We start from the raw sequence: 56,622 nt of genomic DNA, 5'->3' as shown, positions 1-56,622 counted from the left end.
TGCCAATGCTGAACCTGAATCGCCGTAAAGGTCAGGATATTGAGCGCTACTATCCGGCAAGCGATGCTAAACCGGAAGAAGGCCCCATCAATCTGCGTATGGAATACTTAATTCCGATACGTCGTTAACGCTGAAGTTCGTCAAGCGCAGGGGCATCAAGATGCGAAATGTCCCCTGCCATCTCTACGACCCAACCTGACGCCAGCCACGCGCTTTCCTGATAGTCGATACGGGAAATAGAGCAGTTGCGCAGACGCAAACGGCGCTCTGCATACGCAGGTAACCCCAGAATCGTGCTCACCAGGCAGCCCAGCGCAATACCGTGACTCACCAGCAGCGGACGGCTCCCGGCCGGAAGCTTCAGGCATTCCGCCAGCGCGGCATGCATACGCACGCTCAGCTCCTGCATGGATTCGCCTTCCGGAATACGACCATCTTCGGTGCCGTTGACCAGCGTGCGACGCCAGCCCTCTTCCGTTTCCGTCAGCGTATCGATATGCCGTTTTTCCAGCACGCCCATATCCAGCTCGCGCAGACGCGGCTCGATCATGACATCACAACCACAGGCATCGGCAATGATGCGCGCCGTCTGCTGTGTGCGACCTAAGTCGCTGGTGATAACATGCGTAATGCCCAGCGTTCTGGCGCGTTCTGCCACCTGCCACGCCTGCTGCACACCCTTTTCAGTAAGAGGACTGTCTGACTGGCCTTGAATACGTCGCTCGGCGTTCCACTGCGTCTCACCGTGGCGAACAAGGTATACCTGTAACATGCTTTTTTTCCGTTATACTGCGATGAGTTTTTTTTGAATCGAGCTTAATTATGCACCATGTTGTCTCTGCTACCACCAATCCTGCCAAAATTCAGGCAATTCTAAGGGCATTCGAAGAGATTTTCGGCGAAGGATCCTGCCATATTGATGCCATCGGCGTCGAGAGTGGCGTGCCTGAACAGCCGTTTGGCAGCGAGGAAACGCGCGCTGGCGCACGAAATCGCGTGGCAAACGCCAGGGCTGCCGCACCGGATGCTGACTTCTGGGTGGCAATTGAAGCGGGTATCGACGAAGGCGCGACGTTCAGCTGGGTGGTCATCGAGAACCGTGAACAGCGTGGAGAAGCGCGTTCAGCAACCCTGCCGCTGCCAAAAATCATTCTGGAAAAAGTATCTGCGGGTGAAGCGCTCGGGCCGGTGATGTCTCAGTACACCGGCATCGATGAAATTGGCCGCAAAGAAGGCGCGATTGGCGTCTTTACCGCTGGCGCACTAACGCGTTCAGGCGTTTACCACCAGGCGGTGATTCTGGCCCTGAGCCCGTTCCATAACGCGATTTATCGCTGAGCGCCCAGCAGCACAGACTCCAGCCACTGACGCAGTTCCACCGGCGCGGATTTCAGGCTGTTCGATCCGCGGGTGATCGTCGCGATACCCGCGCCCAGTTCATTTTTGAGCTCACGCTGGCTCATCTCACCGCGCAACAGCTCTTCGATGATCCGCACGCGTGTGCCCAGGGCTTCACGCTCATCCGGCGTCAGCATCAGCTGCAATAAAGGCAAATGCAGATCCTGGTCGTAAGACTGGCGGAGCAACTCCACAAAACGAAGCCACTCCTGATGACGTTGTTCGGCCATTGCCGAGGAATACGGGGAATGCTGGGTCATGTTATGCCGCCTGTTGTACTCATTAACGAGTACAGCATAACACAACCCGCCCCATCAGTAACGTCTCTGCCACTCAGCATCGCTCATCAGGGTATCTTTTTGTCCCATGAAATAGCGATAGTAGGCGTCATAAGCCAATACGTTCTTCACATAGCCGCGGGTTTCCGAGAACGGAATACTTTCCACAAACGCGACGGCGTCAATGCGCCCGGCGCTGTTGCCAAGCCAGGTGCGCACGCGGCCCGGGCCTGCGTTATACGCCGCTGAGGAGAAGATGCGGTTATTGCCGAACTGCTGATAAACATACTGCAGGTAGCTGGTACCGATATTGATGTTGGTCTCCGGATCCAGCAGCTGTGACGGGCTGCTGTATCCCGGGATGTTAAACATCTTCACCGTGTGCGTCGCGGTTCCCGGCATCACCTGCATCAGGCCGCTGGCCCCAACCGGAGAACGGACTTTCGGGTTCCACGCACTCTCCTGACGGGCAATGGCCATGGCGTAGCTTTGCGGAATGTCTTTACCGCTGGTGTAGCGCTCAAACAGATCTTTATAGGCCAGCGGGAAACGCTCTTCGAGATGATCCCACAGCTTGCCGGCGATCGTTGCCTGCACGCTCAGATCCCACCAGTGGTTATCAAAGGCATAGCGGGCAAGCTGTGCCTTCTCATCGGTCGTACGGCTGGTCACCAGATTCGCCCATTCGCTACGGGCGGTATTGTCCATGTTCCAGTACATCAGCTCGCGAACGCGCGCCATTTCTGGCCCCTGAGTCAACGCCGGGTTGGCGTTAGCAGGTGCTTTATCAATGCGGAACGTGTACTCCTCACCCAGTCGCTGCGCGGCCGCCATCGGATAGAACCCACGCTGCTGCATCAGCGCATGGAGGATCTCTTTGGCTTCATCGTCACGCCCGCGCTCCATCAGCAGATCCGCCTGCCAGTAACGCCATTCGTCTTTCTCTTTGGCATCCATTGGCAGACGCGCAAGCCAGGTATTCAGCCCCCGGCGATCGCCCGTCCCCAGCGCCATACGCACGCGGCGCTCCACCAGCGACGTGGAGTTCGAACGCATAATCGCATCGTCTCGCCAGCGCGCCTGCTCGTCGGTTACATCGGTGCTCATCAGTCGCCACGCCACAATGTCGCGCAGCTCCTGAGTTTGATCTTCATTGAGCTGCTGCGCCTGCACCAGCTGCGGGATCATCAGCCGCGCATTTTCCACGTCGTCACGCGCCACGCTGGCAAAAGCCACCGCGGCCATCTGGCGGGTAAAATCGGTCGCGCCGGTGCTGCGGGCAAAGGTCAGTACGCTGTTCGGATCGTTCGCCAGGGCGATGACGGCGGTTGAGATCGTCTGATAATCAGACGGCATTTGTCCCGCAAGCGTGGTAACCAGCCGCGTGTTTCCGGCTTTCATCGCCAGGCGAATACGTTCAAGGTACGCCAGCGGATCCTGCTTACCTGACGCACGCCATGCGCCAAAGAGGGAATCACAGGCATTTGGCTGGCTTTTTCCGGTCAACCACAGATCTTTCGCGCCCGCCCAGGCCTCTTCCTGCTGTCCGGTAACCCACTTCGCATAGTAATAGTTACACTGGGCTTCGGTGGTGTTCGGTTTTTCCGGGCTAAACGCCAGCAGCCCACGCCAGTCTTCACGACGTGCCAGCTCGTTCACAAAACGAGACTGCAGCGTCCGCGCGGGCGGCAGCGTCGGGTTCGCCTGAATAAAGTTATTCACGGTGACCGTGGGTTGATTCATGAGATCGTCAGTGATCTGCCGATACTCCAGATACGGATAGAGAGGATACGCTTTTAAGGTCGGCATCAGCGCCTGCACGATATCCATCTGCTTATTGTCCCACGCCTGTTTAATCTGGGCGTAGCGATTACGTTGTTCATCCAGTGAATCGGCATGCACCGCCTGGCTTGCCGCCATCACGCATACGCTGGCAGCCAGCAGACGCCAGACCACCTGTTTGGCTTTTCCCACAAGCTCTTCCTCATTGTTTTTTCGTCAATTGCAGCGTCTTGCCACGTCAAAGTCTAATTAACTTATGCTAACCAGGCATCCTGCAACGCGCCACGTCGCGGACGCTTTTTTACCTTTCTTGCGCGTTTTAACACTCCCGACGTTCCTGGCTGGGATTAAGACGGGAAAAAGGCTACACTTCGAGGCTGATATTCTTTCTCATCACGATAAAAGAGGCGAAGTCCAACGTGGCTCAATTCGTTTATACCATGCATCGTGTCGGCAAAGTTGTCCCGCCGAAACGTCATATTCTTAAAAATATCTCGCTGAGCTTCTTCCCGGGCGCAAAAATCGGTGTTCTGGGTCTCAACGGTGCCGGTAAGTCCACCCTGCTGCGCATCATGGCCGGCATCGATACAGACATCGAAGGTGAAGCCCGTCCGCAGCCTGGCATCAAAATTGGCTACCTGCCGCAGGAGCCTCAGCTCAACCCGGAACACACCGTTCGTGAATCCGTTGAAGAGGCGGTTTCTGACGTCGTTAACGCACTGAAAGGTCTGGATGAAGTGTATGCCAAATACGCTGAACCGGATGCGGACTTCGATAAACTGGCCGCTCAGCAAGGCAAGTTTGAAGAGATTATCCAGGCGCATGACGGCCACAACCTGAACGTGCAGCTCGAGCGCGCCGCTGACGCCCTGCGTCTGCCAGACTGGGATGCGAAAATCGCGAACCTCTCCGGGGGTGAACGCCGCCGCGTGGCGCTGTGCCGTCTGCTGCTGGAAAAGCCAGACATGCTGCTGCTCGACGAACCGACCAACCACCTGGATGCGGAATCCGTGGCATGGCTGGAGCGTTTCCTGCACGATTTCGAAGGCACCGTTGTGGCGATCACCCACGACCGTTACTTCCTCGACAACGTTGCAGGCTGGATCCTGGAGCTTGACCGTGGTGAAGGCATTCCATGGGAAGGCAACTACTCCTCCTGGCTGGAGCAGAAAGACCAGCGTCTGGCGCAGGAAGCCTCTCAGGAAGCCGCGCGTCGTAAGTCTATCGAGAAAGAGCTGGAGTGGGTTCGTCAGGGCGCTAAAGGCCGTCAGTCTAAGGGCAAAGCCCGTCTGGCACGCTTTGAAGAGCTGAACAACACCGAATACCAGAAACGTAACGAGACCAACGAACTGTTTATTCCGCCTGGCGCACGTCTGGGGGATAAAGTGGTTGAAGTCACCAATCTGCGTAAGTCTTATGGCGATCGCCTGCTGATTGACGACCTGACCTTCTCCGTACCGAAAGGTGCCATCGTGGGGATCATCGGTCCGAACGGCGCGGGTAAATCCACCCTGTTCCGCATGATGTCCGGTCAGGAACAGCCAGACAGTGGTTCAATCACTCTGGGTGAAACCGTGAAACTGGCTTCCGTTGACCAGTTCCGTGACGCCATGGATAACAGCAAAACCGTGTGGGAAGAAGTCTCCGGCGGCCTGGATATCATGCGTATCGGTAACACTGAAATGCCAAGCCGCGCTTACGTTGGCCGCTTTAACTTCAAAGGCACCGACCAGGGTAAACGCGTGGGCGAGCTCTCCGGTGGTGAACGTGGTCGTCTGCACCTGGCCAAACTGCTGCAGGTTGGCGGTAACGTGCTGCTGCTCGATGAACCGACCAACGACCTGGACATTGAAACCCTGCGCGCACTGGAAAACGCCCTGCTGGAGTTCCCGGGCTGTGCAATGGTTATCTCGCACGACCGTTGGTTCCTTGACCGTATCGCAACCCACATCCTGGACTACCAGGACGAAGGGAAAGTGGAGTTCTTCGAAGGTAACTTCACCGAATACGAAGAGTACAAGAAACGTACGCTGGGCGCGGATGCGCTGGAGCCGAAACGTATTAAGTACAAACGTATCGCGAAATAAATGTAAAACGGCAACGTCAGTTGCCGTTTTTTTTGTTTGTTCCTACATCCTGTGAGTGACGCACCGTTCACCCACCCACGTAAAACCGCTTCACCTCATCACACTGCATCGCAAAGTCGATATAACGCATCAGCGCCGGCGAGTTCAGCTTGCGGCTCGGGTAAGCCAGCCACAGATCGTTCCCCTCGACGTTCCACTCCGGCAGCACCTTCACCAGCGCGCCCTTTTCAACCTTATCCTCAAGTAAAAAAGCGGGAAGCAGCGTGATCCCGGCGCCGGCGATGGCACATTCGCGCGCATACACCAGATTATCCGTCAGATGGGCGTTATCCGGCAGATAACGGTAATCCTCACTTTCGCTTTGCAGCAGCCACTCAGACCACGCCTTGTGGGTAATACAGCGGTGATCCACCAGCTGCCGGGGATGCGTCAGCGGCTCCCGGCGCGCCAGGTAAGCCGGTGAGGCCAGCATATAACGCGGGCAATGACCAATCATACGGCCAATCAGGGAGGAGTCCTGCGGCTTACCGGTACGCAGCGCCACGTCAAAACCTGACTCGACCAGGTCGAGCACGTCGTCAGAAATGGACACGTCAAGCGAAACGTCCGGATAGCGGAGCTGGAACTCCGCATTCAAATGCGCCAGCAGTGTCGCGCCGATCCCGGCCGGGCAGGTGATGCGCAGTCGACCGCTGGGGTTTTCACGCAGCCGCTGAATGGCGTACTCCGCCCGTTCACTTGCCGCCAGCATCTCACGGCAGTGAACCAGATAGTGCTCGCCGGCGAACGTCAGGTTCAGCCTGCGCGTAGTACGATTGAGCAAGCGGATCCCCACCTGCTGCTCAAGCTGACTGATTCGCTGGCTGACGCTGGATTTCGGCAGCTCAGCTTTCTGTGCCGCCGCGGTAAAGCTGCCCAACTCTGCCACCAGCGCAAACAGCGCCATGTCCTGAAGTTGTTTAAACATGATTGTTCATCCTGTACGAACACTTCGTTCTTAATTGTCCATCTTATCACGCGACTGAGCACTTAATAGACTAGTCTCAACAACACGCTTTCCATAAAGGAGCTCACCATGTCAGTTAAAGCCATTGCCGTTAATCCAGACAGTCCTGCTGATTTCATTGAAATTACCCAACCGATGCCGCAGCCCGGCGAGTACGATCTGCTGGTTGAGGTAAAAGCCGTTTCCATCAACCCGGTCGATACCAAAGTTCACGCGGGCATCGTCAGAAGCGGCCTGACGGAACCACGCGTTCTCGGCTGGGACGCCAGCGGCATTGTGAAAGCCGTGGGTGCAGGTGTTAGCGGTTTTAAACCGGGTGATGAAGTGTGGTACGCGGGCGATATTACCCGCCCGGGCAGCAATACCACCCATCAGCTGATCGATGCGCGCATTGTCGGGCATAAGCCGGTAAGCCTCGGCTGGTCTGCCGCAGCCGCCTTGCCGTTAACCGCCCTCACCGCCTGGGAAGGATTGTTTGAACGGCTGAATATCCAGGATGCCGGCCCGGACAAAACGCTGCTCATTATTGGCGGCGCGGGCGGCGTAGGATCGCTGGCGATCCCGTTTGCGAAGCATCGCAGCAACGTGAAGATCGTCGCGACCGCCTCGCGGGAAGATTCTGCTCAGTGGTGTCGCGATCGCGGTGCCGATCACGTGGTGAATTACCGGGACCTGAAAGGTGAACTGGCTAAACAGGGCCTGACGTTTGTGGATTACATTTTCATTCTCAATGATACCGACGGCCACTGGGATGCCGTCAGTGAACTGATCGCACCGCAGGGGCATATCTGCTCCATCGTTGAGAACGCACATCCGCTGAACCAGGATAAGCTGAAATCCAAATCCGCCGCGCTGCACTGGGAGTTTATGTACACCCGCAGCATGTACCAGACCGCCGACATGGCGCGTCAGGGCGAGATCTTAAACGAGGTTGCGAAGCTGGTGGATAACGGCGTGGTGGAAAGCTCACTGAGCGAAACGCTGCACGGGCTGAGCGTCGAAAGCATCACCGAAGCGCACCGAAAAGTGCTGGACGGGCATATGCGTGGCAAAGTGGTGGTTGAGTATTGAGGGGGGGGTTCCCCCTCACACCGGCCCTCTCCCTCAGGAGAGGGTTAGGATGGGGGGAATTACCCCTGCTCCCCCATCATCTCTTTCACCAGCTCTACGCAGCGCAGGAAACGGCTGTCGTAATCTGACTCCTCCACATGCACAAACTCCACGTTATTTTCGTGCAGCATGCCGATGAGCATGCTCTGGAACTCTTTTCTGTCGACGGAACTGCCGAGGCTGCGGATCCCGTCGGCAACCCACGGGGTATTGTTTTCGAGCAAAATCACCAGGTCAAAGCGGTATTCGTCTATCAGCGCCTGCACAAACGGATGCTCGCGTCCCTCGTATTTTTTGCAGAACGCCTGGGTGGTGACGAAATCGGTATCAATGAAGGCCACTTTATTGGCGTATTTCACCGCGAAATCAATGTACTGCGCATGACCGAGCGCGATTTTATCGTAGTCGGAGTACTGCAACGCCATCTCGTCACCGCCCAGATGTGAGAAGACGTAATCACGCCCGTACTCCCACGCACTGGTGGTGTTAAAGATGTTGGCCAGCTTGTTGACCAGCGTCGATTTCCCGCTCGACTCGCCGCCCAGAATCGCAACAGTGCGCACAAAGAACGGTTTTACCTCGGTTGGGATGTAATCCCAGTAGCGGAACGGGTTTTCGCGGATCAGCGCCCCGCTGATGTTCATAAAGGTACGCTTTGGATCGATCAGCACGGTTTCAATGCCCAGATGCTCGCGGAACTGCGGCGCATCGGACTCTTCAGAGGTGTAGATCCAGTTCGGGGTGATCCCTTTTTCGTCCATGAACGCTTTGACGCCATTGCTCCACACATCCCAGCCGTGCGGATACGGCTCCATGCCCTCTTCATTAAAAGCATGAATACGAATGTTTTTCTGGTACTTAAAGGTCTGCAGCAGCCAGCGCAGGCGATCCGGCACGGTTGGCTGCTGCGACATGGCGCTGTCCTCGAACAGCTGACGGTCGCGGGTTTCATCGTAACCCATGATGATATGCAGCTCGTCCACCTGGCTACAGGCACGCTGGATAAGATAGATGTGCCCGGTATGCAGCGGGTAAAACTTGCCAAATACCACGCCGACGTTCTTTTGCATACGCGGGAATTCAAGCCCCAGAAAGCGGTGCAACGCTTCCAGCTTTTGTGCGCTGGGGCTTTTGATTTTGGCGTTCAGCAGTTGGCTCAGGTAGCCTTTGGTCATGCCGCTGGCATCCGCCACCTGCTGCAGCGTGCAGCCTTTCTGGCGGATTGCGGTCTTGATGTAGTCAAATGATGACATAAATTACGGTGCCTCCTGCAAAATCGAATACGTAATTATAAGTCGTCAAAGACATTTAACGCATCTGCGAGTTTCTTCACGCCAAAGACCTGCATCCCTTCCGGGATTTTTTTCGGCACGTTGGCGGCGGGCACAATGGCGCGGCGAAAGCCGTGCTTCGCCGCCTCGGAGATGCGCTCCTGGCCGCTTGGCACCGGGCGTATCTCCCCGGCCAGACCCACTTCACCAAACACCACCAGGTCCTGCGGCAGCGGTCTGTCACGCAGGCTGGAGACCATTGCCAGCAGCAGCGCCAGATCCGCACTGGTCTCAGTGACTTTGACCCCGCCGACCACGTTGACGAACACGTCCTGATCCGCCATCTGCAGGCCGCCGTGGCGGTGCAGTACGGCCAACAGGATCGCCAGGCGGTTTTGTTCCAGGCCAACGGCCACACGCCGTGGGTTACCCATCATTGAGTGATCCACCAGCGCCTGAATTTCCACGAGCAGCGGACGCGTCCCTTCCCAGAGCACCATCACCGAGCTACCGGAGGTCACTTCATCGCCCCGGCTGAGGAAGATGGCAGACGGGTTGCTGACTTCACGCAGCCCCTGCTCGGTCATGGCAAACACGCCCAACTCGTTCACCGCACCAAAACGGTTTTTGTGGCTGCGCAACGTACGGAAACGGGAATCGGCATCGCCGTCGAGCATGACGGAGCAGTCGATACAGTGCTCCAGCACTTTCGGCCCTGCCAGCGAGCCATCTTTCGTGACGTGGCCGACCATCACAATCGCCACACCGCGCGTTTTGGCAAAGCGCGTGAGATAGGCGGCGGTTTCACGCACCTGCGCCACGCTCCCCGGTGAAGACTGGATATCCGCCATGTGCATCACCTGAATGGAGTCGATAACCATCAGCTTCGGCTGCTCTTCTTCGGCAATCATGCAGATTTGCTCGATGCTGGTTTCCGAAAGCATGTTGAGGTTGCCGGTTGGCAGGCCAAGACGGTGCGCACGCATCGCCACCTGCTGCAGGGACTCTTCACCGGTGACGTACAGGGTTTTCATCTGTTCGGCGAGCTTGCAGAGCGTTTGCAACAGCAGTGTTGATTTACCCGCTCCCGGGTTACCGCCGATCAGGATCGCACTGCCCGGCACCACTCCCCCGCCGAGCACACGGTCAAACTCTTTGAAGCCGGTCGAGAAACGCGGCAGCTCTTCGAGGCTAATATCCGAGAGCTTTTGCACTTTCGCGACACCGGCGTTGCCGGCATAACCGCTCAGGCGTTCATTGCGGGCCACGCTCGGCGAAGCCGCCACACCACGCACTTCGGTGATGGTGTTCCAGGCATGACAGGCGCTACATTGCCCCTGCCAGCGCGGATAATCCGCACCACATTCATTACAGACAAATGCGCGTTTTGGAGCTTTCGCCACGGTTTACCTCGTTATTTCTGATTCACGCTGCCGGAGAGAATGCAGAACACCCCCATCAGGTCAGCATGACGGATGGTGACTTCCGTCTTTTCATTCACTTTAGGCTTGGCATGGTAGGCAATGCCAAGGCCTGCCGCTTTGATCATCGGCAGGTCGTTCGCGCCATCACCGATGGCAACGGTCTGGACGACAGGAATTTCATATTTTTCCGCCAGACGGGTCAGGGTATTGGCTTTGTACTGGGCATCCACGATATCGCCGATCACCTGGCCGGTCAGCTTGCCGTCCATGATTTCCAGCTCATTCGCCACCACGGTGGTCAGGCGCAACGTGTCGCGAAGGTAGTCGGCGAAGAAGGTGAACCCGCCCGAGGCGATAGCCACTTTCCAGCCCAGCGTTTCTAACTTCAGCACCAGCTGCGTCAGCCCCGGCATTAACGGCAGCTCATCACGCACCTGGCGCAGGATGTTCGCGTCCGCCCCTTTCAGGGTCGCTACGCGCTGTCTCAGACTGGCGGTGAAATCCAGCTCGCCGCGCATCGCGCGTTCGGTCACATCGGCCACCAGCTCGCCGCTGCCGGCAAGCCTGGCGATCTCGTCGATACACTCGATCTGGATGGCGGTGGAATCCATGTCCATCACCAGCAGACCCGGCGTTTTCAGGTGTGGAATTTTGCCGAGAGGCGCCACGTCCAGGCCGGCATCATGCGCCAGGCGGGTCGCGCGCTGCGTCAGGGAACCTGCCAGGCGGATGACCTGATAATCCTCTACGCACCAGGCCGCCACGATGACCATCGCTGCACCCAGTTTGGTTTGATATTGGGTCAGGCGTTGTTTGTCCAGGCCGCGTCCGTACAGCAGCCAGCCGCTACGGCCAGCGTGGTAATCCAGAGGCATCACCTCATCACCACTTAAAGAGAGCGGCAATCCTGGCCATAAAGAGACATCCGTAGGCAGGTCGCACCAGGTAATGTTCGGCATTGAAGCTCCTGTGAATTCGTTCGCGCCGGAAGGTTCCAGAGGGAAAATAACGCATGAGGCTACCTTGTAACCATCACTTCTGGCAACATTAAGCCGTAAATTTTCAGCAGGTGGAATATGGCTCGCGCAAAACTGAAATTCCGACTTCATCGTGCCGTGATTGTCCTGATATGTCTCGCACTCTTGGTCGCGCTGATGCAAGGGGCATCGTGGTTCAGCCAGAATCACCAGCGGCAACGTAACCCGCAGTTTGAGGAACTGGCGCGTACTCTGGCGCGTCAGGTCACGCTCAACATCGCCCCGGCGATGCGCACCGAAACGCCGGACGAGAAGCGCATAGGTCAGATATTACGCCAGTTAACCGAAAACAGCCGCATTCTTGATGCCGGTGTCTATGACGAACAGGGCGACTTGATCGCCCGTGCCGGTGAGCACGTTGACGTCCGTGACAGGCTGGCGCTGGACGGCAAAAAAGCCGGCGGCTATTTCAATCAGCAGATCGTCGAACCCGTGCAGGGGAAAAATGGTCCGCTCGGGTATTTGCGCCTGACGCTCGACACCCACACCCTGCCCACCGAAGCAAAACAGGTGGACAACACCACCAATATTTTGCGCCTGATGCTGCTGCTCTCGCTGGCCATCGGTGTGGTGCTGGCACGCACGCTGCTGCAGGGTAAACGCACCCGCTGGCAGCAATCGCCTTTCCTCCTGACCGCCAGTAAATCGGTGCCCGAAGAGGACGAGAGCGATAAGAAAGAATAGTGATAAAGTAGGCTTACGATTCGGAAAAGGAACTTTGCCATGACGACGTTACGCCTGCTTATCTCTGACTCTCACGATCCCTGGTTCAATCTCGCGGTAGAAGAGTGCATCTTCCGTCAGATGCCAGCCACTCAACGGGTGTTATTTTTATGGCGCAACGCCGATACGGTGGTGATTGGCCGTGCGCAGAATCCCTGGAAAGAGTGTAATACCCGGCGTATGGAAGAGGATAACGTCCGCCTGGCGCGACGCAGCAGCGGCGGCGGCGCGGTATTTCACGACCTCGGCAATACCTGCTTTACCTTTATGGCGGGCAAACCTGAATACGATAAAACCATTTCCACCGCGATTGTGCTTAACGCCCTGACATCGCTGGGCGTGACTGCCGAAGCGTCAGGCCGCAACGATCTGGTCGTCAAAACCCCCGACGGGGATCGCAAAGTCTCCGGCTCCGCCTACCGTGAAACCCTGGACCGGGGATTCCATCACGGGACATTGTTGCTGAATGCCGACCTCAGCCGTCTTGCGAATTACCTTAATCCCGATAAGAAAAAGCTGCAGGCCAAAGGTATCACCTCCGTGCGAGGCCGCGTCGCCAACCTGACCGAATTACTGCCGGGCATCACCCATGAACAGATCTGCGATGCCATCCGCGAAGCGTTTTTCGCTCACTACGGCGAGCGGGTCGAAGCCGAAGTGATCTCCCCGGATAACACCCCTGACCTGCCAAACTTTGCGGAAACCTTTGCCCGTCAGAGCAGCTGGGAGTGGAACTTTGGTCAGGCGCCGGCCTTCTCGCACCTGCTGGACGAGCGCTTCACCTGGGGCGGCGTGGAGCTTCATTTTGACGTGGAAAAAGGCCACATTACCCGGGCGCAGGTCTTTACGGACAGCCTGAACCCTGCGCCGCTGGAGGCGCTGGCCAGCCGCTTACAGGGCTGCCTGTATCGGGCCGACACGGTGCAGCTGACATGTGAGGCGTTACGTGGCGAGTTCCCCGATCAGGCAATCGAGCTGGGCGAGCTTTCTGCCTGGCTTTCGCAGACCGTACGCTAAACCATGTTGCCCGGCGAGCTTCGCCGGGCGAGTGGTGTAACCTGTTTACGCGATAACGTCTTATTCTTATTTTTTTAGCAGGCTTCAGGGATCCAGCCTGCCCCATCTCATTAAAAAATATTATATTATCGTCGGGAAGGGCATTGAATGCTTCCCGGCCTTACGAAAACCGCTAATAATTTTCAATAATAAATTGAACAACAAAAAGCGGAAATATGCCCGTAAAATGCGTGAAAATATTCACACCATCTATGCTTTTATATTTTCATTACTGCCCGTTTAGAAATTCTAAATACACCATTTAGAGCAGCCACAATATACTACTGCCCGTGGTTACACCCATATATAAAACCTATTGATTACATTACTAGTCGACAGCTCTATAATTTCTCTTCGTTAAGGAACAACAATGAAAAAAATTCTTCTTGTCGCGGCCATCGCTGCGGCAACGTCCATGACCGCAGCCCATGCGGCTAACACCGCCGTCATGAAAGTGAAAGGCAAACTGACCAACGCGTCATGTACTCCTACAATGAGCAACGGCGGTGCAGTAGATTATGGCAAAATATCAATGGGCTCACTGAGCGCGACTGAGGATAACCAGCTCGGCCAGCGTGATATCACCATGACAATTACCTGTAATTCTGCGACCAAAGTCGGCTGGACAATGTACGACAACCGCAAAGACAGTCTGGCTGATGGCCATTATATTGAAGTCGATGATTCTGCCGTTGATGGCAGCTCGACATTCAGCCCTCAGTACACAAGCGGTTTAGGTTTTACCAAAGAGGGCCAGAAGATTGGCGGATGGGCAGTGTATACCAACCTGCCATATGTCACGGTAGACGGCGCACCTGCTGATGCGATTACCGCGGGAGGCACTAATCTGACTAAATGGAATAAAAATACGACGGGTCGTCTTGTTCTGGATGACTACGAAACCATGTCCGTCGCCAAACCGGGTGAACTCGTGCCGATGGCCTTTACCGAAGCCGTATTCCCAATGAAAGTCTCCATGGCAATCAGGAATACCAACAGACTGAGCATTACCGAAGATACCGAACTGGATGGTCAGGCGACCATTACGCTGAAATACCTCTAATTAAATTATCGCTCAGGCGATAACGTATCTCTGACGGCGAATTTAATTCGCCGTTTTTTATTCTTTATTCATACTGCATCCATCATATTATTCGCAAGACGTAAATACATACATGATTGTATTTACAGCCCTTAATTAAACTCACAACCGAGTGTAGAATTTCTCATTTCACAAATAACTCTGACCATTAATAGAATTCCCGCGCTTGTGAATCAATACGTTAATTACACGCACATAAGAAAATGTCCACTTTTTGGTTAAGGAATAACAGTGAAAAAACTTCTTCTCGCCACTCTGATTGCCGTGGCTTCGCACGCTGCGCTCGCCGACTCTACCGTTGTGATGAAGGTGAAAGGCAAAATGAATAATGCGTCCTGTACGCCTGAATTAAGCAATGGCGGTTCTATCGATTTTGGCACCATCGCCCTGGATCAACTTTCTCCTACCCAGACGAATCAGATGGGTCAAAAGGACATGTCGTTAACCATTAACTGCCCTTCAGCGACCAAAGTGGCCTGGAGCATCGCGGACAATAAAGAAGATACCAATGCGGCAAATGACCTGACGTCCAGCCAGTTCTACATCCGCGATGCGGCGGATAACGGAGGTGATGCCTGGGGCGCTGGCACCACCTATGGCGTTGGCACCACGGCTGCGGGCGAAAAGATTGGGGCGTATGCCATCGCAACGCGCGTGAATGAAGTTACCGCCAATGGTCTTCCGGCTCAGGCCATTTATGCCCCGGCGTACGTCAACAGCAATGGCGAATACATGTGGCGTAACCTGAGTACCGGTATTATTGCCAACGGTAACGCAGAAATTATGACGGCGACCACCCCAGGCAAATCTTCTCCGCTGGCGATTACCAACGTCGTCTTCCCGTTTAAAGTCTCGATGGCCATTGTGAATACCGATCGCCTGACCACGACCGATGAAGCTCAACTGAGCGGCGAAACCACCATTACGCTGGTTTATCTCTGATACGTTAAGGTCATGTTTTCTTTTCTCCGGCGGGGATATCCCGCCGTTTTAAAGCAGAATATAAATCCATTCATATCTGATTGTAATGACTTAATAAAATCTCAATGTGCTCGTTAGAAAATCTAATTATTGCATTCTGTGAATCATTAATAGAATCAGCGGCGCTTGTTATTTAACACGTGTATTCATGCAAGCACTTTGCGGACTAAAAATATCTTTTTTAGTCACTCTCTTTCAGGTTAAGGAATAACAATGAAAAAGCTTCTTCTTGCCACCGTGCTATCCATGGCGGCAACAGCCGTTTGCGCAGAACCGACCGCCATGCTCAAAGTACAGGGCTCACTGACCAGCGCAGGCTGCGTGCCGGAAATCAGCAACGGGGGTCTGGCCAACTTCGGTGAAATCGGTCTGGACTCCCTCTCCTCCAGCGTGCCATATCAGGCAGGCCATAAAGATGTCACCCTGACCATCAAGTGCCAGTCCGCCACACGCGTGGGCTGGACGCTTCACGACGATCGCGCGGATTCCAACGCCGGTGCCAGCCTGCCAGCCAACCAATTCCACGTGGATAACGCTACCGCAAACGGTGGCCAGGCTTCTGGCTCCAGCCAACTGAACGGCGTAGGTAAAACCAGCGCCGGCGAGAACATCGGTGCGTATGCCATTTCTACCTACCTGACCTCCGTTACCGCAGACGGCGCGGCGGTACAGCCTATCGCGGCTACCCTGTATACCGGCGGCACGATCAGCAGCAGAAGCTGGATGAACATGTGGACCAGCGGCATCCTCTCCAACGATGGCACCGACGTCATGACCGTTTCCAAAAGCGGCCAGCGTGCACCTTTAGCCTTCATGAGCGCGGCATTCCCGCTGAAGATTGCGCTGGCCGTAGCCCCAAGCGACAAGCTGACCCTGACCGACAAAACCGAGCTTGAAGGCCAGTCAACGATCACCCTGGTTTACCTCTAATCCAGCCCCCTGACGCAAAACTCTCCAGTTACATGGGGAGTTTTTTTCCTGACCAGCGAATGAAACCCACTATGTCTACGATCCACACATCAACACGTTTGATCTGCTCACTGTGCCTCGCCCTTCCGGCTTCGCTTTTTGCCGCCGGAATGGTGCCTGAAACCACCCTGCTGCTGATTGACGAAGCGAACCACGGCGGCGTCATGAGCGTGAAAAACACCGACAGCATTCCCACCCTGCTTTATACCTCCATCCGGGATATCGGGGGCGACCAGGGGGTAAAACTCAACGTCACCCAGCCGGTGGTGCGCCTCGAGCCAGGCCAGGAGCAACAGGTTCGCTTTATTCTTGAAACCGACAAACCGCTTAGCGTTGAACAGTACAAACGCGTGGTGTTCGAAGGTATTCCGCCCAAGAGCACGGATAAAAACGTGAAGGTCGGGATCAACCTGCGTCAGGATTTACCGGTCCTGATCCATCCCAAAGATCTGCCGGTGGTCACCGACGCCTGGAAATTACTGACCTGGTCAGTCACCGGGAAAGAGATCAAGGTGCAGAATCCGTCCGCCTACGTGGTCCGTTTCTCCACCTCTGTCACCTTACTGCCTTCGCATACGGAAGGTCTGGTCAACAAGACGTTTATCCTGCCGGGAGAGACCATGACGGTGCAGACCGACACCCCGGTTAATGGCACCGATAACGCCATTGAGTTCAATCCGGCCAGCCGCTACGGGATTGAAGTTGAGAGCTTTACCGCTTCCCTGACGCGCCAGTAAGACAGGGATGTTTTGGTGATTGAGTTCTCTTTGCGTAATCAGACGCTTCGCGCCGCCATACTGGGGGCTTTGACGTTGCCCGCCCAGTCGGTATCGGCGGCCGGTATGGATTTTAATACCGATATTCTGGCGACCCGCGGTATCAGCACCAACCTCGCCCACTACTTCTCCCAGGCCCAGCGATACCTGCCGGGGCCGCATGCCGTGCAGGTAAAAATTAACGGCGTCGATAAAGGCACGCTTGCGATCCGCGTGGGAGAGGAAGGGCAACTGTGTCTGGATGATGACTTTACCCGTGCGGCAGGTCTTCTTCCGCTGAATATCAATGCAAAAGAGCCCTGCCATAATCTTCTGCAAGATTACCCGACGGCCACCGTCACGCTGCTGCCCAACGCGGAGTCGCTTGAGATTTATGTTCCCGCAGAGGCGATGGACAATGGTTTTTATGCCGCGAAATACTACGCGCACGGCGGTGAGGCGGGCCTTATCAATTACAGTGCGTTCAGCAACTACAACGAGTACGGCAGCGGCGGAAACAGTACCTTTTCCCAGGGCAATATTGGCGCCGGTCTCAACGTGGCGAACTGGACGCTGCGCAGCAACTTTATCCTGACCGACGATAACGGAACCCGCAGCACAGAGAATCTCTATACCTACGCGGAACACGTCTTCGAAGAACGAAAACTTCGCATTCAGGCGGGGCAGATTAACGTCAACTCGGCGCTGTTCAGTGGCGCACAAATTAATGGCGTTCAGTTCCTGCCGGAAACGGGCCTGCAACCGAATATTCCGGCGACGACCATTTCCGGCATCGCCCGCACCAACCAGGCGCGCGTTGACGTTCGTCAGTCCGGGCAGGTTATCTACTCTTCGCTGGTAAATGCCGGTCCGTTTACTCTGACCGATGTCCCGGTGGTGCGTGGTAACGTGGATCTGGACATCAGCGTGGTCGAAACCGACGGTTCCACCACGACGTTTACGGTTCCCTCCTCCTCACTGAACGTGAGCGGGATGACGCGCACCGAAGGGCTCAGCGTCTCGTTGGGTAAAGTTCGCGATACCGGGGATGAACAGGGGTCGCCCTGGGTATTTAATTTTTCTGACGGAACCCGGTTTACGCCCCAGCTCACCGGCGTCACGGCGGGCGTGCTGGCAGAGCAGTATCAGGCCCTCGGGGCGATGCTGGAATGGTCGCCAGCCGAGTACTGGCTCCTTTCTCCCAGCGTTCAGATGAGCCGCGCGCAGTTCTACGGTCAACAAAATGGCCGCAAGATAGAATTGCAAAGTCACCTTTCCCTGCCCGAGCAACTCACGCTTGGGGTCAGCGCATCAACCTACAGCACCGGCTACCGGGAGTTAAACGAGGCGATGGACGCTGAATCCCAGCGCTATCAAAGCGCCTGGAATACCAGCCTCAACTGGAACAACGCGTGGGTTGGCTCGCTTTCTTTCCAGTACAGCGAGAATGCCGGGGATGAAGAGAGCAGTAGCTCCCGCTACCTGATGGTCTCCTGGGGCAAGAGTCTGGGGCACACGTCGCTCTCAGTGAACTGGCAGCACGCCCTCAGCAGCAGTGAGACGGAGAAAGGCGGCACAAGTGATGGCGACCTGCTCTATCTTAATCTGGTCATTCCGTTTGGCACTGAGCGCATCAGTACCTATATGCGCAGCCAGGGTGAAAAACAAAACCTCGGTATTCAGGACAGCGGATCGTGGGGTCAGAACACCAATTACAACCTCTCGGTCGATCGCGACAATCAGGACAAGACCCAGTCGTTTAACGGCAATGTCAGCACCAACCTGCACTACACACAGTTGGGCATGGCCGCAGGGCTGAACGACGGGAACCAGCATAATTACAGCACCTCCCTCAGCGGCGGCATCGCCCTGCATGGTCATGGCATTACGTTTGCACCCTACCCGATTAAAGACACCTTTGGCATTGCGCGATTAAGCGAGCCGGAAAGCGGTATTCAAATCGCCACGCCTGATGGAACCGTCTGGACCGATGCGTGGGGACAAGCCGTGGTGCCGGGTCTGCGCGAGTGGCAAACCTCTCAGATTGTCATTGATGCCAGCTCCCTGCCACAGGGAATGGATTTATCGAACGGGATACAGACCGTTTCCGCAGCTTACGGCTCATTCGCGCAGGTGGATTTCCACGTGCTGAACACGCGTCGTCTAATGCTTAGCGTGAAACGCCCTGACGGGTCATGGCTCGCCAGAGGGCTTAGCGTGGTGGATAAAGACAGTCGTTATATCGTGAGCGTAATGGATAACGGCAGCGTGTTTATTCCCGACGCCACGGATGCGCCCGCCCTGTATGTGGTGGACGACAACATGGCAAAAATTTGCCACATCACGTATTCGCTCAGCGAAGACAAAAATACCGAGTCCTATTACGAAAAAGCAGAAGGAATGTGCCAGTGAAAACCTGTTATTCCCTTTTATTCGCGGCGTTTGCCAGCATGATTTTGCTCTTCTCCGCACGCGCGTCCAGTGAAGAGTGTCAGGTTACGTTTTCGCAGCCTGTTGTCTCGTTTGGAAAACTCAAACCGTCGGATATCGCCGCCTCGCAGAAGAACTGGAACCGAATGCCGGCCAAAGAAATCACGGCCAACGTCTTCTGCCCGGAGCCGAGAGTGATGGCGCTGTTTCTGCAGTCCACTGCCGGCGTCAACGGGGGGGTTCTCTTTGGTCAGGACGGGCGACTGGCCATTATTGCCGACAATATGGTGGTTGACGGGCATGCCTGCACGCTGGCGAAAACGACGGACCGTATCGGTTTTACGCCCTCCTCCAGCCCGACGCAACGCGCGTTTATCAAAAATAATGAAGGTCTCGTTGCCCGGAAAAATGCCGCGCCGGTGCGGGGTAAACACATGAGCTTCACCCTTAAGATTGTTCCCGTCATTAATAACAGCCAGCTTCGTCATGTTGCTGACAATACCCTTCTTGAGAGCAATATGGCCTGGGAATTATTAACACAGGAATAACCCCATTCACGCGTCAGGTACCTGCCTGCGTGAAGCGTAGAAAAGCACTACCGTTACAAATACTGACGGGTTAATACCCCGCAATGTCATGCTTTTTATTTATGTTAAGGATTAACAATGAAAAAATGTTTACTCGTTGTCGCGCTGGCCCTGGCGGCCACATCCGCACACGCGGGCGATACCGCCGTGCTGAAAGTCAAAGCCTCGCTTGCCGGTGCCTCGTGTGTACCGGAGCTGAGCAATAATGGCGTGATCGATTTTGGCAGGATTCATATTGGCGATTTGTCGCAAACCCAGGCCACGCAGCTGGGCGAAAAAGGGGTGATGCTAACGATCAACTGCCCTACGCCAACAAAGGTGGGCTGGAGCATTGCGGATAACCGTACCGATTCCAACGCCAGCACGGGCAGCAGTAACCTGAAGGTGAAAAACGCCAATGCTAACGGCGGTGAGCTTCGCGGTGCGATGAGCACCTTTGGGCTGGGCAAAACGCACGATGGTAAAAACATCGGCGCGTACTCCATCTACACCACGCCAGGCGATGTGACGGCGAACGGCAATAACGCTGAGCCTATCCGTACGGCCGTGACCGCGGGAGCGGGCGTGAGCCGCTGGCAGAAAGCCAACGGTGGTACCATCGCCAATAAAGATTTGGGTCTGATGAGCGTTGCGCCGGCGGGCAAAAACGACCCGATGGCGGTCACCAGCGTCTCTTTCCCGCTGAACGTGTCGCTGGCGGTCGAGAATCTGAAGAATCTGTCTTTAACGGAAGATACGGAGTTTGACGGTCAGGCGACCATCAGCGTGGTGTATTTGTAACCGGGAAGAGCATGCCGGGCAGCGAACGCCGCCCGGCAGTACAACATTACTCTTTGTCGCCCAGCAGAACGGATTCCAGCGCGATTTTGATCATGTCGTTGAAGGTGGTCTGACGCTCAGCAGCGGTCGTCTGCTCGTGCGTACGGATATGGTCAGACACGGTGCAGATGGTCAGTGCTTTCGCGCCAAACTCAGCCGCGACACCGTAGATCCCAGCCGCTTCCATTTCCACACCCAGGATGCCGTACTTTTCCATCACGTCGAACATCTCGCCGCCGTCTGGTGCATAGAACAGGTCAGCAGAGAACAGGTTACCCACGCGTGCGTCTACGCCCAGCGCTTTTGCGGCGTCAACCGCGTTACGTACCATGCCGAAGTCAGCGATGGCGGCAAAGTCATGGTCTTTGAAACGCATACGGTTAACTTTAGAGTCCGTGCACGCGCCCATGCCGATAACCACATCACGCAGCTTAACGTCCATACGTACTGCACCGCAGGAGCCTACGCGAATAATTTTCTTCACGCCGAAATCGGTGATCAGCTCTTTGGTGTAGATGGAGCAGGATGGGATACCCATACCGTGACCCATCACGGAGATTTTGCGGCCTTTGTACGTACCGGTGAAGCCCAGCATGCCGCGAACGTTGTTCACTTCACGCACGTCTTCGAGGAAAGTTTCTGCAATGTGCTTCGCGCGCAGCGGGTCGCCCGGCATCAATACGACGTCAGCGAAATCACCCATTTCGGCATTAATGTGAGGAGTTGCCATCTTCAGTTCCTTTTATCGTGTTTTTGCCGGGTGGCGGCGGCGCCTGCCCGGCCTGCATGGTGTTCTCCCTCTCCCGGAGGGAGAGGGGATACGCCCGGATGTGTTTAGAACATGGCCTTGCCATATTCCATGTCGGACGTACCAAAGTATTTCGCAATAGTCTGACCGATATCGGCGAAGGTTTCACGGTGGCCCAGTGAGCCAGGTTTCACTTTCGGGCCGTACACCAGCACAGGAATGTGCTCGCGTGTGTGGTCGGTACCGGTCCAGGTTGGGTCGCAGCCGTGGTCGGCGGTCAGGATCAGAATGTCATCTTCACCCACCAGCTCCATCAGCTCCGGCAGACGGCGGTCAAACAGTTCCAGGCCCGCGGCATAACCGGCCACGTCACGACGGTGGCCCCAGGAGGAGTCGAAGTCCACGAAGTTGGTGAAGACGATAGTCTTGTCACCCGCTTCTTTCATCTCTTTGATGGTGGCGTCAAACAGCGCATCCAGACCGGTGGCTTTCACTTTTTTGGTGATACCGCAGTTGGCATAGATGTCTGCAATTTTCCCCACGGACACCACGTGGCCATCTTTCTCGTCAACCAGCTTCTGCAGTACGGTCGGTGCCGGTGGCTCAACGGCCAGGTCATGACGGTTACCGGTGCGCTGGAAGTTACCCGCTTTATCACCGATAAACGGACGTGCAATCACGCGACCGATGTTATAGCCGCCTTCGGTAAGCTCTTCACGTGCGATTTCGCACAGCTCGTAAAGCTTATCCAGGCCAAAGGTCTCTTCGTGGCAGGCAATCTGGAACACGGAGTCGGCAGAGGTGTAGAAAATCGGCTTGCCGGTTTTCATGTGCTCTTCACCGAGTTCGTCCAGAATCACGGTACCGGAAGAGTGGCAGTTACCGAGGTAGCCCGGCAGATTGGCACGCTTAACCAGCTTGTCCAGCAGCTCCTGCGGGAAGCTGTTCTCGTGATCGGAGAAGTAACCCCAGTCGAAGAGAACCGGCACGCCAGCGATTTCCCAGTGGCCAGACGGGGTATCTTTACCGGAAGAGAGCTCGTGCGCCCAGGCGTACGCGCCTACCACTTCCGCATTGCCGTCCATACCGGCTGCAATTTTACCGGTAGAACCTTCATGGGCTTTCACCAGACCCAGACGGGTCAGGTTTGGCAGAGTCAGAGGGCCTTTACGACCGTTGTCCGCTTCGCCTTTCGCACAGGCTTCAGCGATGTGACCCATGGTATCGGAACCCACGTCACCAAAACGTTCTGCATCTTCGGTTGCGCCGATGCCGAATGAGTCCAGCACCATAATAAATGCACGTTTCATAATTGTTCTCCGTACGTAGTGCTTCAAAAATTATCGATCAGATCAGTATACCGCTATTCGGTGATACGGCGATAGACAGTCGGTGTGCTTTGCGGTGCTTTATCATCAAGCGTAATGGCCGCTTTCACCGCCTTCGCCGCTTCCTGCCAGCTGGCTTCATCTTTCGCATGGATCACGGCCAGCGGACGTTGACCATCAACGCTGTCACCCAGACGCGCCATATCGGTAAAGCCGACGCTGTAATCAATGGTGTCCGAGGCCTGACGACGACCGCCGCCCATCGACACGACGGCCATGCCGAGCGCGCGCGTATCCATCGCCGAGACAAAGCCTTCGGTATCGGCGTAGACCGCTTTGCTGAGCGTCGCCGTTGGCAGGTATTTCGCGTAGTGTTCCACGAAGTCGGTCGGGCCTTTCTGCGCCGCTACCATGCGGCCGAAGATCTCTGCCGCTTTGCCGTTATCCAGCACCGCCTGAAGTTTGGCGCGTGCATCGGCATCATCGCTGGCGAGCTTGCCGGAGATCAGCATCTCCACGCACAGGGCCATGGTGACATCGAGCAGACGCGGGTTCCGGTATTCACCGGTGAGGAACTGCACGGCTTCACGCACTTCCACAGCGTTGCCTGCGCTGGACGCCAGCACCTGGTTCATGTCCGTCAGCAGGGCGGTAGTACGCACGCCCGCACCGTTGGAGACGCCCACAATGGCTTCTGCCAGCGCCGCGGAAAGCTCATAGGTCGGCATAAAGGCGCCGCTGCCCACTTTCACATCCATGACCAGCGCATCCAGGCCTTCCGCCAGTTTCTTGGCGAGGATAGAGGCGGTAATCAGGGGAATAGAGTCGACGGTCGCGGTGATATCGCGGGTCGCGTAGAAGCGCTTGTCTGCAGGAGCAAGAGAGCTGGTCTGGCCGATAATCGCCACACCAACGTCTTTAATAATGTCGCGGAAGCGATGGTCATCCGGGAAGATATCGAAGCCCGGGATGGCCTCCAGTTTGTCGAGCGTACCGCCGGTATGCCCCAGGCCACGCCCGGAGATCATGGGGATATAACCACCACAGGCCGCCACCATTGGGCCCAGCATCAATGACGTCACGTCACCTACACCGCCGGTTGAGTGTTTATCCACAATCGGGCCGTTGAGGTTCAGGCTTTTCCAGTCCAGAACGGTTCCTGAATCTCGCATCGCCATGGTCAGCGATACACGCTCAGGCATCGACATATCGTGGAAGAAAATGGTCATCGCCAGAGCAGCAATCTGCCCTTCAGAGATGGTGTTATCACGAATGCCATTGATAAAGAAGCGGATCTCTTCGTCGCTTAATGCATGACCATCACGTTTTTTACGAATAATTTCTTGTGCGAGAAACACGGTAACCCCCGAGAAAACAGGTTAAATGCGGCGGATGGCCCGCCGCAGGATAAAAATCAGTAGCTGCTTGCGCTCTTACCATCGCCGTGACCCAGCGCTTTCAGCAGGCTCGCCAGCAGGCTGGATGCACCAAAGCGATAGTGACGGGAATCCGCCCACGCCGGGCCAAACAGTTCATCGGCAATCGCCAGGAACTGCTGCGCATCTTCAGCCGTGCGCACGCCGCCTGCAGGTTTGAAGCCTACGGTTTTTTCCACGCCCATATCACGGATCACTTCCATCATGATGCGCGCGCTTTCCGGCGTTGCGTTCACCGGCACTTTACCGGTAGAGGTTTTGATGAAATCTGCACCCGCGTTGATGGAGATTTCAGACGCTTTACGGATCAGCGCTTCTTCTTTCAGCTCACCGGTTTCGATGATCACTTTCAGCAGCACGTTTGCCGCTGCACAAGCGTCTTTACACGCTTTAACCAGGTCAAAACCAACCTGCTCGTTACCGGCGATCAGCGCACGGTACGGGAATACCACGTCCACTTCGTCAGCACCGTACGCGATGGCCGCGCGGGTTTCAGCCAGCGCAATCTCGATGTCGTCATTGCCGTGCGGGAAGTTAGTCACGGTTGCAATGCGTACATCCGGCGTGCCCTGCTCTTTCAGCGTCTTACGGGCAATGGGGATAAAGCGCGGGTAGATACAGACGGCTGCAGTGTTCCCGACGGGCGTTTTCGCCTGATGGCACAGGGCGATGACTTTCTCATTGGTGTCGTCATCATTCAGGGTGGTCAGGTCCATCAGTTTCAACGCGCGCAGGCTGCTTGCAGTTAAATCGGTCATAACATTCTCCAACGGCATCGCCGTATAAATTTCACCTTGCGGTCTGTGACTATTCTAACATCCAGCCGCACTTACACTTCGACATTCATCACAGTTAATGAAAACTGCGTACAAATTTGCATTACTGTAATGAGATGAACTTCAAATTTTACTGCTGTCGCTGCTGATTAAAGCAGCGATACCCGGTGTGGGATCAAAAGTCGCCCCAGGATGACTTCCTACAATTCGGTCATCATCCGCAGAACCATAAAGGAAGCGAATATGTCCCACGCCAGCCCTCACGCACTGCAACAACGTTGCCAGCAAATTGTGACAAGCCCGGTATTGACCCCCGAGCAAAAACGTCATTTTCTGGCGCTGGAGGCGGAGAACCATCTTCCCTACCCCGCGCTGCCTCAGGCCGCTCGCACCGCGCTGGAAGAGGGATTTATCTGCGACATGTTCGAAGGCCATGCGCCTTATAAACCGCGCTATGTTCTGCCTGATTACGCCAGATTCCTCGCCAACGGCTCGGCATGGCTGGAACTGGAAGGGGCAAAGGATCTGGATGACGCGCTCTCACTGCTGACCATCCTGTACCACCATGTTCCTTCTGTCACATCGATGCCGGTCTTCCTCGGCCATCTTGATGCATTACTGCAACCGTATGTTAGTATTCTAACACAAGAAGAAATCGATAGCCGAATAAAACGTTTCTGGCGCTATCTCGACAGAACGCTTCCGGATGCGTTTATGCATGCCAATATTGGTCCGGCGGACACGCCCGTTACCCGCGCGATTTTACGCGCTGATGCAGAGCTGAAGCAGGTCGCACCGAATCTGACCTTTATTTATGATCCCGATATCACACCAGATTCACTGCTGCTCAGGGTGGCCGAAAATCTCTGTGAATGCAGCAAACCCCATCTTTCTAACGGCCCGGTGAATGATAAAATTTTCACAAAAGGCCGTTATGGCATCGTGAGTTGTTACAACTCCCTGCCGCTGGCAGGCGGTGGCAGCACGCTGGTGCGCCTTAACCTGAAGGCCATTGCCGAACACAGCGACTCGCCCGAAGACTTTTTTACCCGCACGTTGCCCCACTACTGCCAGCAGCAACTGGCCGTCATCAATGCCCGCTGCGAGTTCCTGTATCAAAAATCCGGCTTCTTTGAGAATAGCTTCCTCGTCAAAGAGGGGCTGATTGATCCCGACCGCTTTGTGCCGATGTTCGGCATGTACGGCCTGGCCGAAGCGGTGAACGTGCTGTGTGAGAAAGCGGGTTCACCGGGCCGTTACGGTAAAGACGACCAGGCCAACGCGCTGGGGTATCGGATCAGCGAACAGCTCGCGGCGTTTGTTGAAAACACGCCGGTGAAATACGGCTGGAAACAGCGTGCGATGCTGCATGCCCAGTCCGGAATAAGCTCTGATATCGGTACGACGCCGGGCGCGCGGTTGCCTTACGGGGAGGAGCCGGACCCGATTAGCCATCTGCTGAGCGTGGCGCCACACCACAAGCACTATCACGCCGGGATTAGCGACATCCTGACGCTGGACGAGACGGTAAAACGCAACCCACAGGCCGTGGTACAACTGTGTCTGGGTGCGTTCAATGCCGGAATGCGGGAGTTCACTGCCAACGTGGCCGGTAACGATCTGGTACGCGTGACCGGATATATGGTCCGGTTGTCCGACCTGGAGAAATACCGTGAAGCAGGGTCACGCACTAACACCACCTGGCTTGGAGAAGAAGCCGCCCGACATACCCGCATCCTGGAGCGCCAGCCACGCGTGATAAGCCATGAACAGCAGATGCGCTTTAGTTAGTCAGGTGATCCCCTTCTCCTGCGTGGACGGGCCGGGCAGCCGCCTGGCTCTGTTTCTCCAGGGCTGCAACCTGCGCTGCAAAACCTGCCACAATCCGTGGACCATCGGACGCTGCAACGACTGTGGCGACTGCGTACCCCATTGCCCACACGATGCGCTGAACATACAGGCCGGGCGGGTCTGGTGGCAGGAGAGTCAGTGTCAGCAGTGTGATACCTGCCTGCAGTTGTGCCAGCAACAGGCAACGCCAATGGCGCACCGTTTTAGCGTCGACGAGATCCTCACTCAGCTCTCTAAATCCGCACCCTTTATTGAAGGCATTACCGTGAGCGGCGGTGAAGCGACAACGCAGCTACCGTTCCTGGTGGCGCTCTTCACGGCGATCAAAGCCGATCCCGCCCTGCAACACCTGACGTGCCTGGTGGACAGCAACGGTCTGTTAGGGGAAACCGGCTGGCAAAAACTGCTGCCGGTATTCGACGGGGCAATGGTGGATTTGAAGGCCTGGGGGAACGAACACCATCGCTTCCTGACCGGACGCGAAAATCCGCAGATTAAGCACAGTATCCGCTGGCTGGCACACCACCAGCGGCTGGCGGAACTGCGATTACTGGTGATCCCGGAGCAATGTGATTATCTGGAGCATCTCAAAGCGCTGACGGCGTTTATCCACGCGTTGGGCAATGTCCCGGTACGCATTAACGCCTTTCATGCTCACGGCGTTTACGGTGAAGCGGCGTCCTGGCGCAGCGCCACGCCCGAAGATATTGAGCCGCTGGCGCGGGCGCTGGAACAACAGCAAATCATGGTGATCCGACCGGCGCTTTATCTATAACGTAATACCAAATACCGCGCGGGTATTCTCCAGCAGGGCATGCGCAATCACCTCTTCCGGCTCCTCACGCAGCTCACAAAGCGTGTCAAAGACCCGAGCGGCCTGCTCCGGGCGATTTGGCTGCCCCTGAAAACCGTTGAGCGGCATATCCGGTGCATCGGTTTCCAGTAATAATGCTTCGAGCGGCAGCTGCGCCATCACATCGCGGGTTTTACTGGCGCGTGGATAGGTGATGGTACCCCCGACGCCAATTTTATAGCCCAGCGCAATAAAGCGCTGCGCCTGCTGCAGGCTCCCTGAAAAGCCGTGCACAACGCCCCTTCGCGGAAGATCGATACGCTTCAGATGCATTGCCAGTTTGTCATGGGTTCGACGGGAGTGAAGGATCACCGGCAGATCGTGGCGCTTCGCCAACCGCAGCTGCGCATCAAGGATCGTCTGCTGGCGCGCAAACTGCGGATCGTCGCGATAGAGATCGAGGCCGATCTCACCGATGGCGACAAGTTTGTCGCCAGCCGTCTGCACAATGGCGTCCAGCGCGTCGATATGCTCATCAAGATGGTGTTCAATCACAATGGGATGCAGGCCGAGCGCGGCATACAGCGCCTGGTGCCGCCTTGAGAGATCCACTACCCGCTCAAAGTATGCCGCTTCAACCGCCGGCACAATTATCGCCTCTACGCCGGCTTGTGCAGCTCGCGTGATGCTTTGCTCTTCATCCCCCGTAAACGGTGGAAAATCAAAATGACAGTGGGTATCGATAAACCGGTACGTCACGCCAGATCCTCATTATCTAACAATGCGTCATTCGCCTGCGGAGCATCCACCAGCGGCATCGCCAGCGCATCATTCGCCACCACCGCTGGTGGGGTAATAATGGCTTTATGACGATGTATAGGCGGTTGTTCAGCCAGCAGTTTGCCTATTGTCGCCAGGAAGTAACGCCCGCACAGACGCCCCGTTTTGTAATCGGTACGCAGCGCAGGAACGCGGCTGCCCAGCGCCATGCTGACCAGCGGTTTAGGCGGATAAATTTCAAATATACGCAGCTTACCCGGCGGTTTTTCAATAAAGCGCTGCATGGCGCCATAGGTCGTTTCATGCTGCTTCGCGATGTTGACCAGGTGTTGCAGGCTGCTGTCACCTAACCAGCGCTCCATGCGTTTAAACCATTGCGGGGTATAGTACATTTGCGACGGGACGGTGCGGATCACCACAATGGTGTTTGCCCCGCGTCGCGCAGCTTCCTGTACCGGCACCGCGTCACTGATGCCGCCGTCCAGATAGCTGATGCCGTCCAGCAGCGCGCCGGAACGATAGAAACCGGGAATGGCGCTGGAGGCGCGAATGATATCCAGCCAGTTCTCTTTTTGAGGAGAGAAATACCCCGGCGTGTAGTCATCACCACGGCTGGCGCACATCCAGAACTCTTTTCCGCTGTCGAACAGGCGCGCCGCCGTATCCATTGCCAGCGGCATCTGGCTTGAGGTCGAATCCAGCAGCCAGTCGAGGTCAATCAGGTTCCCGCCGCGCACAAAGCGCACCGGGTTGAAAAATTCTTTCGCCGTGGTGTAGCGCATGATCACTTTTCGCGCGTAGCCGGGCTGGTTACAGACATAAGCAGAGAGGTTTTGCGCCCCGGCAGAGGTCCCGAAGTACAGGTCAAACGGGTTGAATTGCGCGCGCATAAACTCGTCCAGCACACCGGCCGTAAAAATGCCGCGCTGTCCGCCACCTTCACACACCAGCGCAAGCGGGCCTGCGCGAAACGGCTTTAACGCCAGCGGCGCAATATTGCCGAGCGTAACGGGAATTCGTTGCCCCACCTCTGCTTTCCTGTTTTCATTTTTCTGTTATGACACAGTAGCGCACCCGACCAGCGACTGAAACAAGAAAAAGCCAGTCACGAGGACTGGCTTTTTTTTGTTGAAGGAATATTGCGTTTGCTACGGACGTCGACGACCCGTAAACAGGCTGACCAGGAACAGAATAATACCCACGACAAAGACAATTTTTGCTGCCCATGCCGCTGTACCTGCCAGACCACCAAAGCCCAATGCGGCGGCAATTAACGCGATAACCAGAAATATAATGCCCCAACGAAACATAAGCTTCTCCTTTACCATAGTTAATGTCGGCCGCTAAATGTGAGCGCGCTCAGATCACTCACCGGCGATTTTCCAGAGTCATTTTTATTTCGCCCGCTGACGTTAGCCAGACGGGCGAATGGTGCAGATTTACTTCGTTTTCAGATCGTTTTTAACGCTTTTAACACCATCGATCGCTTTCGCGATGGACTCGGCGCGCTCACTTTGCGCCTGAGAATCGACCGTACCGGAAAGCTGAACCACACCATCGGTGGTTTCCACTTTCACTTTACGAGATGGCACGATGTCATCTGCTAAAAGTTTAGCTTTGATTTCGCTGGTGGTGGCTGCATCTCCGGCATACCCTTTCACCGACGCGTTTTTGCTGTCCCGAACGTGCAGTTTGTCGCTCACGGACGCTACACCTTCAACACCCTTCGCCACTTTTACCGCCTGTTCGGCCTGGGCCTGGCTTTCTACAAAACCACTCAGGGTGACAACTTTCTTGTCAGTTTTAACGGAAATATCGGTGCTCTTGATAGCTTCATCATCCACCAGTGCGGCTTTCACTTTTGCTGTGATTGAGCTGTCATCCATGAAATTACCGACTTTATTCATAGAGCTATCGATTTTTTGCCCTGCGGTATCGGCGGTGGACTGCGCTTTATCCATAGTGCTGGTTTCAGCCAGAGCAGAACCACTTACCAGGATGCTACCCAGTGTCACAGCCAGCAGAGTTTTAGAAATCTTCAGTCTTGTCATATTCATCGATGTATTCCTGTGTATACCCGTCATTCGGGCGACATACTTCCCTAATTGCTAGTTTTATATATTGCGAATGAACACACGGGCAAAATGGAGAACCCAAAGTCATGCATTGAACAGTTAATTCATCCACGCCCGGTGTTAAACACTGAGTTAAATATAGATCACTCTCACAGTGCCGCTTTCAGATTTGGGTAAAAAACGAGCAAAAGACGCGAAATAATGTTGAATTAAGAACATTCCGCAAGAGATTAATAAGACAGGAAATAAAGAAGAGCACGGCGATTGCCGTGCTCTGAGAGGGGATCAGTGTTCGCGCGTTTTGCGGAACTGGACATCAGGATAACGTTCCTGCGTCAGGTTAAGATTGACCATGGTTGGAGCGATATACGTCAGGTTATCACCGCCATCCAGTGCCAGCTGCACTTCATTCTTACGTTTAAATTCTTCGAATTTCTTCACATCAGAACACTCTACCCAGCGCGCGGTCGCCACGTTAACCGATTCATAGATCGCTTCCACGTTGTACTCGCTCTTCAGACGCGCAACGACCACGTCGAACTGCAGCACACCGACAGCGCCTACGATCAGATCGTTGTTAGCGATTGGGCGGAACACCTGGACAGCACCCTCTTCGGAAAGCTGAACCAGCCCTTTCAGCAGCTGTTTTTGCTTCAGCGGATCGCGCAGGCGAATACGACGGAACAGTTCCGGTGCGAAGTTCGGAATACCGGTGAACTTCATCATTTCACCCTGGGTGAAGGTATCGCCGATCTGAATCGTACCGTGGTTGTGCAGACCGATGATGTCGCCCGGATAGGCTTCTTCAACGTGCGAACGGTCGCCCGCCATAAAGGTCAGCGCGTCGGAGATCACCACATCTTTACCGATACGTACCTGACGCAGCTTCATGCCCTTTTCATACTTACCGGACACCACGCGCATAAAGGCGACGCGGTCACGGTGTTTCGGGTCCATGTTGGCCTGAATTTTAAAGACGAAACCGGTGAACTTCTCTTCTTTCGCTTCCACTTCACGGGTGTCAGTTTTACGTGACATCGGTTGTGGCGCCCACTCCACCAGGCCATCAAGCATATGGTCAACGCCGAAGTTACCCAGCGCGGTACCAAAGAAGACCGGGGTGATTTCACCGCTCAGGAACAGTTCTCTGTCGAATTCGTGAGATGCACCTTGAACCAGCTCCAGCTCGTCACGCAGCTGCGCGGCCAGCTCTTCACCCACAGCCGCATCCAGCTCCGGGTTATCCAGACCTTTTACGATACGGACTTCCTGAATGGTATGGCCTTTACCGGTCTGGTAGAGATAGGTTTCGTCTTTATAAAGGTGGTAGACACCCTTGAACAGCTTGCCGCAGCCAATGGGCCAGGTAATAGGCGCACAGGCAATTTTCAGCTCGTTTTCCACTTCATCCATCAACTCCATCGGGTCGCGGATGTCACGGTCGAGTTTGTTCATAAAGGTGAGGATCGGCGTATCGCGCAGACGGGTAACTTCCATCAGCTTACGGGTACGATCTTCGACCCCTTTCGCGGCGTCGATGACCATCAGACAGCAGTCCACCGCCGTCAGCGTACGGTAGGTATCTTCCGAGAAGTCTTCGTGCCCTGGGGTATCCAGCAGGTTGACCAGGCAATCATGATACGGGAACTGCATCACGGAGGTGGTAATGGAAATACCACGCTGCTTTTCCATCTCCATCCAGTCAGATTTTGCATGCTGGTTGGAACCACGGCCTTTTACGGTACCCGCAGTCTGAATCGCCTGTCCGAACAGCAACACCTTCTCGGTGATGGTCGTTTTACCGGCATCCGGGTGAGAGATAATGGCAAAAGTACGGCGCCTGGCCACCTCTTGCAGATAAGGAGACAACGTCATAATGAAATCTTCTATATAAGCGCGGCGTCAGGCCGCGCATCATGGGATACGAAAAATGCGGCTATTTTACCCATCAATGGGGGGCAGGCAATCATTGTTTACACAGGAGCTGCTCCAGTTCGTTCAATGACGTGACGGTCCAGGTCGGCTGGATACCTTCCGGCAACGTGCGACCGTGTGCATTCAGCCAGACGGTCGACAGGCCGGCGTTCATCCCGCCACGAATATCCGACTCCGCGGTGTCCCCGACCATCAGCACACGTTCACGATCGGGATTGCCCGCTTGTTCCAGCGCATAATCAAAAATACGCGGATCCGGCTTAGGTACGCCCACCTCTTCAGAGATCACCAGCGCGTCAAAATGATCGCGCAGGCCCGTACGCTCAAGGCGGATCTGCTGCAGGGCGGTAAACCCGTTGGTAATAATGCCCAGCTTCGCCTTGCCCTTCAGGGCGTCCAGCAGGGAAACCGCGCCCGGCAATGGCGCGCAGATATCCGCCATGGCATTAAGGAAGGCATCGTTAAGCGCACCCGGGCTGACGTTTAACCGCTCGGCCCAGACATCAAAGCGCTGGTGCTGCAGCTGTAACGCGGTGATGGCACCGTTCTGGTAATCCACCCACAGCGGTTTGTTTACCGCCTGATAGTCCTGAAAGTCTTCAGCGGTGAAGGTAACGCTATAATCGAGAAACATCCGCTGTAGGCCGCCAAACGAGTCAAACGTAAACAGCGTTTCGTCGGCATCAAAGAAAATCCAGTCCCATTTCATCGTTACAACCTTATTTTAGTTATCCAAGCGGCAGAGCCATTATGATGGCGTCTTCACGTCCCTCTGCGGTGGGGTAGTAGTTACGGCGGATAGTCGCCTCGTTAAAGCCTAAGCTTTCATAGAGTGCGATGGCGGCGACATTCGACGCGCGCACCTCCAGCCACAGGGTGAAAACGTCACGGGTTTCGAGCTCGCGAATGAGATACTCAAGCAGTTCTCTTCCCAGCCCCCGGCGCTGATACGCGGGATCAACCGCGATATTAAACAGCGTCGCTTCGTCCAGAACGACCTGCGTGATGGCAAAAGCGGCCATCGTGCCGTCGACGTCCAGACGGTAATTCAGATACCGCTCGCCCTGATTGCTGGCGAGGGTTTTTTCGCTCCATGGAAAAGCATGGGCGCGCGTTTCAATCGCGTACGCCGCGGTCAGATCAGGCGTCGTGAGGGAAGAAATCGTGTTCATAGTCGCAGATTTGTTGCCATAGCGCGCTGCGCGCTTTTGGGTTGGCTTTCAGTTCGTCCAGCGCTGGCGAGCAGATCTGGCTCCCTTCCAGGGAGACCTCATCGATGTCTCCCATACGCCAGCTGTTGCAGCGGCTGTCGGATGGCAGCATGGTGACCCTGTCTGGCGTAAGCTGTAAAACCTGTTCAGTGGTCAGCTTCAGGCTACGAAGGACATCACCAATAAGGGGTTCATTCAGGGCAGGCAGTTCCTCCGCCACCATCACCAGCCGGACGTGCGCAGGGATGGAGATGGCGATTTCGCCCTGCAACGCCGTCGGGCGACGCAAGGCCCACTGGGTGATGCCCAGTTGCTGCAACTGCCAGTCTCGTCGGGATGTCATAGGGAAAACTCCTGTCTCTCAGGCGCGCAAATATAGCAAATGTGTCGAAACTGCGCCATCTACCTACTATAATCCCCGCCTGAGTTAATTGAGGAACAATTCATGTCTGCATTTACCCCGGCAAGTGAAGTCTTGCTGCGTCACAGTGATGATTTCGAAGAAAGCCGTATTCTGTTTGCCGGAGATATGCAGGATGACCTGCCCGCACGTTTCGACTGTGCTGAAAGCCGTGCCCACACCCAATACTACCACCACTGGCAGGTACTGAGCCGCCAGATGGACGACCGCGCGCGCTTTAGCCTGGTCGCTGAACAGAGCGACATCGCCGACTGCGACACGCTCATCTACTACTGGCCGAAGAACAAGCCAGAAGCCCAGTTCCAGCTGATGAACCTGCTTTCTCTGCTGCCCGTTGGCTGCGATATTTTCGTGGTCGGTGAGAACCGCAGCGGCGTTCGTAGCGCAGAACAGATGCTGGAAGGCTATGCGCAGCTGAATAAAATCGACAGCGCCCGTCGCTGTGGCCTGTATCACGGCCGTCTGGAAAAACAGGCGACCTTTGATGCTGAGAAATTCTGGGATGAGTATCAGCTTGACGGTCTGACCATTAAAACTCTGCCTGGCGTCTTCAGCCGCGACGGTCTGGACGTGGGCAGCCAGCTGCTGCTCTCCACCCTGACGCCACATACGAAAGGCAAAGTGCTGGATGTCGGCTGTGGCGCGGGTGTACTGGCGACCGTACTGGCGAGCCATTCGCCAAAAGTGCGCTTAACCCTGTGCGATGTGAGCGCCCCGGCGGTTGAAGCAAGCCGCGCAACGCTTGCTGCAAACGGCCTGGAAGGCGACGTGTTTGCCAGCAACGTCTTCTCTGATGTGAATGGCCGTTTCGACATGATCATCTCCAACCCGCCGTTCCACGATGGCATGGAAACCAGCCTTGAAGCGGCGCAAACGCTGATCCGTGGTGCAGTACGTCATCTGAACAGCGGGGGTGAACTGCGTATCGTGGCTAACGCCTTCTTACCGTACCCGAAAGTGCTGGATGAAACCTTTGGCTTCCATGAAGTCATCGCCCAGACGGGTCGCTTTAAGGTTTACCGCACCGTGATGACGCGTCAAGCTAAGAAGTAATCCCCTTATCTGGCAGGCCGGATACGCGTAACCGCTATCCGGCAAAACCTGGCGCTACCATCGGCCATTTTTGCAGCAATCAAAACAGCGTGCGCATTTTTCTGTTGACGTAAAGCTGAAAACATCTAGAATGCGCCTCCGTGGTTACGATACTTTTACAGTGTCGATGGTATGCGAAGGTGGCGGAATTGGTAGACGCGCTAGCTTCAGGTGTTAGTGTCCTTACGGACGTGGGGGTTCAAGTCCCCCCCCTCGCACCATAAATCACGTTGATATTGCTCGCACTGGGCGAAGGTGGCGGAATTGGTAGACGCGCTAGCTTCAGGTGTTAGTGTTCTTACGGACGTGGGGGTTCAAGTCCCCCCCCTCGCACCAACGAGGCGATATCAAAAAAGTAAGATGACTGTGCGAAGGTGGCGGAATTGGTAGACGCGCTAGCTTCAGGTGTTAGTGTCCTTACGGACGTGGGGGTTCAAGTCCCCCCCCTCGCACCAATTATCTTACATCCTTTCTGACGTTCTTCTCGCTTTCCGCTTATTTCAAACTCATCAGTATCACCAGAATTCCACTGACCAGTGCTACGCATGACGGCAGTAACACAAAGTGGCGCAGCTGTTTATGCCAGATCATCCCTGACGTCACTAACAGTCCTGACACAATGAGCGCTTTCCAGACATCAATGGAGAGATCGGCAAACATCAGACCGCCAAGAATCGCCCCCGGCAGTAACACTCCCCAACCACTTCCCAGCGCCCTGTTCAACATGGTTCGCCCTCTTACACTGATAATGATAACCAATATCATATGATATCAATTATCATTTGTCAGCACGATTAATCAAAAACTCTCCCCCTTTACCTTTCCTGTAATGACAGGAAATGCCTAAGGTGATAAATTGCTCACCTGTTAACTAGACCTAAAGATTTTCTGATAATTACTCTTTGAGTTTTTTGCATCTTTCATTGCGAAACAACACCTATTTACCTGTTTTAATTAAATATTAATAAAAACGCACTACTATGACATCACAATCCTGGCGGTCTTTGGTCCACAGTAAATATCAATTATCGTTACGTTTATTTTTATTTCTGAACGCGACCTCAGCTGTGTTCTCGGTAACAAACCCGCTCTATTCTATTCGCCTGTTATCAGTCCCCCTGATTTCTATTTTTGTTATCAGCACCGGGCTGCTCGTCTGGCACTGGAAAAAGAGAACCCGCAAGGTAAATATTCCTGCCGTTTCAGCGATCTTCGGTATTTTATGGGCGTGGCAGGTGGCCTCGAAATTTTCGTTAATTACCCACGATCAGGCGACCTATTTGATCATGGCGTTATTAACGGTACTGTTTATTGGTACGCTGGCCTTCGCCAGTAATATCAAAGCATTTACGCTGCACTCCTTCCCCACCTTTATTGTCTGCCTGTGGTTAAGTAATCATGATATATGGCTGAGAATGACCTATTCTTTCGCACTTCCTGTGGTAGCAATTGCGATTCATAACATTTTGCAAAGACGTAACGATCGCTTCGCGCAGGAACTGCTCTCCCGTTTGCTGGAGGAGCGTGAGACCCTCACCGATCTGAGCATGATGGACCCGCTTACCGGCCTTTATAACCGTCGCGGACTGCAAAGCCGGCTGGAGGATCTTCCGGCAGTGGAGAACGGCGAGCACTTTGTCCTGCTGATGGATATCGACCACTTTAAAGCCTACAACGACCACTACGGCCATATGATGGGCGACCAGGCGCTGATCCGGGTCTCTGCTGCCATCCGTGATGCCGTGCGTTCACGTGATATTGTGGCGCGCTTCGGCGGGGAAGAATTTATGGTTCTGCTGACCAATATTTCTCTCGAGCATGCCCGCCAGACGGCAGAGCGGATCCGCCAGAAAGTCTACGATTTAAAAATCCCGCATATGTTCAATGAAAGCGTGGCGACAAACGTCACCATCAGCATTGGAATTGCCATTTTTGAGGATGAAGACGCCGAAGGTGCACTGGAGAAAGCGGACAAAGCCCTCTACGAAGCAAAGCATATGGGGCGCAATAACATCCTGCTGAGCGAAGAGCTTCAGACCGCGTAAGCGCGGCGTCATATAACGAGGACAAAAGTCTTGCCATCGGTATGAGCAATAGTTAGGATTGGCAATCATTATCATTTAGATTTGTATCTATACTATGGCTACTCATACCGCACAAATCGTTGAACCACTTCTCTGGAGAGCCCGCCTCCCCACCGGGAATGTTTCGCTTGCGGATGCCATCAGGGATAAGATCGCTAAAACCCGCGCCCACCTGCTGGACTTTATCAGGCTGGATGAAGCGCACCCGCACCACGCCATGACGCTGGAAGAGTGGCGACAGCCGTCGACACTGCAGTCGTTGCTGGCAACCTATTCCGACCATATCTATCGCAATCAACCGACCCTTACGCGGGAAAACAAACCCCTGCTCTCCCTCTGGGCGCAGTGGTATATCGGGCTGATGGTGCCCCCACTCATGCTGGCGCTGCTCACTCAAGAGGGCATGCTGGAACTCTCCCCGGAATATTTTCATGTCGAGTTCCACGAGACCGGCCGTGCGGCCTGTTTCTGGATTGATCTCCACGAAGACCAGAACGCGGAGCACCTCTCTGCTCTGGAACGTATGGAGCAGCTCATAACTCGCGCCCTGATCCCGGTGGTGGATGCGCTGGAAGAGACGGGGGAAATCAACGGGAAGCTTATCTGGAGCAATACCGGGTATTTAATCCACTGGTATTTGACGGAAATGAAACCTCTGCTCGGTGATGAGAAGGTCGAGGCCCTGCGCCAGTCCTGTTTCTTTGCAAAACAGCTTTCCGATGGCCGCGATAACCCGTTATTCCGCACCGTGGTCCTTCGTGACGGGCTTCTGGTTCGCCGCACCTGCTGCCAGCGTTATCGCCTGCCGGACGTTCAGCAGTGTGGAGATTGTACGCTCAAGTAAGGTCAGGTGTTGCCGGGCCGCATTAACGCTGACCCGGCATCCGTTTCTCACGCTATCTGCTGATTTTCCTCTTCCGCATTACGTTGCGCTTCTTCTGCTTCCTGCTCCAGCAGTTGCTTCTCGTACACTTTAAAGAACGGGAAGTAGATGATGGCCGATACGCACGCCAGGACCACCACCAGAATGGCTGCACGGAAATCCCAGCCCAGCGCCCATGCGGCACCTACCGGTGCAGGTGCCGTCCACGGCACAACGGAGATCACGCGGCCAATCAAATCGAACTTCATCGCCGACCAGGCCAGCACGGCGTTAACCATGGGTGCCAGCAGGAACGGAATAAAGAACACCGGGTTCATGACAATCGGCGTACCGAAAATAACGGGTTCGTTGATGTTAAAGAGGCTTGGCACCACGCTCAGGCGGCCGATAGAACGCAGATGAGCGGAGCGGCTGCGCAGGTAGCAGAACACCAGCCCCATCGTGGCACCTGACCCCCCGATGACGATAAAGAACGTCCAGAACGCTTCCATAAAAATATGCGGCAGCGGCTGGCTGGCGGCCAGCGCGGTCTGGTTAGCGCCCAGGTTGGTCAGCCAGAACATCTGCAACATCCCGGAGACAATCGCGGCACCGTGGATCCCGGCGAACCACAGCAAATGCCCAATCAACACCGCCAGCAGGATTGCCGGCAGGGAGTCTGCGGCGGAAACCAGCGGTTTGAAGACAGACATAATCGCCTGCGGGATCAGCATGCCAAACTCAGACTGAATCACCAGACTCAGCGGGTAAAGCGTCAACACCACCACCAGCACCGGGATCAACAGGTCAAAGGAGTTTTTGATCATCGGCGGAACCTGGTCCGGCAGACGGATCCCGATGTTATGCGCTTTCAGAAAACGCATCATCTCAACGCAGTAGATAGCCACCAGAATCGCGGTAAAAATGCCTGTCCCGCCGAGGCTGTCGACCGGAAGCGTGCCTTTGGTTTTCGGCGCCGCGACCAGCAGAAACGCCATCAGCGACAGCATGGCGCACATAAACGGGTCTAACTGATGCGATTTGACATAGTGTTTGCCAAGGTTATAGGCAATGGCCGCGCAGATATACAGGGACATAACGCCCATGGTCATATCAAACGGCGTGAGGATCTGACCTTCAAATTGCTTCGCCATGTCCAGCCAGGCGCGCGCGAAACCCCAGGTGGTATCAGGAGAAAACGGTGGATACGCGAAGACGAGTAAAAATGAACCCACAATCATGAACGGCATCGCGGAGATAAAGCCATCACGAATAGCCATAACATGACGCTGGGAGGAGATCCGCCCGGCAATCGGGCTGACGTAATTTTCTACAAAACGAAATATCAGATTAAATGCAGCATGGTTGGCAGACATAGCAGATCTCCTTTCAGACGTTTATGACGGGCGCATGCACGCCATACGTTGGTCCATACATCACCTTCACAACCTTGCCGGCGCGTTTACCAGCGGTACTGCTCAGACGGAATGGTTTCATATTTAGCTCTTATTATTGGATACAGGGGACGTTACACAGTCAGTATTAATCTCTCACTCACGGTCTGCAACCGGTTACTGTAACCGGTTTCCGTGAATGTGAAGGCGATCCAGAAATCGGCCGTGTGGGATATTTGTTACTGAAGAGATATTTACAGAGCATAAATTCTTATGACAGATTACGCGGGATATTTGTCAGGAGGAAACAATGAGTTTGCAGTCTGTACAGCAGTTTTTTGCCGACAACGCTCCGGATATAGAGGTTATTGAACTTAGCCAGAGTACCGCAACCGTTGCGTTGGCTGCTGCCGCCCATCGTGTTGAGCCGGGACAAATCGCCAAAACGCTGTCGTTGAAGGTTAAAAATGACGTCATTCTGGTGGTCGCGAAAGGTGATGCGCGTCTGGATAATAAAAAACTGAAAGACACGTTTGGCGCAAAAGCACGCATGCTCAGTTGTGATGAAGTGGTCACCATCACGGGTCATCCTGTTGGCGGCGTGTGCCCGTTTGGGCTGGAAAATCCGCTCGCGGTTTATTGCGATATTTCACTGAAACAGTATGCTGAAGTGCTGCCGGCCGCGGGTGCAATTCACAGTGCCGTGCGTATTTCACCCGACAGAATGGCAGAACTGACGTCCGCAAAATGGGTGGATGTGTGCATCTGAATGAGGCGCCAGAGCCTGTCTGGCGCACAGATATCAGCTTATAAAAATGTCGGCTGGCTTAATACTGATGTTCGCGGATCCCGGGCCGGGAGATGAGTCAGAATATCTGCCGCATCAAGCAGCCCCACGTCAGAATTGACCCCAAGCTTCACCATCGCATTAAACTTGTGCGCCCGGATGGTCTTAATATTGCGCTCAAGCTGCGCGGCGATTTCAGGAATAGAAAACCCGCAGGACATATACCGCAAAATCGCCCGCTCCGTTGGGCTTAACATCCTGTTTTGACTCTTGTACCAGTGGTTGAGCATATTGTCATTGATGTGCAGCGTTTCACTCAGCAACACCAGCAACTCCTCCTGCAGGCGGTCGAGCGACACCGATTTACTGACGACACCGTGAAGGCGTGAAGGGGAAAGATGGCTGATTAACCGCGCTTCCATTTCATCTGCCGCCAGGATGATGCGCTGAATATGATTATGCGTAAACGCGAGATCCCGCAGGGATGCCAGGCAGTTTCGACGCTCTTCTCGCGCATCAGAAAGTGAATAGATCAGCGAGAAAAAAGAGACATGAGGAAGCGCCTTCTTAAAGCTGTCAAATTCACTGAACATGTGCAGTTGATAATGGCTGAGCGTGGGCAGTACAAACAGGTGCTCCAGCCCGACGGCACTCATCGCGCAATTTTCGATGACGGCAATATGTCTTGTTGAACCGGTTTTATCCATTCCTCGAACTCTCCATAGGCTGACATTAAACTCAGCTCTCTCAATCCCTGAGTACTGTTGATCCAGGCGTACAGATCGGCATTACTCCGTAATGACAACCGTCGCATCGCACTGTTTTTCTGTGCACTGATCGTTTTATTGCTCTTCTTGAGCAAAGTGGCAATTTGGTTAATCCCCCAGCCCTTGCCTAACAGACGCAATACCTTGCGTTCAGAGTGGGTGAGCGCAATGACGCGGTCGTCTTCATCATCGTTACAGGCAGGCTCGGGCGTTAATAACGTCTGGCTTATCCGCTCTGCCCGTTCACTGCCTGCACGGATGGCGTTAATTACGCCTTCTATCGGCTCCATATCAGAAAGCAACGTGCTTTCCGGACGCATAAGCAGCTCAACGGCAATAGGGTAAAGCGGCCGGGAGACTAAAAAAATCCAGTGAATATCCCGATATTGATTTAATAAACCGTAATATTCTTCGAGCGTGCTCCGGGGATTCCTGTATTCACCTGAAATATCAGCGATAATGACGTCTGCACGCCGTAACTGCAGTAGGGTTAATTCCTGCAGCGAACGGCAAAACGTTAAATCAAAATCGGCAAAATGGCGTGTCATCACGCCCCCCAACCCGTTTTGCATTACGGGTATTCTGCTAATGACGACGCCATGTTTACCATTCAATGACGACATAGACCCTCCGTGTCCATTTTCATATGATGAGTAACGTTAAAACGCATCAAGGTATAAGTGTATTCGTCCCTGAGTGTAAAACTGATTAATACAAGCAGAAGATGAGATGTGTGCTTCATTTAAGAAATGCCTAAAACAGCGGTAATATCTCACAAAGCACAGATAAATTTAATTATAAAGGCCTTAAAATAATTAAAATATAAACTTAGTAAAACTAAATATAAATATCTTATATTTCCCAATTAATAATTCATCATATTTATGACCCAAAACCGCATCCCGCCGCCAGACAGCCCGCAACTGTTTGCATAAAGCTTGATCTGACCCACAGCTAGAGGCACTGCAGTTTGTGCTAAAAGTAAGCATGACGGGCCATCAGGCAAGCTATTCACCTTCTCTTCAGGACATGACATGCAGGCAGATCGATCAACGCAGCGTGCCATCACGCGGCTCTGTATTCAGTGCGGTCTTTTTCTGCTCCAGCACGGGGCGGAAAGCGCGCTGGTCGAGGAACTCTCCACCCGGTTGGGGCTGGCGCTGGGTATGGACAGCGTTGAGAGCGCCATTTCATCCAATGCTATCGTGTTGACCACCATAAAAGACGGTCAGTGCCTGACCTCCACCCGCAAAAACCACGACCGCGGCATCAATATGCACGTTGTAACCGAGGTCCAGCATATTGTCATTCTTGCTGAGCATAAGCTTCTCGACCTGCACGACATTGAAAAACGGTTCAACCAGATTAAGCCCTTACGTTATCCCCGCTGGCTGGTGGTGTTAATGGTCGGGCTGTCCTGCGCCTGTTTTTGTAAGCTCAACAAAGGCGGCTGGGACGGCGCGGTCATCACCTTTTTCGCCAGCAGCATCGCTATGTACGTGCGCCAGCTCCTGACGCACCGCCAACTCCACCCGCAAATTAATTTCTGCATTACCGCTTTTGTCGCCACCACGGTTTCTGGCCTGCTGCTTCGTCTGCCGCAGTTTGCCAACACGCCGACGATTGCCATGGCGGCCAGCGTGCTTCTGCTGGTGCCCGGCTTCCCGTTGATTAACGCCGTAGCCGATATGTTTAAGGGGCACATCAATACCGGTCTGGCACGCTGGGCGATTGCCAGCCTGCTGACGCTTGCAACCTGCATTGGTGTGGTAATGGCCATGACACTCTGGGGGTTACGCGGATGGGCGTGATCGATTTTCTGCTGGCGCTGGCGCAGGATATGCTGCTGGCCGCGATCCCTGCCGTCGGTTTTGCGATGGTCTTTAACGTTCCGCAACGCGCGTTACCGTGGTGCGCGCTATTGGGTGCTATTGGTCATGGCTCGCGAATGGTGATGATGACGGCGGGATTCAACATTGAATGGTCAACATTTATGGCCTCAATGCTGGTCGGTAGCATCGGAATTCAGTGGTCGCGCTGGTATCTGGCGCATCCCAAGGTGTTCACCGTCGCCGCCGTTATCCCGATGTTCCCCGGCATATCTGCCTATACGGCCATGATTTCCGCGGTAAAAATCAGCCATTTCGGCTACACCGAACCGCAAATGATCCTCCTTCTGAGCAACTTTCTTAAGGCTTCGTCCATTGTCGGTGCGCTCTCTATCGGACTGTCGATCCCCGGACTGTGGCTGTACCGCAAACGTCCACGGGTTTGAGATTTGTGTTATTACGCTGCCGTGAGGATAATCACTCCCATCCGTTTGGTGACGATAAGGAAAGGATGTGGCTAACCCAGGCAGCGAACTCCCCGAGCACAATGAAGAATCCAGCCTGAAAGAGAAAATCTTTCAGAGCGCTATCACGCTGTTTGCCGAATACGGGTTGAACGGTGCCCGCATGGAACAAATTGCGGAGAAAGCCGGCACCACCAAACGCATGGTTGTTTACCACTTCAAAAACAAAGAGAACCTGTATCTTCTCGTGCTGGAGTATGTTTACACCCAGATCCGCGCCAGTGAACAGGCGCTCAGCCTGGCGGGAATGCCCCCTGTCGAAGCACTGGTTCATCTGGTTGAAGCCACCTTTGACTACCATGCCGACCACCCGGATTACATCCGCATTATCTGCATGGAAAACATGCAGCGTGGCCGTTTTATGCAGCAGTCCAGCTACCTCCGCCAGGTCAACCGCAGCGCGCTTGATCTGCTGGAAGCGATCCTCCGTCGCGGGAAAGAAAAGCAGTTGTTCAATCAGACGGTTGAAGCCCGCGATCTGCATCGTTTGATCAGCAGTTTCAGCTTCCACTACGTTGCCAACAGCTACACCTTCACCCTGCTGTTTGAAGAAGGTGCGGACGAACAGGCACAGCGCCAGCACTACCGCAAAATGGCCGTTCAGGTGGCGCTCCGCTATACCTGCCCATAAAATAGCTTGCAATTAAATCGCACACTATCTATATTCATCTCATGAACGCGAAAACGAACGACACGACCGCTGCGCTCCTGCTGGATAACCAGCTCTGCTTTGCTCTCTATTCAGCAAATCTGGCGCTGAACAAGCTGTACCGGCAACTGCTGGCACCGCTGAACCTGACTTACCCGCAATACCTGGTGATGCTGGTGCTGTGGGAGCAGGATGACATTACGGTGTCGGACATCGGTGAACGGTTGTTCCTTGACTCTGCCACGCTGACGCCGCTGTTGAAGCGTCTGGAAAGCGCGGGGCTGATAAACCGCCACCGCTCACGTAAAGACGAGCGTCAGGTCGCCGTCACCCTGAGCGATGCGGGACGTCATCTCGAGAAGCAGGCTTCCGGGATCCCCCATGCAGTGGGATGCGCCGCCCAGTGTGATACTGAGACCATGTTGTCACTTAAGCAGCAGCTGGAACGTTTGCGACAACAGATCCAACGCGCGTAAGGCTATACTTTACACGTATTTATTTACCCATATATATCGCACGCTATTTAATAGCGCACATTAATGTAAGATGAGGAATCTGCCATGTCTTTAGAAAAAGTTGTCTACACTGCCAAAGCAAAAGCAACCGGAGGCCGTGATGGCCGTGCGACCTCTTCCGACGGCGTACTGGACGTTAAACTCGGCGTGCCAAAAGAGATGGGCGGCATGGGCGGTGACGTCACCAACCCTGAGCAGCTGTTTGCTGCCGGCTACTCTGCCTGCTTCCTGGGTGCCATGAAGTTTGTAGCCGCTCGCGACAAATTTACCCTGCCGAAAGAGGCCTTTATTGAAGGCGAAGTGGGGATTGGGCCGCTGCCAACCGGTTTTGGTATCGAAGCAAAACTGAACATCCACGTTGAAGGTATGGATCCTGCAGAAGCCAAAAAACTGGTCGATGCAGCACACATTGTGTGTCCGTACTCTAACGCGACCCGCGGTAACATCGACGTAACGCTGAACATTATCGCCTGATAACTGCCTGATGGCGTTACGCTTATCAGGCCAGCCGTTGACGCCCCGGCAGGCATCGCGCCGCCGGGGAAAACCCCTCCTTCCCTTCCCGCTCTCTGTGCTACCATAAGCCCATATCACGCCCGTAGTTATCAGTAGAGTAAGCGTTATGTCCTCCAGAATTCTGACCACCAGCATTGCTGGTATTGATGCCTTTATGCGCGATCCCCGCGGTGTGCTGACCCACGCCGAAGGCGGCACGGTTGCGGTATTTGCTGACAACGCTCCGGCGTTTTATGCCATCACACCGGAACGTCTGGCACAGCTTCTGGAGATTGAAGCGCAGTTGTCCCGCCCGGCGAGCGACGTAACCCTCGATAACCAGTTCTTTGACGAGCCGGTTAACGTCCCCATGGCCGTTCCCATGGGAAAATTTGCCCTGTATGCGGGCTGGCAACCTGATGCGGATTTTCAACGGCAGGCGGCATTGTGGGGCATAGCGTTAACGCAACCGGCTACCCCCGAAGAGCTGGCCGCGTTTACCGCGTGGTGGCAGGCGGAAGGCAAAGTATTCACTCATATTCAGTGGCAACAGAAGCTCGCGCGTCATCTGCAAATTAATCGCGCCAGCAATAACGGCCAGCCAAAACGTGATATCAACGCGTTTTCCGAACCGGATAAACAGATCCCCAATGGATTCCGAGGTGCGAAATGAAGAACGTCGGCGACCTGATGAAACGTCTGCAAAAGATGATGCCAGCCAACGTGAAGCCCGCCTTCACGACGGGTGAAGAACTCCTGGCGTGGCAAAAGGAGCAGGGTAAGATCCGCGCCGCCGCGCTGGCCCGCGAAAACCGGGCGATGAAAATGCAGCGCACCTTTAACCGTTCCGGTATTCGCCCCCTGCACCAGAACTGCTCATTTGATAACTATAAAATTGAGACCAACGGGCAGATGAATGCACTCGCTGCCGCGCGTCAGTACGTGGATGAATTCGACGGCAATATCGCCAGCTTCATCTTTAGCGGCAAGCCTGGTACGGGGAAAAACCACCTGGCGGCCGCTATCTGTAACGAGCTGCTGCTGCGCGGGAAATCGGTGCTGATCATCACCGTGGCCGATATCATGTCCGCCATGAAAGACACCTTCAGCAACCGCGAAACCAGCGAAGAGCAACTGCTTAACGACCTGAGTAATGTCGATTTACTGGTTATTGATGAGATTGGCGTCCAGACCGAATCCCGCTATGAAAAAGTGATCATTAACCAGATTGTCGATCGCCGCTCTTCCTCCAAACGCCCCACCGGCATGCTGACTAACCACAACATCGACGAAATGACCCGCTTGCTGGGCGAACGCGTCATGGATCGCATGAAGCTCGGGAACAGTCTGTATGTCATCTTCGACTGGGAAAGTTACCGCAGCCGTGTCACCGGTAAAGAGTATTAAGATATTTCCAGGAAAGACCGGTGGCCCGGAGGTATATACTGACTCCACTTTCGCCCCAAAACGGACCTTTTTTGAGTAAGCCATTATGAAAAAACAGTTTCTTTTCAGCACCGTATTAGGCGCCCTGCTGGTTACCGGCGCGGCACAGGCCGCATCCTGGCAGGATTCGCTGTCCAGCGCAGCGAGCGAACTGACCAAAGAGAGCAGCAGCACCCAGGGCGGGCTGTCAGCCTCTTCCCTTACCGGCCTGCTGGGTAACAGCACCCAGAGCCTGAGCGCAGGCACAATGAACAATGCCGCGGGGATTCTGGAATATTGCGCGAAGCAAAAACTGGCCTCCGTGACCGACGCGCAAAACGTGAAAAATCAGGTGCTGGGCAAACTCGGTCTGGATACACAGGAGCAGAAACAGGACACCAACTATATGGATGGTATTCAGGGCCTGCTGAATGCGCAAAACGGTCAACAGCTCAACCTGAGCACCATCGGCAACTCCTCGCTGGCGAAACAGGTGAAAACCAAAGCCTGCGATCTGGTGCTGAAACAAGGCGTTAATTTCATCTCCTGATCCCCGCCTGTATTGCCATTACACGCCGCGTTTAAGACGTTACTCTTTTAACGCGGCGTTAAAGCCGTCTTTTTCCTGCCTGCCACCGTCTGAGCGTCCATATGTCAGGATGCGACCCCCTTCAAAAAAACGATTTTCTAAACCAAATCCTAACAACAGCACACTTTCGTGACACTAAAATTGCAGCTACACGACAACGCAATTACATTGTATAACCCAAAAAATAATCAGTTAGCCAGCTAAGCGCCTGGCGTCATGAGGATAGACTGTTGTCAGAGTTAATGTCCCTTGTCCTTTTTCTGGCCTCTGTCGGCGTTTACGCCTGCAAAGCGGGCCGTAACACCTGGTGGTTTATCGCCACGCTGGTGGTGCTCGGCATTTTTATTATTTTAAACATTACCTTATACGCCAGCGATTACTTTACCGGTGACGGCATTAACGATGCGGTGCTCTACACGCTGACGAATAGCCTGACGGGCGCGGGCGTGGGTAAATACATTCTTCCCGGGCTTGGCCTGATTGCGGCGCTGGTGATTATTTTTGGTGCCCTGGCCTGGGTGCTGCGCCGCCGTCGACATCTTCCGCATCATGGCGGCTACAGCCTGCTGGCACTCTGTCTGGCGCTGGCGTCCGTGGATGCCAGCCCGGCGTTTCATCAGATAACCGAGCTGGTAAAGTCACAGTCGCGCGACGGCGACCCGGATTTCATGGCCTGGTATAAAGAGCCGTCCAAAAAAATAGCCAACCCGAAGCTTAACCTGGTGTATATCTACGGCGAGAGTCTGGAACGCACCTGGTTTGATAACAATGCTTTCCCGAACCTGACGCCGGAGCTGGGCGCGCTGAAAAACGAAAGCCTTGATTTCAGCCATACCGCGCAGCTGCCCGGTACGGATTACACCATCGCCGGGATGGTTGCCTCGCAGTGCGGTATCCCGCTCTTCGCCCCCTTTGAGGGTAATGCCTCGGCCTCAATGTCGAGCTTCTTCCCGCAGAACGTTTGCCTCGGCGATATCCTGAAAAACTCCGGCTACGAAAACTACTTCGTACAGGGGGCTAACCTGCGCTTTGCCGGAAAAGATGTGTTCCTGAAATCCCACGGTTTTAACCATCTGTATGGCTCAGAAGAGTTAAAAACGACCGTTGCCGACCCGCATTACCGCAACGACTGGGGCTTTTACGACGACACGGTACTGGACGAAACCTGGAAAAAGTTCGAGGAACTGTCCCGCGCCGGCAAGCGTTTCTCCCTCTTTGCCCTGACGGTAGATACCCACCATCCGGACGGGTTTGTCTCGCGCACCTGTAAGCGAAAACGCTATGAGATTGACGGCAAAAACAACACGTCGTTCAGCGCGGTAACCTGCAGCCAGGAGCATATCGCCGCTCTGGTCGAGAAAATCAAAGCCTCGCCGTATTTTAAAAACACGGTCATCGTCGTCTCATCTGACCATCTGGCGATGAAAAACAGCGCCTGGGATCAGCTCAGCAAACAGGATCGCAGCAATCTGTTCTTCATTCTGCGCGGCGACCAGCCGCAACAGGATGTGATCGCCACCAAACGCAACTCCATGGATAACGGCGCAACCGTGCTGGATATTCTGGGCGGGGATAACTTTATTGGCCTTGGCCGCAGTACGCTCTCGGGGCAGTCACTGTCGGAAGTGTTCCTCAACATGAAGGAGAAAATCCTCGCGTGGAAGCCGGACATCATCCGCCTGTGGAACTTCCCGAAAGAGATGAAAGACTTCACCATCGATCAGGATAAAAACACGATTGCCTTCTCCGGCAGCCATTTCCGTCTGCCGCTGCTGCTGCGCGTGTCGGATACGCGCGTCGAACCGCTGCCGGAAAGCGAATACTCTGCGCCGCTGCGTTTCCAGCTGGCCGACTTCGCCCCTCGCGATAATTTTGTCTGGGTCGACAGGTGCTACAAAATGGGCCAGCTCTGGTCCCAGCCACTGGCTCTCTCAACCGACTGGTGCGTTTCTCAGGGACAGCTTGGCGGGGAGCAAACCGTGCAGCATGTCGATAAAGCGCAGTGGAAAGGCAAAACCGCATTCAACGATACGGTCATCGATACCGCGCGCTATCAGCGAAATGTCGACATGCTGAAAATCGTGGATAACGATATTCGCTATAAAGCAGACAGCTTTATCTTCAACGTGGCCGGGGCACCGGAAGAGGTCAAACAGTTCAGCGGCATCTCGCGTCCGGAATCCTGGGGGCGCTGGTCTAATGCGCAGCTGGGCAGTGAAGTGAAGATTGAGTACGCGCATCCTCTGCCGGAAAAATTCGACCTGGTGATCACCGCCCGGGCCTATGGTCCAAACGCGAACCGTCCCATCCCGGTGCGTGTGGGCGATAAAGAGCAAACGCTGACGCTGGGAAATGACGTCACCACCACCACGCTGCATTTTGATAATCCTTCCCGCAGCAATACGCTGGTGATTGTTCCGCCGGACCCGCAGCCGACGAATGAGGGAAATATTCTTGGCCATTCACCGCGCGAGCTCGGCATCGGGATGGTAGAGATTAAAATTGTCAGTAAAGAGAGCTGATCCCTTCTGCGCCCGGCGTTCTGTCGGGCGCTTTATGTAAATATATAATCCTATAAAACCATTAAAAATAAGACAGAGACACCATATATCTCTCATTTCTATTTATAAATTCACCAGAAAAGAAATCATATCTCAGAATGTGTAACTCCTTACACCCTGAGAGAGTTACCCACTTTTTATCATGCTAACCGGCAATACGTTCGAATCCACCCTGGCACAGCGCAGCGGAGTACGACCAGCGCTATCAGGGGAAAAAACCCTGATGCCGCAGACACTGAATGCCGACTATAAGGTCATCGTTTTAAGCGGCAATGCCTTCTTGTGGCTGGGCCTGAAGACGTTCATCTCGCAGAGTGTGGACCCCTGCCCTGAAATTTTCTGGATTAACGACGTGAGCCCTGAGGGGATCCTGCCCCTGCGGCAACTGATGTTGAATATCCGCGTCAAAAAAGGGTGGCTGGTATTCACCGATGCGTCCCGCGTCAACGATATTAAAATCATTCTGGGGGGTGAGCGTGTCCACGTGGTGGCGGGAAACCTGTCACTCGCGCAGCTCAGCCGCTGTTTTCAGAACACGCCGTTCGCAAGCGTAAAAAACGCCACGCTCACCTGCCAGGAGCTTCGGGTTTGCATGCTGTTCCGCAACGGGTTCAGCCCGGTTCGCATCGCGCAGATCCTGAATAAATCACCGAAAACGATCTACACCCACAAGCGTAACGCGATGAACAAATTTCACTGCCAGAACCTGGCGGAATTCCATCGCAAACTCTTCCTGCTCGACTACCCGGCATCGTGTTTGTAACTGCACGGCTAATCACGTCGGGAAATAAGATCATGCGGCGTCATCTTCCCTGTCTCATTCTCTGGCTGTTGATGCTGGCGCTGCTGTCTCGCTATGCCCTTCCCGCCACGTTGGGATGACGTGGTAATCCGACTGCACGAGTAAATTGCCTTAAATCTTGTCTGGATCAATGTTATCGGTAACAATGGCGTTAAAATAGCCAGCGTGTTATGTCCGACAAGGCACAGCCTTATCTTCTTTTTTGTTATTTTTTCTGTATTACAATAACTTATGAAATACCTGCTTGCTGACGCCATCGTCTATAACGACGAAGACGGTTCTGTTTCTCTTATCAATGCACCCGATCTGGACAGACAAATCCTCACCTGTACCGCCAACGCCATCCTGAAGCTGCTGGTTCAGCATCACGGCAACGTCGTCGAACGTGACACCTTTCTGAGTGATGTCTGGGATCAACGTGGGCTCCAGGGGTCCAACAATTCGTTAAATCAATACATCAGTATTGTGCGCAAAATGCTGTCGAGCCTGCTGCCCGACACCCTGTTTATCGTCACCGTACCGAAAACGGGCTTTATGCTCAGTGCTGATATCGCGGTAACGCCCCTGGAGGACGATTTTCCCGTCGTGGAGTCGGTCCCGGCCTCACGACGCATTCAGCCAGAATGGCTATTCTGCGGTGTACTCACGCTGATGGTCGTGGCGCTGTGCATCGGCGCCTGTTTGACGAAACAGGCGCACCAGTACAGTGACACTCATCTGCTCACCCACATTGGCACCTGTCCGGTCTACACCTTCTCCCCGCTGGCAGATGTGTTTCACACTAAGGCCATGGCGCTGGCGCAGACGCTTCAGCGCGAAGGTAATCTGCCCTGCCTGAAAAACTCTATTTTCTATATGCACATCCAGAGAACACTTTTCTATGGCCACGAAGGGCGGCTGGTCCTTTCCCAGTGTTCTCTCACGGACGGTAAAGCCAGCGCCTGCCGAACGCTTTACTTTTACGAGTGGTGATATGAAACAAAAAAAAGTGTGGCTTATTCTGGCGCTCAATCTGTTGCTGATTGGCGTGACGCTGGCGTGGTACGTCTACACGCCTCCGCTGTCCGGAACCTGTGCAGGAAACCTGACATTTTCAGCCCGACATGACGATCATGATTTCTCCTTTGAAGGGGAGGTTACGCTGCGCTTTCAGCCCGACAACACAGGGTACCTTACGCTTAACGGCGACGTGGTTAACGAGCCACATCACTGGGATGTTTCCCGCCAGGAGATGTTTACGTGGCGGCACGTTGAGGGTTCACTCTATGAAATATTCATACAAAGCGTGGCGCGCTTTAGCCATGACACCCTGCCACCGGGGGTCTTTGAAAAGTACGTCGCCGGCCTGACGCCGGGGAACAAAAGACTTCTGAAGATTGAACGCACGCCGGAAGACGCGCTGGTGATCAGCAATTTCTATGCGCCAGTCCTGATTTGTTCAGAATAGGCGCGGCTGGTCGGAGTATACTTTCCGCCATGAACATTCTCTTTCGACCGACGACGCCCAAAGATGTTGCTGCCCTGCCCGCCATCGAGCGCGCGGCAGGCGAATGTTTTCGGGACGTCCCCGAACTGGCCTGGCTTGCAGACGGCGACGTCATTTGCGCGGAACATCATCTTGATTACGCGAAACGCGGGTTAAGCTGGCTGGCGCTGGCAAACGGCCTGCCCGTCGGGTTTATCCTTGCAGAAGCCCATCCGTCATCGCTGTTTATTGTCGAACTCTCGGTTCATCGGGAGTGGCAGGGAAGAGGAATAGGTCGGCGACTTATCGCCTGCGTCGCAGACCATGCCCGCACGCTGGGGCTGACATCGCTGACGCTGACCACCTTTTGCGAGGTGCCGTGGAATGCGCCGTTTTATGCGCGACTCGGGTTTGAAACGGTGACGATGCTAACGCCTGAACTGCGTCAGAAAAGAGAGGAAGAAGCGGCGCACGGTTTCGCGTATGACTCCCGCTGTGCCATGCGCCTGCCTCTTTGATATCGGCCTGCAAAACGCCCCATTACAGGCCGGGTCAGGCGTAGCCGCCCCCCGGCACTGTGGCAGGATTAAAACGTTTCCCAGTTTTCGCCCGCATCGGTGGTCGCGGCTTTACGCGCCATCATAGGGGCTGCAGCGGTTTTCGCTGAGGCCTGCTCGCGGGCTTTCATCTGCTCCTGCTGAATGCGAAACACGGCCACGGCCTGAGTCAGACGGCTCGCCTGCTCTTCCAGTGCCGCTGCCGCCGCGGCAGACTCTTCCACCAGCGAGGCGTTCTGCTGGGTCACGCGATCCATCTCAGCCACCGCCAGACCCACCTGATCGATACCACGGCTCTGCTCATCAGACGCAGAGGCGATTTCGCCCATGATGTCCGTCACGCGGGTTACCGCATTAACGATTTCGCCCATGGTTTCGCCGGCGCTTTCTACCAGGGTAGACCCGACTTCCACGCGGCCAACAGAGTCTTCAATCAGGCTCTTGATCTCACGTGCTGCCTGGGCGCTGCGCTGTGCCAGGTTACGGACTTCACCCGCAACAACGGCAAATCCGCGGCCCTGCTCGCCCGCACGTGCCGCTTCTACTGCGGCGTTCAGTGCCAGGATGTTGGTCTGGAACGCGATGCCGTCGATCACGCTGATAATGTCGGCAATTTTCTGCGAACTGCCCGCGATGTCACGCATGGTTTGCACCACGTTATCCACCACTTTACCGCCCTTCTGCGCGGTTTCAGACGCGCTCAGCGCCAGGTTGCTCGCCTGACGGGCGTTCTCGGCGTTCTGCTTAACGGTCGCCGTCAGCTGCTCCATGCTGGCAGCGGTCTCTTCGAGGGATGCGGCCTGCTGTTCCGTACGGGAAGAGAGATCGTTGTTACCCATCGCGATTTCGCTCGCGCCGCTGTAGATGGCATTAGCACCGTTACGCACATCACCAACGGTACGGACCAGCTCGCCCTGCATATGACGCAGCGAGTCGGCCAGTTCACCCATCTCGTTAGCGCCCTGCACCTCAATGCGCTTCACCAGATCGCCGCTGGCGATATGACGAATGTTGTCGATAAGACGGGTAAGTGGCGAAATCAGCGCCTGCTTGATACCCAGCCACACGGCCACGATCACCACCAGCACCGCAATCAGTACGCTAATCAGCACCCAGATTGCCTGGCTGTAAGAGCTATTGCTGTTTTCCACCGCCATCTGATACAGCTTGTCGTTCTGCTGCAGATAGTTCACGTACTGCTTCTCAAAACCATCCTGATAGCTCTGGGTAGGTTGATCGAAGAAGGCGTTGATTTTGCCCGCGCCCAGCAGCTGGATCAGCTCCGCCAGTGCACCGTGGTAGATATCGTAGTTACGTTTGATCTCCGTCGCGTCGGCATCGTTTTGACGCGGATCGCGTGGCAGGGCTTCGTATTCAGCCCAGTTTTTTTCTGCCTGTTTCAGGGAAGCCGCCGCAATTTGCATCAGATCGTTCACGGTCGCGCCGCTGCCGATATTGCTCTGATCCATCATGTAGCGGATACCCGCACGGTTCAGGGTATTACGGGTTTGCAGCAGGGCAACCCAGCTGGCGTTCAGCGTGGACTGTTGCTGGCGAATGGTTTGCAGGACGGTGAAATTCTCTTTGTCATGCTTGAGGGCATTGAAGAAAAGACCACCGGATGTGAGTTGTAAAAGGCCAAATATCGCTAATACCAGCATTAAGCTGGTGACAATCTTGATACGGTTTAACATGTTTTCGCTTTCCATCAGACAGATAACAGGATTTTCGGCCTGGAAAGGGAAAACTTTACGAAAATCATCCTTAAATTTGTGGTTTTTACTCTTCTTCGCGCGCTGTGATATGCCGGTTCCCCAGTTCAATAAACTCTTCCAGCAGCGCTGTCAGCTGTTGCATCTTCGCCGGCGTATATTCGGCCTCGATTTGCTGATACGCCTCTTCCACCTGGGCCTGGGCACGCTCGTATAGCCTGTTCCCCTCTTTGGTCAGCGATACGTACAGCTTGCGCTGATCGTTTACGGGCTTAAGGCGCAGCACCAGACCGTCACGCTCCATGCGCGTCAGAATGCCCGTCAGGCTGGGACGCAAGATACAGGTGCGAAACGCCAGATCGTGAAAATCCATCGACGGATGTTCGGCCAGCACGCGCACGATGCGCCACTGCTGCTCGGTCAGGTTATGCCGTTTCACAATCGGGCGGAAGTAAGACATCGCCGCTTCCCGCGCCTGTAACAGGGCGATAGTTAATGAATCATGCATAGCCTCTCCCGGTAATCATTAACACATGAACAATTCAGTTCTGCTGGTTTTACACACAACGCGTTTTACGACAAAAAGTCTAACAGAAACAAGCCTGATTTATTAACGCAATGATAAATATAGCCTTTAATCTCTTTATGTAAATTTATTGTTATTCATATCACAAATTATTCACTTCTGGTTGCGAAATAAACAGCAAAGGCATACAACCAGATTATTAACATATTAATGAAATCACAGACCGGACGTCCGGCCTGAGGAGTAAGTGAATGAAAGGTACTGTTTTTGCCGTAGCGCTGAACCACCAGAGCCAGCGCGATGCCTGGCGCGACGCGTTTGAAAAAGCCCCCTACAACACGCCGCCAAAAACCGCCGTGTGGTTTATCAAACCGCATAACACCGTGATCCGCACGGGCGACCCCATTCCCTTCCCGCAGGGAGAAACCGTGTTAAGCGGTGCCACGGTTGCGCTGGTTGTGGGCAAAACGGCGCGTAACGTTCCCGTGGACGAGGCGGCGGAGTACATCGCCGGTTACGCGCTTGCCAACGAGGTGAGCCTGCCGGAAGAGAGTTTTTATCGCCCGGCGATCAAGGCCAAATGCCGCGACGGCTTTTGTCCGCTGGGAGAGCTGGCCGCCGTCGACCACGTTGATAACCTGACCATCGTCACCGAAATTAACGGCCGGGAAGCGGACCACTGGAACACCGCTGACCTGCAGCGCAATGCCGCCGAACTGCTGAGCGCCCTGAGCGAGTTCGCCACCCTCAGTCCGGGCGATGCAATTCTGCTCGGCACCCCACACTCGCGCGTCCCGCTGCAGCCGGGCGATCGCGTACGCATTCTGGCGAAAGGCTTCCCGTCCCTGGAAAACCCGGTGGTTGATGAACGCGAGGTCGCCCATGCGCAAGGCCCACATCCGCACGCCACGCTGTTCGCGCTTGGTCTGAACTACGCCGATCACGCCAGCGAGCTGGCGTTTACGCCACCAACGGAACCGCTGGTGTTTATCAAAGCCCCCAACACCGTGACCGGCGATAACCAGACCTCGGTCCGCCCGAACAACATTGAGTACATGCACTACGAGGCGGAGCTGGTGGTGGTCATCGGCAAAACGGCGCACAAGGTCAGCGAGCGCGAGGCGATGGACTATGTCGCGGGCTATACCGTCTGCAACGATTACGCCATCCGTGACTACCTGGAAAACTACTACCGCCCGAACCTGCGGGTGAAAAGCCGCGACGGGTTGACCCCCCTCAGCCCGCATATCGTGCCGAAAGAGGCCATTCCCGACCCGCATAACTTAACCCTGCGTACCTTCGTGAACGGGGAATTACGCCAGCAAGGGACCACTGCCGATCTGATCTTCAGCATCCCGTTCCTGATTGCCTATCTCAGCGAATTTATGACCCTGCAGCCCGGCGACATGATTGCCACCGGCACGCCAAAGGGTCTGTCTGACGTACAGCCAGGCGACGAAGTGGTCGTGGAAGTGGAGGGCGTGGGCCGCCTGGTGAACCGCATTGTCAGTGAGGAGACTGCAAAATGAAAAAAATAAACCATTGGATTAACGGCAAGAACGTCGCAGGAAGTGATTACTTCCACACCACTAACCCGGCCACCGGAGAGGTGCTGGCGGAGGTCGCGTCCGGCGGTGAAGCTGAAATTCATCAGGCCGTGGCGGCGGCCAAAGAGGCATTCCCGAGGTGGGCTAACCTGCCGATGAAAGAGCGCGCACGCCTGATGCGTCGCCTCGGGGATCTTATCGATCAACACGTTCCGGAGATTGCGGCCCTCGAGACCGCCGACACCGGCCTGCCGATCCACCAGACCAAAAA

The 56,622-nt window shown here is 54.8% G+C and carries 59 protein-coding genes and 3 tRNA genes (2 of these 62 only partly in view); 37 read left to right on the top strand and 25 right to left on the bottom strand.

All coding sequences use genetic code 11. The annotated features are described in order from the left end of the window. Positions 1-128 carry the 3' portion of an MDR efflux pump AcrAB transcriptional activator RobA gene (robA, locus tag JTA15_RS20750; protein WP_219372676.1) on the top strand. The gene continues 742 nt to the left of window position 1, outside the view, so the window shows 128 of its 870 coding nt (coding positions 743-870); its start codon lies beyond the left edge, outside the window; its stop codon occupies positions 126-128. Here robA and gpmB read toward each other — a convergent pair. Continuing rightward, positions 125-772 (bottom strand): 2,3-diphosphoglycerate-dependent phosphoglycerate mutase GpmB, encoded by a 648-nt coding sequence (gene gpmB / locus JTA15_RS20745; RefSeq protein WP_014168550.1) that lies wholly within the window; start codon positions 770-772, stop codon positions 125-127. The two genes, robA and gpmB, sit on opposite strands and share 4 nt — an antisense overlap. Before the next feature lie 50 nt (positions 773-822). On the opposite strand from gpmB, the gene yjjX reads away from it, so the two are divergent. Next, positions 823-1,338: an inosine/xanthosine triphosphatase gene (gene yjjX / locus JTA15_RS20740; RefSeq protein WP_014168549.1), complete on the top strand. Its 516-nt coding sequence runs from the start codon at positions 823-825 to the stop codon at positions 1,336-1,338. Here the strand turns inward: yjjX and trpR are convergent. Both trpR and sltY read right to left on the bottom strand, forming a co-directional pair. Further along, a complete protein-coding gene (gene trpR, locus JTA15_RS20735; RefSeq protein WP_020885267.1) occupies positions 1,329-1,658 on the bottom strand; it encodes a trp operon repressor in 330 nt (109 codons plus the stop codon). The two genes, yjjX and trpR, sit on opposite strands and share 10 nt — an antisense overlap. A 54-nt stretch (positions 1,659-1,712) precedes the next feature. Next, a complete protein-coding gene (gene sltY / locus JTA15_RS20730; protein ID WP_219372675.1) occupies positions 1,713-3,650 on the bottom strand; it encodes a murein transglycosylase in 1,938 nt (645 codons plus the stop codon). A gap of 227 nt (positions 3,651-3,877) precedes the next feature. Here sltY and ettA point away from each other — a divergent pair, with 227 nt between their 5' ends. Continuing rightward, entirely contained in the window at positions 3,878-5,545 is a 1,668-nt protein-coding gene (ettA, locus tag JTA15_RS20725) for an energy-dependent translational throttle protein EttA (protein WP_014168546.1), read from the top strand. 67 nt (positions 5,546-5,612) lie between these two features. Here the strand turns inward: ettA and JTA15_RS20720 are convergent, their stop codons facing one another. Beyond that, a complete protein-coding gene (locus JTA15_RS20720; protein WP_032681692.1) occupies positions 5,613-6,512 on the bottom strand; it encodes a LysR family transcriptional regulator in 900 nt (299 codons plus the stop codon). Between the two features lie 108 nt (positions 6,513-6,620). Between JTA15_RS20720 and JTA15_RS20715 the strand changes: the two genes are divergently transcribed. Continuing rightward, positions 6,621-7,622, top strand: coding sequence for a zinc-binding alcohol dehydrogenase family protein (locus JTA15_RS20715; protein ID WP_063214206.1), 1,002 nt, complete (start codon positions 6,621-6,623; stop codon positions 7,620-7,622). A gap of 59 nt (positions 7,623-7,681) precedes the next feature. On the opposite strand, the gene nadR is transcribed toward JTA15_RS20715, so the two are convergent. Genes nadR through serB form a run of 3 tightly spaced genes read right to left on the bottom strand, consistent with a single transcriptional unit; the run spans position 7,682 to position 11,315 of the window. Next, positions 7,682-8,914, bottom strand: coding sequence for a multifunctional transcriptional regulator/nicotinamide-nucleotide adenylyltransferase/ribosylnicotinamide kinase NadR (gene nadR / locus JTA15_RS20710; RefSeq protein WP_219372674.1), 1,233 nt, complete (start codon positions 8,912-8,914; stop codon positions 7,682-7,684). A gap of 35 nt (positions 8,915-8,949) precedes the next feature. Next, positions 8,950-10,335 carry a DNA repair protein RadA gene (gene radA, locus JTA15_RS20705; RefSeq protein WP_014168542.1) on the bottom strand — a complete coding sequence of 462 codons (1,386 nt, stop codon included), beginning with the start codon at positions 10,333-10,335 and terminating at the stop codon, positions 8,950-8,952. Positions 10,336-10,346: 11 nt separating this feature from the next. Then, on the bottom strand, positions 10,347-11,315 hold the full coding sequence (gene serB, locus JTA15_RS20700) for a phosphoserine phosphatase (protein WP_020885272.1): 969 nt from the start codon (positions 11,313-11,315) through the stop codon (positions 10,347-10,349). Positions 11,316-11,432: 117 nt separating this feature from the next. On the opposite strand from serB, the gene JTA15_RS20695 reads away from it, so the two are divergent. From JTA15_RS20695 to JTA15_RS20655, 9 genes are all read left to right on the top strand, one after another. After that, complete coding sequence (locus JTA15_RS20695; RefSeq protein ID WP_040018580.1) at positions 11,433-12,077, top strand: YtjB family periplasmic protein; 645 nt, start codon at positions 11,433-11,435, stop codon at positions 12,075-12,077. Between the two features lie 39 nt (positions 12,078-12,116). After that, positions 12,117-13,133, top strand: a complete 1,017-nt coding sequence (gene lplA, locus JTA15_RS20690) for a lipoate--protein ligase LplA (protein WP_219372673.1) — start codon at positions 12,117-12,119, stop codon at positions 13,131-13,133. A gap of 409 nt (positions 13,134-13,542) precedes the next feature. Continuing rightward, a complete protein-coding gene (locus JTA15_RS20685) occupies positions 13,543-14,235 on the top strand; it encodes a DUF1120 domain-containing protein (RefSeq protein WP_113656601.1) in 693 nt (230 codons plus the stop codon). Between the two features lie 270 nt (positions 14,236-14,505). Next, entirely contained in the window at positions 14,506-15,216 is a 711-nt protein-coding gene (locus tag JTA15_RS20680; protein ID WP_014168535.1) for a DUF1120 domain-containing protein, read from the top strand. 252 nt (positions 15,217-15,468) lie between these two features. Next, positions 15,469-16,185, top strand: coding sequence for a DUF1120 domain-containing protein (locus JTA15_RS20675; protein ID WP_014168534.1), 717 nt, complete (start codon positions 15,469-15,471; stop codon positions 16,183-16,185). Positions 16,186-16,256: 71 nt separating this feature from the next. Beyond that, complete coding sequence (locus JTA15_RS20670; RefSeq protein WP_044857710.1) at positions 16,257-16,961, top strand: fimbria/pilus chaperone family protein; 705 nt, start codon at positions 16,257-16,259, stop codon at positions 16,959-16,961. A 15-nt stretch (positions 16,962-16,976) separates the two neighbouring features. Continuing rightward, positions 16,977-19,391, top strand: a complete 2,415-nt coding sequence (locus JTA15_RS20665; protein WP_219372672.1) for a fimbrial biogenesis usher protein — start codon at positions 16,977-16,979, stop codon at positions 19,389-19,391. Next, entirely contained in the window at positions 19,388-19,957 is a 570-nt protein-coding gene (locus JTA15_RS20660) for a hypothetical protein (protein WP_255580127.1), read from the top strand. Before JTA15_RS20665 ends, JTA15_RS20660 begins: the two co-directional genes overlap by 4 nt. 117 nt (positions 19,958-20,074) lie before the next feature. Next, positions 20,075-20,776, top strand: a complete 702-nt coding sequence (locus JTA15_RS20655; RefSeq protein ID WP_040018575.1) for a DUF1120 domain-containing protein — start codon at positions 20,075-20,077, stop codon at positions 20,774-20,776. Between the two features lie 46 nt (positions 20,777-20,822). Here JTA15_RS20655 and deoD read toward each other — a convergent pair whose 3' ends face one another. The 4 genes from deoD to deoC form a co-directional block, all read right to left on the bottom strand. After that, the gene (gene deoD, locus JTA15_RS20650) at positions 20,823-21,545 is read right to left on the bottom strand and encodes a purine-nucleoside phosphorylase (protein WP_013095492.1); all 723 of its coding nucleotides are present in this window, start codon (positions 21,543-21,545) and stop codon (positions 20,823-20,825) included. A 104-nt stretch (positions 21,546-21,649) separates the two neighbouring features. After that, on the bottom strand, positions 21,650-22,873 hold the full coding sequence (gene deoB, locus JTA15_RS20645; protein ID WP_020885280.1) for a phosphopentomutase: 1,224 nt from the start codon (positions 22,871-22,873) through the stop codon (positions 21,650-21,652). Between the two features lie 53 nt (positions 22,874-22,926). Next, positions 22,927-24,249 carry a thymidine phosphorylase gene (gene deoA, locus JTA15_RS20640; protein WP_014168528.1) on the bottom strand — a complete coding sequence of 441 codons (1,323 nt, stop codon included), beginning with the start codon at positions 24,247-24,249 and terminating at the stop codon, positions 22,927-22,929. Between the two features lie 56 nt (positions 24,250-24,305). Further along, positions 24,306-25,085 (bottom strand): deoxyribose-phosphate aldolase, encoded by a 780-nt coding sequence (deoC, locus tag JTA15_RS20635; RefSeq protein ID WP_020885282.1) that lies wholly within the window; start codon positions 25,083-25,085, stop codon positions 24,306-24,308. A 261-nt stretch (positions 25,086-25,346) separates the two neighbouring features. Here deoC and JTA15_RS20630 point away from each other — a divergent pair, with 261 nt between their 5' ends. After that, the gene (locus tag JTA15_RS20630) at positions 25,347-26,894 is read left to right on the top strand and encodes a YjjI family glycine radical enzyme (protein WP_219372670.1); all 1,548 of its coding nucleotides are present in this window, start codon (positions 25,347-25,349) and stop codon (positions 26,892-26,894) included. Beyond that, entirely contained in the window at positions 26,869-27,729 is an 861-nt protein-coding gene (locus tag JTA15_RS20625) for a YjjW family glycine radical enzyme activase (RefSeq protein WP_219372669.1), read from the top strand. The genes JTA15_RS20630 and JTA15_RS20625 overlap by 26 nt, the downstream gene beginning before the upstream one ends. On the opposite strand, the gene JTA15_RS20620 is transcribed toward JTA15_RS20625, so the two are convergent. The 8 genes from JTA15_RS20620 to JTA15_RS20585 all read right to left on the bottom strand — a co-directional run bounded on the left by JTA15_RS20620 (position 27,724) and on the right by JTA15_RS20585 (position 34,091). Continuing rightward, positions 27,724-28,506 (bottom strand): TatD family hydrolase, encoded by a 783-nt coding sequence (locus tag JTA15_RS20620; protein ID WP_032679583.1) that lies wholly within the window; start codon positions 28,504-28,506, stop codon positions 27,724-27,726. The genes JTA15_RS20625 and JTA15_RS20620 overlap by 6 nt on opposite strands. Continuing rightward, complete coding sequence (locus JTA15_RS20615) at positions 28,503-29,555, bottom strand: patatin family protein (protein ID WP_020885286.1); 1,053 nt, start codon at positions 29,553-29,555, stop codon at positions 28,503-28,505. Before JTA15_RS20615 ends, JTA15_RS20620 begins: the two co-directional genes overlap by 4 nt. Positions 29,556-29,675: 120 nt before the next feature. Beyond that, positions 29,676-29,837: a DUF1328 domain-containing protein gene (locus JTA15_RS20610; protein ID WP_003856556.1), complete on the bottom strand. Its 162-nt coding sequence runs from the start codon at positions 29,835-29,837 to the stop codon at positions 29,676-29,678. 129 nt (positions 29,838-29,966) lie between these two features. Then, positions 29,967-30,584 carry a molecular chaperone OsmY gene (gene osmY / locus JTA15_RS20605; protein WP_020885287.1) on the bottom strand — a complete coding sequence of 206 codons (618 nt, stop codon included), beginning with the start codon at positions 30,582-30,584 and terminating at the stop codon, positions 29,967-29,969. Between the two features lie 303 nt (positions 30,585-30,887). After that, the gene (gene prfC / locus JTA15_RS20600) at positions 30,888-32,477 is read right to left on the bottom strand and encodes a peptide chain release factor 3 (protein WP_014168520.1); all 1,590 of its coding nucleotides are present in this window, start codon (positions 32,475-32,477) and stop codon (positions 30,888-30,890) included. A gap of 91 nt (positions 32,478-32,568) precedes the next feature. Continuing rightward, a complete protein-coding gene (gene yjjG / locus JTA15_RS20595; protein WP_014168519.1) occupies positions 32,569-33,246 on the bottom strand; it encodes a pyrimidine 5'-nucleotidase in 678 nt (225 codons plus the stop codon). Positions 33,247-33,265: 19 nt separating this feature from the next. Further along, positions 33,266-33,709, bottom strand: coding sequence for a ribosomal protein S18-alanine N-acetyltransferase (gene rimI / locus JTA15_RS20590; RefSeq protein WP_014168518.1), 444 nt, complete (start codon positions 33,707-33,709; stop codon positions 33,266-33,268). Beyond that, positions 33,678-34,091, bottom strand: a complete 414-nt coding sequence (locus tag JTA15_RS20585; RefSeq protein ID WP_086463019.1) for a DNA polymerase III subunit psi — start codon at positions 34,089-34,091, stop codon at positions 33,678-33,680. Before JTA15_RS20585 ends, rimI begins: the two co-directional genes overlap by 32 nt. 102 nt (positions 34,092-34,193) lie before the next feature. Between JTA15_RS20585 and rsmC the strand changes: the two genes are divergently transcribed. The 4 genes from rsmC (at position 34,194) to JTA15_RS20565 (ending at position 35,716) form a co-directional block, all read left to right on the top strand. Beyond that, the gene (gene rsmC / locus JTA15_RS20580) at positions 34,194-35,222 is read left to right on the top strand and encodes a 16S rRNA (guanine(1207)-N(2))-methyltransferase RsmC (protein ID WP_014168516.1); all 1,029 of its coding nucleotides are present in this window, start codon (positions 34,194-34,196) and stop codon (positions 35,220-35,222) included. Positions 35,223-35,395: 173 nt separating this feature from the next. After that, positions 35,396-35,482 (top strand) — tRNA-Leu (locus JTA15_RS20575). 28 nt (positions 35,483-35,510) lie between these two features. Further along, positions 35,511-35,597 (top strand) — tRNA-Leu (locus JTA15_RS20570). Between the two features lie 32 nt (positions 35,598-35,629). After that, positions 35,630-35,716: transfer RNA gene (locus JTA15_RS20565), tRNA-Leu, on the top strand. 40 nt (positions 35,717-35,756) lie between these two features. Here JTA15_RS20565 and JTA15_RS20560 read toward each other — a convergent pair. Then, a complete protein-coding gene (locus JTA15_RS20560) occupies positions 35,757-36,026 on the bottom strand; it encodes a DUF1435 domain-containing protein (protein WP_062777987.1) in 270 nt (89 codons plus the stop codon). Between the two features lie 215 nt (positions 36,027-36,241). On the opposite strand from JTA15_RS20560, the gene JTA15_RS20555 reads away from it, so the two are divergent. Then, positions 36,242-37,306 carry a GGDEF domain-containing protein gene (locus JTA15_RS20555; protein ID WP_219372668.1) on the top strand — a complete coding sequence of 355 codons (1,065 nt, stop codon included), beginning with the start codon at positions 36,242-36,244 and terminating at the stop codon, positions 37,304-37,306. 94 nt (positions 37,307-37,400) lie between these two features. Next, positions 37,401-38,189, top strand: a complete 789-nt coding sequence (gene fhuF / locus JTA15_RS20550; protein ID WP_219372667.1) for a siderophore-iron reductase FhuF — start codon at positions 37,401-37,403, stop codon at positions 38,187-38,189. A 47-nt stretch (positions 38,190-38,236) separates the two neighbouring features. Here the strand turns inward: fhuF and JTA15_RS20545 are convergent, their stop codons facing one another. Continuing rightward, positions 38,237-39,583 carry a PTS cellobiose transporter subunit IIC gene (locus JTA15_RS20545; protein ID WP_014168512.1) on the bottom strand — a complete coding sequence of 449 codons (1,347 nt, stop codon included), beginning with the start codon at positions 39,581-39,583 and terminating at the stop codon, positions 38,237-38,239. A gap of 328 nt (positions 39,584-39,911) precedes the next feature. On the opposite strand from JTA15_RS20545, the gene JTA15_RS20540 reads away from it, so the two are divergent. Beyond that, the gene (locus tag JTA15_RS20540) at positions 39,912-40,370 is read left to right on the top strand and encodes a YbaK/EbsC family protein (protein WP_014168511.1); all 459 of its coding nucleotides are present in this window, start codon (positions 39,912-39,914) and stop codon (positions 40,368-40,370) included. A gap of 38 nt (positions 40,371-40,408) precedes the next feature. On the opposite strand, the gene bglJ is transcribed toward JTA15_RS20540, so the two are convergent. Both bglJ and JTA15_RS20530 read right to left on the bottom strand, forming a co-directional pair. Next, positions 40,409-41,044, bottom strand: coding sequence for a DNA-binding transcriptional activator BglJ (gene bglJ, locus JTA15_RS20535; protein ID WP_219373273.1), 636 nt, complete (start codon positions 41,042-41,044; stop codon positions 40,409-40,411). Next, positions 41,041-41,778 (bottom strand): response regulator transcription factor, encoded by a 738-nt coding sequence (locus tag JTA15_RS20530; protein ID WP_219372666.1) that lies wholly within the window; start codon positions 41,776-41,778, stop codon positions 41,041-41,043. The genes bglJ and JTA15_RS20530 overlap by 4 nt, the downstream gene beginning before the upstream one ends. A 411-nt stretch (positions 41,779-42,189) precedes the next feature. Between JTA15_RS20530 and JTA15_RS20525 the strand changes: the two genes are divergently transcribed. From JTA15_RS20525 to JTA15_RS20465, 13 genes are all read left to right on the top strand, one after another. Continuing rightward, a complete protein-coding gene (locus JTA15_RS20525) occupies positions 42,190-42,966 on the top strand; it encodes a threonine/serine exporter ThrE family protein (protein WP_014168508.1) in 777 nt (258 codons plus the stop codon). After that, positions 42,957-43,430 (top strand): threonine/serine exporter, encoded by a 474-nt coding sequence (locus JTA15_RS20520; RefSeq protein WP_020885295.1) that lies wholly within the window; start codon positions 42,957-42,959, stop codon positions 43,428-43,430. The genes JTA15_RS20525 and JTA15_RS20520 overlap by 10 nt, the downstream gene beginning before the upstream one ends. 67 nt (positions 43,431-43,497) lie before the next feature. Then, entirely contained in the window at positions 43,498-44,139 is a 642-nt protein-coding gene (locus JTA15_RS20515; RefSeq protein ID WP_020885296.1) for a TetR family transcriptional regulator, read from the top strand. A gap of 41 nt (positions 44,140-44,180) precedes the next feature. Then, complete coding sequence (locus JTA15_RS20510; RefSeq protein WP_040018568.1) at positions 44,181-44,633, top strand: MarR family winged helix-turn-helix transcriptional regulator; 453 nt, start codon at positions 44,181-44,183, stop codon at positions 44,631-44,633. 84 nt (positions 44,634-44,717) lie between these two features. Next, complete coding sequence (locus JTA15_RS20505; protein ID WP_006174091.1) at positions 44,718-45,146, top strand: organic hydroperoxide resistance protein; 429 nt, start codon at positions 44,718-44,720, stop codon at positions 45,144-45,146. Between the two features lie 148 nt (positions 45,147-45,294). Then, positions 45,295-45,840, top strand: a complete 546-nt coding sequence (gene dnaT, locus JTA15_RS20500) for a primosomal protein DnaT (protein ID WP_025205613.1) — start codon at positions 45,295-45,297, stop codon at positions 45,838-45,840. Beyond that, a complete protein-coding gene (dnaC, locus tag JTA15_RS20495) occupies positions 45,837-46,574 on the top strand; it encodes a DNA replication protein DnaC (protein WP_014168503.1) in 738 nt (245 codons plus the stop codon). The genes dnaT and dnaC overlap by 4 nt, the downstream gene beginning before the upstream one ends. Positions 46,575-46,659: 85 nt before the next feature. Further along, positions 46,660-47,142: a DUF2501 domain-containing protein gene (locus tag JTA15_RS20490; protein ID WP_020885299.1), complete on the top strand. Its 483-nt coding sequence runs from the start codon at positions 46,660-46,662 to the stop codon at positions 47,140-47,142. A 269-nt stretch (positions 47,143-47,411) separates the two neighbouring features. Further along, the gene (gene opgB, locus JTA15_RS20485) at positions 47,412-49,703 is read left to right on the top strand and encodes a phosphatidylglycerol--membrane-oligosaccharide glycerophosphotransferase (protein ID WP_219372665.1); all 2,292 of its coding nucleotides are present in this window, start codon (positions 47,412-47,414) and stop codon (positions 49,701-49,703) included. Between the two features lie 262 nt (positions 49,704-49,965). Next, a complete protein-coding gene (locus JTA15_RS20480; protein ID WP_040018564.1) occupies positions 49,966-50,505 on the top strand; it encodes a helix-turn-helix transcriptional regulator in 540 nt (179 codons plus the stop codon). A 270-nt stretch (positions 50,506-50,775) separates the two neighbouring features. Further along, entirely contained in the window at positions 50,776-51,516 is a 741-nt protein-coding gene (locus JTA15_RS20475; protein ID WP_219372664.1) for a winged helix-turn-helix domain-containing protein, read from the top strand. A 1-nt stretch (position 51,517) separates the two neighbouring features. Continuing rightward, positions 51,518-51,991, top strand: coding sequence for a hypothetical protein (locus JTA15_RS20470; RefSeq protein WP_020885303.1), 474 nt, complete (start codon positions 51,518-51,520; stop codon positions 51,989-51,991). Positions 51,992-52,020: 29 nt separating this feature from the next. Continuing rightward, a complete protein-coding gene (locus JTA15_RS20465) occupies positions 52,021-52,527 on the top strand; it encodes a GNAT family N-acetyltransferase (protein ID WP_219372663.1) in 507 nt (168 codons plus the stop codon). Positions 52,528-52,595: 68 nt separating this feature from the next. Here the strand turns inward: JTA15_RS20465 and tsr are convergent, their stop codons facing one another. Both tsr and hpaR read right to left on the bottom strand, forming a co-directional pair. After that, positions 52,596-54,260, bottom strand: a complete 1,665-nt coding sequence (tsr, locus tag JTA15_RS20460) for a methyl-accepting chemotaxis protein (protein WP_032682055.1) — start codon at positions 54,258-54,260, stop codon at positions 52,596-52,598. An 85-nt stretch (positions 54,261-54,345) separates the two neighbouring features. After that, positions 54,346-54,786: a homoprotocatechuate degradation operon regulator HpaR gene (gene hpaR / locus JTA15_RS20455; protein WP_014168494.1), complete on the bottom strand. Its 441-nt coding sequence runs from the start codon at positions 54,784-54,786 to the stop codon at positions 54,346-54,348. Between the two features lie 269 nt (positions 54,787-55,055). Here hpaR and hpaG point away from each other — a divergent pair, with 269 nt between their 5' ends. Further along, complete coding sequence (hpaG, locus tag JTA15_RS20450; protein WP_025205621.1) at positions 55,056-56,333, top strand: 4-hydroxyphenylacetate degradation bifunctional isomerase/decarboxylase; 1,278 nt, start codon at positions 55,056-55,058, stop codon at positions 56,331-56,333. Beyond that, positions 56,330-56,622 carry the 5' end (the start) of a 5-carboxymethyl-2-hydroxymuconate semialdehyde dehydrogenase gene (hpaE, locus tag JTA15_RS20445; RefSeq protein WP_219372662.1) on the top strand. The gene runs 1,174 nt beyond the window's last position, so 293 of the gene's 1,467 nt are visible here — the first part of the coding sequence; its start codon is at positions 56,330-56,332; the stop codon falls past the right edge of the window. The genes hpaG and hpaE overlap by 4 nt, the downstream gene beginning before the upstream one ends.

Source organism: Enterobacter sp. BIDMC 29, assembly GCF_019378755.1.
In the GTDB taxonomy this organism is placed as follows: domain Bacteria; phylum Pseudomonadota; class Gammaproteobacteria; order Enterobacterales; family Enterobacteriaceae; genus Enterobacter; species Enterobacter ludwigii.
The sequence above is the reverse complement of the archived record's forward strand: the minus strand, read 5'-3'. Positions and strand labels throughout refer to the sequence as shown.

What these genes read in the sequence shown, in the direction of transcription:
- hpaR (WP_014168494.1), bottom strand. Translation starts at nt 54,786, where the DNA reads ATGCATGATTCATTAACTATCGCCCTGTTACAGGCGCGGGAAGCGGCG.
- JTA15_RS20715 (WP_063214206.1), top strand. Translation starts at nt 6,621, where the DNA reads ATGTCAGTTAAAGCCATTGCCGTTAATCCAGACAGTCCTGCTGATTTC.
- osmY (WP_020885287.1), bottom strand. Translation starts at nt 30,584, where the DNA reads ATGAATATGACAAGACTGAAGATTTCTAAAACTCTGCTGGCTGTGACA.
- yjjG (WP_014168519.1), bottom strand. Translation starts at nt 33,246, where the DNA reads ATGAAATGGGACTGGATTTTCTTTGATGCCGACGAAACGCTGTTTACG.
- JTA15_RS20520 (WP_020885295.1), top strand. Translation starts at nt 42,957, where the DNA reads ATGGGCGTGATCGATTTTCTGCTGGCGCTGGCGCAGGATATGCTGCTG.
- JTA15_RS20510 (WP_040018568.1), top strand. Translation starts at nt 44,181, where the DNA reads ATGAACGCGAAAACGAACGACACGACCGCTGCGCTCCTGCTGGATAAC.
- JTA15_RS20560 (WP_062777987.1), bottom strand. Translation starts at nt 36,026, where the DNA reads ATGATATTGGTTATCATTATCAGTGTAAGAGGGCGAACCATGTTGAAC.
- JTA15_RS20470 (WP_020885303.1), top strand. Translation starts at nt 51,518, where the DNA reads ATGAAACAAAAAAAAGTGTGGCTTATTCTGGCGCTCAATCTGTTGCTG.
- JTA15_RS20525 (WP_014168508.1), top strand. Translation starts at nt 42,190, where the DNA reads ATGCAGGCAGATCGATCAACGCAGCGTGCCATCACGCGGCTCTGTATT.
- rimI (WP_014168518.1), bottom strand. Translation starts at nt 33,709, where the DNA reads ATGAACACGATTTCTTCCCTCACGACGCCTGATCTGACCGCGGCGTAC.
- JTA15_RS20465 (WP_219372663.1), top strand. Translation starts at nt 52,021, where the DNA reads ATGAACATTCTCTTTCGACCGACGACGCCCAAAGATGTTGCTGCCCTG.
- JTA15_RS20475 (WP_219372664.1), top strand. Translation starts at nt 50,776, where the DNA reads ATGAAATACCTGCTTGCTGACGCCATCGTCTATAACGACGAAGACGGT.
- JTA15_RS20530 (WP_219372666.1), bottom strand. Translation starts at nt 41,778, where the DNA reads ATGTCGTCATTGAATGGTAAACATGGCGTCGTCATTAGCAGAATACCC.
- yjjX (WP_014168549.1), top strand. Translation starts at nt 823, where the DNA reads ATGCACCATGTTGTCTCTGCTACCACCAATCCTGCCAAAATTCAGGCA.
- JTA15_RS20610 (WP_003856556.1), bottom strand. Translation starts at nt 29,837, where the DNA reads ATGTTTCGTTGGGGCATTATATTTCTGGTTATCGCGTTAATTGCCGCC.
- dnaC (WP_014168503.1), top strand. Translation starts at nt 45,837, where the DNA reads ATGAAGAACGTCGGCGACCTGATGAAACGTCTGCAAAAGATGATGCCA.
- fhuF (WP_219372667.1), top strand. Translation starts at nt 37,401, where the DNA reads ATGGCTACTCATACCGCACAAATCGTTGAACCACTTCTCTGGAGAGCC.
- bglJ (WP_219373273.1), bottom strand. Translation starts at nt 41,044, where the DNA reads ATGAGTGCCGTCGGGCTGGAGCACCTGTTTGTACTGCCCACGCTCAGC.
- lplA (WP_219372673.1), top strand. Translation starts at nt 12,117, where the DNA reads ATGACGACGTTACGCCTGCTTATCTCTGACTCTCACGATCCCTGGTTC.
- JTA15_RS20480 (WP_040018564.1), top strand. Translation starts at nt 49,966, where the DNA reads ATGCCGCAGACACTGAATGCCGACTATAAGGTCATCGTTTTAAGCGGC.
- JTA15_RS20695 (WP_040018580.1), top strand. Translation starts at nt 11,433, where the DNA reads ATGGCTCGCGCAAAACTGAAATTCCGACTTCATCGTGCCGTGATTGTC.
- JTA15_RS20720 (WP_032681692.1), bottom strand. Translation starts at nt 6,512, where the DNA reads ATGTTTAAACAACTTCAGGACATGGCGCTGTTTGCGCTGGTGGCAGAG.
- JTA15_RS20540 (WP_014168511.1), top strand. Translation starts at nt 39,912, where the DNA reads ATGAGTTTGCAGTCTGTACAGCAGTTTTTTGCCGACAACGCTCCGGAT.
- JTA15_RS20555 (WP_219372668.1), top strand. Translation starts at nt 36,242, where the DNA reads ATGACATCACAATCCTGGCGGTCTTTGGTCCACAGTAAATATCAATTA.
- JTA15_RS20670 (WP_044857710.1), top strand. Translation starts at nt 16,257, where the DNA reads ATGTCTACGATCCACACATCAACACGTTTGATCTGCTCACTGTGCCTC.
- JTA15_RS20630 (WP_219372670.1), top strand. Translation starts at nt 25,347, where the DNA reads ATGTCCCACGCCAGCCCTCACGCACTGCAACAACGTTGCCAGCAAATT.
- deoC (WP_020885282.1), bottom strand. Translation starts at nt 25,085, where the DNA reads ATGACCGATTTAACTGCAAGCAGCCTGCGCGCGTTGAAACTGATGGAC.
- gpmB (WP_014168550.1), bottom strand. Translation starts at nt 772, where the DNA reads ATGTTACAGGTATACCTTGTTCGCCACGGTGAGACGCAGTGGAACGCC.
- JTA15_RS20625 (WP_219372669.1), top strand. Translation starts at nt 26,869, where the DNA reads ATGAACAGCAGATGCGCTTTAGTTAGTCAGGTGATCCCCTTCTCCTGC.
- tsr (WP_032682055.1), bottom strand. Translation starts at nt 54,260, where the DNA reads ATGTTAAACCGTATCAAGATTGTCACCAGCTTAATGCTGGTATTAGCG.
- JTA15_RS20545 (WP_014168512.1), bottom strand. Translation starts at nt 39,583, where the DNA reads ATGTCTGCCAACCATGCTGCATTTAATCTGATATTTCGTTTTGTAGAA.
- JTA15_RS20685 (WP_113656601.1), top strand. Translation starts at nt 13,543, where the DNA reads ATGAAAAAAATTCTTCTTGTCGCGGCCATCGCTGCGGCAACGTCCATG.
- deoD (WP_013095492.1), bottom strand. Translation starts at nt 21,545, where the DNA reads ATGGCAACTCCTCACATTAATGCCGAAATGGGTGATTTCGCTGACGTC.
- JTA15_RS20505 (WP_006174091.1), top strand. Translation starts at nt 44,718, where the DNA reads ATGTCTTTAGAAAAAGTTGTCTACACTGCCAAAGCAAAAGCAACCGGA.
- serB (WP_020885272.1), bottom strand. Translation starts at nt 11,315, where the DNA reads ATGCCGAACATTACCTGGTGCGACCTGCCTACGGATGTCTCTTTATGG.
- rsmC (WP_014168516.1), top strand. Translation starts at nt 34,194, where the DNA reads ATGTCTGCATTTACCCCGGCAAGTGAAGTCTTGCTGCGTCACAGTGAT.
- JTA15_RS20490 (WP_020885299.1), top strand. Translation starts at nt 46,660, where the DNA reads ATGAAAAAACAGTTTCTTTTCAGCACCGTATTAGGCGCCCTGCTGGTT.
- trpR (WP_020885267.1), bottom strand. Translation starts at nt 1,658, where the DNA reads ATGACCCAGCATTCCCCGTATTCCTCGGCAATGGCCGAACAACGTCAT.
- hpaG (WP_025205621.1), top strand. Translation starts at nt 55,056, where the DNA reads ATGAAAGGTACTGTTTTTGCCGTAGCGCTGAACCACCAGAGCCAGCGC.
- JTA15_RS20675 (WP_014168534.1), top strand. Translation starts at nt 15,469, where the DNA reads ATGAAAAAGCTTCTTCTTGCCACCGTGCTATCCATGGCGGCAACAGCC.
- prfC (WP_014168520.1), bottom strand. Translation starts at nt 32,477, where the DNA reads ATGACGTTGTCTCCTTATCTGCAAGAGGTGGCCAGGCGCCGTACTTTT.
- JTA15_RS20655 (WP_040018575.1), top strand. Translation starts at nt 20,075, where the DNA reads ATGAAAAAATGTTTACTCGTTGTCGCGCTGGCCCTGGCGGCCACATCC.
- deoB (WP_020885280.1), bottom strand. Translation starts at nt 22,873, where the DNA reads ATGAAACGTGCATTTATTATGGTGCTGGACTCATTCGGCATCGGCGCA.
- dnaT (WP_025205613.1), top strand. Translation starts at nt 45,295, where the DNA reads ATGTCCTCCAGAATTCTGACCACCAGCATTGCTGGTATTGATGCCTTT.
- JTA15_RS20585 (WP_086463019.1), bottom strand. Translation starts at nt 34,091, where the DNA reads ATGACATCCCGACGAGACTGGCAGTTGCAGCAACTGGGCATCACCCAG.
- nadR (WP_219372674.1), bottom strand. Translation starts at nt 8,914, where the DNA reads ATGTCATCATTTGACTACATCAAGACCGCAATCCGCCAGAAAGGCTGC.